The sequence below is a fragment of the Ornithinicoccus hortensis genome (genome assembly GCF_006716185.1).
Classification (GTDB): domain Bacteria; phylum Actinomycetota; class Actinomycetes; order Actinomycetales; family Dermatophilaceae; genus Ornithinicoccus; species Ornithinicoccus hortensis.
Window position 1 is genome coordinate 979541 of sequence record NZ_VFOP01000001.1, and the last position, 56557, is coordinate 1036097.

Consider the following 56557-nt stretch of genomic DNA (forward strand, 5'->3'; position numbering starts at 1 on the left):
GGGCGTCGGGGAAGGTGTCGGACCGCGCCAGGACGACGGTGTCGGCCTTGACGAAGCGCTGGGCCAGTAGCGCGGCGGTCCCGATCCGGTCGGCGCCGCCGATCCGCTCCACGTCGAAGTCGCACGGGCCCTCCTCGTCCTCGGGGAAGAACGGGTCGAGGGAGTCGAGCCAGGTGGTGGCCTCGCCCGCCGGGTCGGCGTCGGCGAGCACGATCCCGACGCCGGGGGCACCGGTCAGGTAGGTGCCGACGAAGCTGAGGAAGGCCGTGGTGTCGACGGTGGCGCCGACGGGTACCTCCAGGACCCGGTAGTCCTTGAGGATGCCGTCGTCCCAGACCTCGACGCGGACCTTGTCGAAGCCGCCGCCGTCGTCGGTGGTGCCGGTGAACGTGGCGTCGACGACGTACTCGTTGCGGGCGCAGTCCGCGGTGACGAACTGGATGCCGGTGACGTCCCAGTCGTCCAGGGTTGCGGCGGACGCGGGGGTGACGGCCGCGACCGTGAGTAGGCCCGCGGTCCCGGCGGTCGCCAGGAGGGGCCGCCAGGGGGTGCGGCGGGTGCGGTGGGTCATCGTGGTTCTCCCTTTCGTGGCCGGGCACACGGGTCCCGGTGGCGACCGGAGGCCGGGGGAACCTCCGTTGGTACCGCCATCGGGGAAGAACGCCGGCCGACCCGTTTGATACGTGGAGCGGATACGCGGGGCGGGGATCGTCCGGCGGGGCACGTCGCCGCGTGCCGCGTACTGTGGGGCGGGTGAGGTTCCACAAGCCGCTCCCGGTGCCCCCGTCGGCGCTGGACGCTGCCCTCGGGGCGGTCGACCCGATCGACCTGGCCGAGGCCGCGCACCGGACCGCGGCGGTCGTCGTCGGCCGGGGGAGGGCGACCGACGACCCGGAGGTCACCGCCCGCCTGGTCGGGCTGGTCCGGGAGATCGGGCTGGCCACGGTGGCCGAGATGTGGGCCGACCGGCCCGCCCGCTCGCTGCCGGGCACGCTGTGGCGGCTCTACCTGCTCCACGAGTGGGTCCAGCGGCAGCCGGAGCAGGTGGCGGCGGCGTTCGGCGCAGGCTCCGCCCACGCCGAGGTCTACCGGGTGATCGCGGGGGTGGCCGAGCCACCCCACCCCGAGGACCTGCGCCGACTCACCTCCGCGATCCTGACCGGTGTCTTCGAGGGGGACCTGGCGACCGCCCTGGACCGGGCGGCGGCCTTCTGCCACGTGGTGGCCGTCGGTCTCGCCGGCCCGGACGGCAGCGAGGTGCCCGAGGACCAGGTGCGTCGGGCGGCACGGCTGCAGTCGACGGCCCGGGACCTGCAGGCGAGCGCCGGGTTGTGGCGCCGCGGCGACCTCCACTGAGCCTCCGCCGGGAACAACGGGACCCATCCGGGAGTTAGTGTCTAGCGTGTGCCGGACCGCGGCAGCCCCGGGTCCCACAACACGCCGCTACGAGCGGCCATGCGCCGTGAGGCGCTCCCGGTCCGGCACACACATCTGCGCACGTTAACCGGGTGGTCACCGGGCGTGGTTGGGTTTTCATCTGCAGGACGCCTACTATTTGGTCCCGTGCGCTTCCGCATCACGCCCCAGAACGCCTCCTTCTTCGAGCACTTCGCCGATCTCGCCGGTCACGTGCTCGACGGCGCCAACGCCATGCGCGACATCCTGGGGCTCCCCCAGGACGAGCGTTCCGCCGCGGCCGAACGCATCAAGGAGATCGAGCATCGCGGTGACGACGCGACGCACAAGATCATGAACGAGGCGAACACCTCCTTCATCACGCCGTTCGACCGGGACGACATCTATGCCCTCGCCTCGCGCCTGGACGACTGCCTGGACCACCTCGAGGCCGCGATCGACATCGTCGTGCTCTACGGCATCGACGAGCTGCCGCACGGGGTCGACGACCAGGTCGACATCCTGGTGCGGATGGCCGAGCTCACCGCCGAGGCGATGCCGCGGCTGAAGTCGATGCGGGACCTGCAGGACTACTGGATCGAGATCAACCGGCTGGAGAACGCAGCCGACCAGCGATACCGGCAGATGACCGCGGCGCTGTTCCGGGAGGAGCAGGACGCCGTTCAGATCATCAAGCTCAAGGCTGTCATCGACGAGATGGAAGCTGCCGCCGACGCGTTCGAGACGGCGGCCAACACGGTCGAGAGCATCGCGGTCAAGGAATCCTGACCGGTGGAGTGGCTACCGGTCACCGTCGTCATCCTGCTGGCGATGGGGTTCAACTACACGAACGGTTTCCACGACGCCGCCAACGCCATCGCGACGTCGGTCTCCACCCGGGCGCTGACCCCCCGGATCGCGCTGCTGATGGCGGCCGTGTTCAACCTGATCGGAGCCTTCCTCGGGGAAGGGGTCGCCAAGACCGTCGGGTCGGGCATCATCGACCCGCCCTCGGGCATGACCGGACTGGCGATCGTCGCCGCCTCGCTGGTCGGGGCGATCGGGTGGAACATGCTCACCTGGTGGTACGGCCTGCCGTCCTCGTCCTCGCACGCCCTGATCGGGGGCATGGCCGGGGCCTCGCTCGCCGCGGGGACCACGGTGCTGTGGAGCGGCATCATGAACAGCATCATCATCCCGATGCTGATCTCGCCCGTGGCGGGCATGATCCTGGGCTACCTGGTGATGACCGCGATCCTGTGGATCTTCCGCAACGGCCACCCCGGCCGGTTGGGCCGTGACTTCCGGATCGCCCAGACCGCGTCGGCGGCCGCGATGGCGCTGGGCCACGGGCTGCAGGACGCCGCGAAGACGATGGGCATCGTGGTGCTCGCGCTCGTCGTCGGGGGCTACCACGAGGGAGCCCACATCCCGTTGTGGGTCACCATCACCTCCGCGCTGGTGATCTCCGCGGGCACGTATGCCGGGGGCTGGCGGATCATGCGCACGCTCGGCCGCAAGATCATCGACCTGGACCCGCCGCAGGGCTTCGCGGCGGAGTCGGTCGCGGCGAGCGTGCTGTACGTCGCCGGCCTGGCCTTCCACGCCCCCATCTCCACCACCCACACGATCACCTCGGCGATCATGGGCGTCGGGGCCACCAAGCGGATGTCCGCCGTCCGCTGGGGCGTGGCGAAGAACATCGTCGGCGCGTGGGTGTTCACCTTCCCCGGCGCCGGCATCGTCGCCGCGCTGACCTACTGGATCATCGCGATCTTCTAGGACGGCGGTCTGCGGCGACCTCTCGGTCGCAGATTCAAACGTCGTTCACGCCGCGTTCACCGTCGGCCCCCACGCGGGACACATCCGCTCCCTACGGTCAACACGGTTGGCGAGGACGCCAGCTCGCTGCGGGCGTCCTGACCCGTGGCGTGCGCACCCGAACTGCTCAGAGAGGTTTCTCCCGTGAAGCTCCACCGTTGTGGACCGACCGCCGCCCTGGCGATGGCTGCACTGCTGACCCTGTCCGCCTGCGGCGACGACAACCCCACCGCCGACAACGACGCCTCGGCCAATGAGGACGCGGCCCAGGAGCCCGCTGACGGCGGGTCCGAGAGCGGCTCCGACGGGGCCGGTGACACCGCCGCCGCCGGCGGCGGCGCGGCCCTGTCCGGCACGGTCAGCCTGTCCGGCGCCAGCTCCCAGGAGTCGGCGATGACCGCCTGGATCGCGGGCTACCAGGCCGTCCAGCCGGACGTGCGGCTCAACTACGACGCCATCGGCTCCGGCGGCGGCCGGGAGAACCTGATCTCCGGCGCCTCCCCGATGATCGGCTCCGACGCCTACCTGGACGAGGAGGAGCGCGAGGCCGTCAAGGACAGCTGTGGCGACGGCGGCGCCCTGCACATCCCGGTGTACATCTCGCCGGTGGCCATCCCCTACAACCTGCCCGGTGTGGAGCAGCTGAACCTGCCCCCGGACGTGCTGGCCCAGATCTTCGACCAGCAGATCGAGACCTGGAACGACCCGGCGATCGCCGAGGCCAACCCGGATGCCGACCTGCCGGACACCGAGATCACCGTGGTCAACCGGTCCGACGACTCGGGCACCACCGAGAACTTCACTGAGTACCTCGTCGCGGCCGCACCCGACGCCTGGCCGCACGAGCCCAGCGACGCGTGGCCGGTGGAGGGCGGCGAGGCCGCCGCCCAGACCACGGGCGTCATCTCGGTCGTCGGCAGCACCGAGGGTGCCATCGGCTACGCCGACGCCTCGGCGGTCGGCACCCTGACCACCGCCGCTGTCGGGGTCGGCGAGGAGTTCGTGAACTTCTCCCCGGAGGCCGCCGCGGCCGTCGTCGACGCCTCGGAGCCGGTCGACACCGGCGTCGAGGGCGACCTGGCCCTGGACCTGGCGCGCGACACCACCGAGTCGGGGACCTACCCGATCGTGCTGGTCTCCTACCACATCGCCTGCACCTCCTACGAGGACGCGCAGACCGGTGAGGTGGTCAAGGACTTCCTCACCTACGTGATCAGCGAGGACGGGCAGGCGGCGGCCGCCGAGGCGGCCGGGTCGGCGCCGATCTCGGACGAGGTGCGGGCCCAGGCCACCACGGCCATCGAGGGCATCACGGTGGGGAACTGAGGACCGCCACCCGGCGATCGAAAGGTCACGCATGAGCACTCCCGCACCCCCGCTCCGCCGGCCCGACCGGGCCGGCGGAGCGGCCGGGCCGACCAGGACCAGGCGTCCCGGCGACTCCCTGTTCTTCGGGGCGTCCCTCGGCTCGGCGATGCTCATCCTGCTCGTCCTGGCGGGGGTGGCCGCCTTCCTGGTGAGGGAGGCGCTGCCCGTGCTCGGGGCCGCCGACGAGGAGATCACCGGCGGGGCCGGGTTCTTCGCCTACGTCTGGCCGCTGGTGGCCGGCACGGTCACCGCCTCGCTCATCGCGATGGTGATCGCGACCCCGGTCGCGGTCGGTATCGCGCTGTTCGTCTCGCACTACGCCGAGCGCCGGGTCGGCACGGCGATCGGCTTCGTGATCGACCTGCTGGCCGCGGTGCCCAGCGTCGTCTTCGGCATGTGGGGCTGGCAGGTGCTCGCCCCACAGTTGGTGCCGCTGTATGCCTGGCTCGAGGACGCCCTGGGGTTCATCCCGATCTTCGGGGACGGGTCGGCCACCGGGCGCACCCTGATGACCGCCTCGATCGTGCTCGCGGTGATGATCCTGCCGATCATCACCTCCGTCTCGCGGGAGGTCTTCCTGCAGACCCCGAGCCTGCACGAGGAGGCCGCCCTGGCCCTGGGCGCCACCCGGTGGGAGATGATCCGCACCGCGGTCCTCCCGTTCGGTATGCCGGGGGTCATCGGCGGGACGATGCTCGGCCTGGGGCGGGCCCTCGGTGAGACGATGGCGGTGGCGATCATCCTGTCGACCGGCGGGTTCACCTGGAACCTGATCGGCAGCGGCAACAACACGATCCCCTCGGAGATCGCGCTCAACTTCCCCGAGGCCTCCGGCCTGCGGCTGAGCGAGCTGATCGCGACGGGACTGGTCCTGTTCGTCATCACCCTCGCGGTGAACCTCCTGGCGAGGTACATCGTGAACAAGCGGTCCGAGTTCTCGGGAGCCAACTGATGAGCACCACGACGCGCGAGCACGACACTCCCGACGTCCCGGTCGTCGACCACGCGCTGGACCGGGTGAGCGGCATCGTCGCCGCACCGGTCCGCCCGGCGCCCCGGGCGCTGGGGCCGACGATCCTGGCCGGCGGGCTGCTGCTCGCCCTGGTCCTGGCTCAGCTGTGGCACCCCGCCCTGGCGGTCGTGACGGCATACCTCGCCGTGCTCGTCGTCGCCTACGTGGCCTTCCGGATGGTGTCCGGCAGCCGGGTGGCGACGGACCGGGTGATGCGGCTGCTGATGTACGGCGCGTTCGTGGTGGCGCTGCTGCCCCTCGTGTCGGTCATGTGGACCGTCATCGGGGAGGGGGCCGCCCGGGCGTTCAGCCCCGGCTTCCTGCAGCAGACCATGAACGGGGTCACCGGCGTCAACGACGCGGCGTATGCCGAGGGCACCGGCGACTTCGTCGGCGGCGCCTACCACGCGGTCATCGGCACGCTCATCATCACCGCGCTGGCCAGCATCATCTCGATCCCGATCGGGCTGTTCACCGCGATCTACCTGGTCGAGTACAGCGCCGGCAACAAGCTGTCCCACTCCATCCGGTTCCTGGTCGACGTGATGACCGGGATCCCCTCGATCGTGGCGGGACTGTTCGCCTTCGCGCTGTGGGCGACCCTGTTCGGGATCGGCACCAAGAACGCGCTCGGCGGCGCCGTGGCGCTGGCGGTGTTGATGATCCCCACCGTGGTCCGCAACAGTGAGGAGATGCTCCGGATCGTGCCCAACGAGCTGCGGGAGGCGGCGCTGGCGCTCGGCGTGCCCAAGTGGCGGGTCGTCGCCAAGGTCGTCCTGCCGACGGCCGCGTCCGGCCTGGCCTCCGGGGTCACCCTGGCCATCGCCCGGGTGATCGGCGAGACCGCCCCGCTGCTGGTCGCGGTCGGCTTCACCCACGCGCTGAACACCAACCCGACGTCCGGGCCGATGAACAGCCTGGCGCTGTTCGCCTACCAGATGTTCACCCGGCCGCTGAACCCCGGCGTCCGGGACCCCAGCCTCGAGCGGGCCTGGGCCGCGGCCCTGCTGCTCGTCCTCCTCGTCGTGATCCTCAACCTCGGCGCCCGCCTGGTCGCCGCGCTGTTCGCGCCCAAGACCGGCCGCTGACCCCCCTGGAGTTACCTGATATGTCCACCCGAATCGACGTCAACGACCTCGACATCTTCTACGGCGCCTTCCACGCCGTGCAGGGCGTCAACATGGTCATCGAGCCCAAGTCGGTCACCGCCTTCATCGGCCCGTCCGGCTGCGGCAAGTCCACCTTCCTGCGGACCCTGAACCGGATGCACGAGGTCATCCCCGGGGGCCGGGTCCAGGGGGAGGTGCTGATCGACGGCAAGAACCTCTACGGCCCGGGTGTGGACCCGGTGAACGTGCGCCGGGAGGTCGGCATGGTCTTCCAGCGGCCCAACCCGTTCCCGACGATGTCCATCAAGGAGAACGTGCTGGCCGGGGTGAAGCTGAACAGCAAGCGGATCAGCTCCGCGGCGGCCGACGACCTGGTGGAGCGCTCGCTGCGCGGGGCCAACCTGTGGACCGAGGTGAAGGACCGGCTGGACAAGCCGGGCTCGGGCCTGTCCGGCGGCCAGCAGCAGCGGCTGTGCATCGCCCGGGCGATCGCGGTGCAGCCCGAGGTGATCCTGATGGACGAGCCGTGCTCGGCGCTGGACCCGATCTCGACGTTGGCGATCGAGGACCTGATCAACGAGCTGAAGTCCGACTACACGGTGGTCATCGTGACCCACAACATGCAGCAGGCGGCCCGGGTGTCCGACCGCACCGGATTCTTCAACCTGGAGGCGACCGGCAAGCCGGGCCGGCTGGTGGAGATGGATGAGACCAGCAAGATCTTCAACAACCCGGCGCAGCAGGCGACCGAGGACTACATCTCCGGCCGGTTCGGCTGATCGGTCCGGGCGGGCCTACCAGCCGGCTCAGGCCGGCGGCCGGTGCCGGGTGACGGCCAGGACCGTGGCGTCCCGGCCGGTGCCGATCATGGTGCAGGCGAGCACCTCGCCCTTGTCCATGCCGACCTCCGCCAGCCGGGTGAGCGTGTCGGCCTCCAGGCGGCGGACGGTGTGCCGGGACAGGGGCTCCAGCAACTCCGGCAGCAGTGGGCGGTGGCTGCACAGGGCGGCGGCCTCCCCGCGCTCCAGCAACCGCTGCAGGTGACGCAGCGCGCGGGCCGGCTTCTCGGCATACCCCTCCTCGGACAGACCCGCCTTGTCGGCGACCTTGACCCCGTCGTCGCGGCCGTAGGGTGCCACCGTGTCGGCGCAGCGCACCGACGGTGAGGTCAGCACCCGGGTCGGGGCGTAGGCCCGCAGCAGGGGCACCAGCCGGGTGGCCCGTCGCGCGCCCACCTTGCTCAGCGGCCGGTCCGGGTCGGACCCGGACCACGACCCGCGACCCACCGCGTGGGCGTGCCGGACGATCAGCAGCGGCCACGTCTCCAGCCGCAGGGTCAGCTCGGCCCCGGCGACGGCGGCCAGCTGCTCCCGGTCCCGGGGGTAGCTGAGCAGGTCCCGCGCCTCGGCCAGCGGCAGCCAGCGCACCTCGTCGATCTCGTGCTCCAGCTCGCCGGCGCCGCCGAGCACCGTGCCGGCCCAGTAGCGCACCTGCTTGACCACGGCCCGGCCGTTGCCCTTGGGCAGGGGGTACTCGGCCGTCGGGAGGGGCGGCCCGAGCCGAACCCGCAGCCCGGTCTCCTCCAGCGTCTCGCGCGCCGCGGCCGTGGCCCAGTCCTCGCCCGGCTCCAGCTTGCCCTTGGGCCAGGACCAGTCGTCATAGCCGGGCCGGTGGACCAGGGCCACCTCGAGGCGGCCGTCCCCGGCGCGCCGCCACGGGATCACCCCGGCGGCCCGGACGATGCGCGGGCGTGCGGTGCCCGCCCGCCCCGGTGCGTTGCCCATCGGTGCTCAGCGCCGGCGACCCGGGCGGCGCCGCCGCCCGTAGGAGTCGATCAACTGGGACTGCAGGTCGGCCAGCGGCTGGCCGTCGTCGTCGAGGTGCTGCCTGGTCCACTGACCGTCACCGTCAAGGTGCCAGCTGGCCACATCCTCGGACATGACCCGGTCGAGCAGCTTGGCCAGGGTCTTGACGTGGGCGCGCTCGGTGACCGGGACGAGCGCCTCGACCCGGCGGTCCAGGTTGCGGTGCATCATGTCGGCCGAGCCGAGGTAGACCTGCGGGCTGCTGCCCTTGCCGAAGGCGAAGACCCGGGAGTGTTCCAGGAAGCGCCCGAGGGTCGAGCGGACCCGGACGTTCTCGGACAGGCCGGGCACCCCGGGGCGGACCGCGCAGATGCCGCGCACCCACAGGTCGACCCGGCAGCCGGCGCCGGAGGCGCGGTAGAGCGCGTCGATCAGCGCCTCGTCCACGATCGAGTTGACCTTCATCCGGATCTGCCCGTCCGGCCCCTTGGCGGCCTCGGCCTCGACCAGCTCGACCAGCCCGCTGCGGACCGAGCGGGGCGCGACGAGCAGCCGCTTGAACTTGGTGCGGGGCGCCATGCCGGAGAGCTGGTTGAACAGCCGGCTGAGGTCCTCGCCGATGGTCTCGTCACAGGTGAGCAGCCCCAGGTCCTCGTAGATCCGGGCGGTCTTCGGGTTGTAGTTGCCGGTGCCCACGTGGGAGTAGCGCCGCAGCCCGCCGGGCTCCTCGCGCACGGCCAGCGCCAGCTTGGCGTGGGTCTTCAGCCCGACCATGCCGTAGACGACGTGCACCCCGGCGTGCTCCAGCTTGCGGGCCCAGCTGATGTTGTTCTCCTCGTCGAACCGGGCCTTGATCTCGACCACGGCCAGCACCTGCTTGCCGGCCGCCGCGGCCTCGATGAGCGCATCGATGATGGGGCTGTCACCGCTGGTCCGGTAGAGGGTCTGCTTGATCGCCAGGACGGCCGGGTCGGCCGCAGCCTGCTCGATGAAGGCCTGCACCGAGGTGGAGAAGGAGTCGTAGGGGTGGTGCAGCAGGATGTCCTTCTCCCGCATCGCCCCCAGGATGTCGCTGGGGGCCGAGCGCTCGACCGGCGCCAGGTCCGGGTGGGTCTTGGGCACGAACCCGGGGAAGGCCAGCTCGGTGCGGTCCAGGTCGGCGATGGTGGTGAGCGCCGTGAGGTCCAGCGGCGCCGGCAGCCGGTAGACCTCGCTGGGACTGACCCGCAACTCGCGGGTGAGCAGGTCCAGGACGTGGTCGTCCATGTCCTCGACCACCTCCAGCCGCACCGGGGGACCGAACCGCCGGCGGGTGAGCTCCCGCTCCAACGCGGTCAGCAGGTTCTCCGCGTCGTCCTCCTCGACCTCGAGGTCCTCGTTGCGGGTGACCCGGAAGGTGAACGTCTCGTGCACCTCCATCCCGGGGAAGAGCTGGTCCAGGTGGGCCGCGATGAGCTGCTCCAGCAGCACGAACCGGTCGCGGTAGAGGTGGTCCGGGCCGGAGTCGATCCGGATGAAGCGCGGGAGCAGCGGCGGGACCTTGACCCTGGCGAAGTGCTCGCGGCCGGTCTGCGGGTGGATCAGCAGGACCGCCAGGTTCAGCGAGAGACCGCTGATGTAGGGGAACGGGTGGGCCGGGTCCACCGCCAGCGGGGTCAGCACCGGGTAGACCGTGCTGCGGAACATCTCGCCCAGCTGGGACTGCTCCTCCTCCGTCAGGTCGTCCCACCCCGCGATCGTGATGCCCTCGCCGGCCAGCAGCGGCGCCACCTGGTTGGCGTAGAGCGCGGCGTGCTGGGCGCTCAGGTCGTGCGCCCCCACCGAGATCTCGTCGAGCACCTCCCGCGGCTCCAGGCCAGAGGCCGACCGGGTGGCGATGCCGGTGGCGATCCGCCGCATCAGCCCGGCGACGCGCACCATGAAGAACTCGTCCAGGTTGCTGGCGAAGATGGCCAGGTACCGGGCCCGCTCCAGCAGCGGGACGGCGGGGTCCGCGGCCAGCTGGAGGACCCGCTCGTTGAACTGCAACCAGCTCACCTCGCGGTCCAGGAACCGGTCCGGAGGCAGACCCTCGGTGTCGGCCGACTCGTTGGGGGAGCTGGATACCGACCGGATGAACCTGCCGTTGGCCGCCCGCTGGCGTGCGGCCCGGATGGTGGGTAACGGGACGATCGAGGGCGATTCCACGATGTCCGGCGCTGCCGGGTCGGTGGTCGTCATGGCTCCATCCTGCCACCGTCGGTGGGGGGAACGTCAGGGGTAGCGGGCCGGGCGGTCAGGCGCCGTCGACGGCATACATCACGTCGACCATGGACCGCTCGAAGCCGAGCCGGTGGTAGGTCGCCAGCGCCGGCTCGTTGTCCCCGTCGACATACAGGGTGGCGGTGTCCAGACCGCAGGCCCGCAGGTGACGCAGCCCCAGGACGGTCACCGCCTTGCCCAGGCCACGCCCCTGGTAGTCCGGGTCGACGCCGACGACATACACCTCTCCGGAGGTGGGGCCCTGGCCGGAGGACTCCACCTTGGTCCAGTGGAAACCGGCCAGCCGTGGTGGTCCGTCGCCGTTGTGGTCCTCCACGAGGAGGAAGCCGTGCGGGTCGAACCACGGCTCGTTGATCCGGTCGGTGAGGTCGGTGAGCGTCATCCGCCCCTGCTCGGCGTGGGCGGCGAAGGAACGGGCGTTGACCGCCAACCAGGCCTGCTCGTCCTGCCCGACCTGGAAGGGCCGCACCGCGAAGCCCTCGGGCAGGTCCACCTCCGGCAGCTCGGACCACTCCCCGGACAGCGGGCGGGCCATCTGCCACAGGTCCCGGACGGGTCGCAGCCCGAAGGCGTCCGCCATCTTCCGGGCCGGCACCAGGTCCCCGTGGGCCCACACGCGGACTCCGGGGTATTCCTCCAGCACCTGCTGGAGCAGCGCCCCGCCCACGCCGCCCCGCCGGTGCTCCGGGTCCACGACGATTTCGGCCGAGGGTGGGTCGGAGCGTTCCACGTGGGCGTAGCCGAGCACCCGGGCGTCGATCTCGCCGGGGTGGTCCTCGACCACCAGGTGGACCCCGGGGGTCGCGTCGGGAGGGGTCGGCTCGTCCGGCAACCGGCGGACATCGAGCACCGTCTGCTCGGACAACGGCCGCACGCCGTCGTGCTGGGTGGCCCGCACGACGAGGGCAGAAACCTCCGCGGACTGGCGTGGCTGGAGCCGTTCGCTGGACGGTTGGTTCACCATCGGGCTATTTCACCACGTCACCCGACGGGGTGTCGCGGGGACCTGCGAAGCGGTACCCGACGTTGCGGATCGTGCCGATCAGGGACTCCCGCTCCGGCCCCAGCTTCGCGCGCAGCCGGCGGATGTGGACGTCGACCGTGCGCGTCCCGCCGTAGTAGTCCATCCCCCAGACCTCCTGCAGGAGGATCTCCCGGGTGACCACCCGGCCCGGGTGGTGGACCAGGTACTTCAGCAGCTCGAACTCCTTGTAGGTGAGGTCCAGCGGCTGGCCGCCCGCGCGCACCGTCCAGGCCCCCTCGTCGACCACGACGTCGGCGACCCGCACCGGGGACGTGGCGTCCGGCGTCTCGGCCGCGGGGGCGCCCGCCGCCCCGCGGGCCAGGACCATCCGCAGCCGCGCCCGGACCTCGGCGGGCCCGGCCGTGGTCAGCAGGATGTCGTCCAGCGGCCACTGGTCGTCCAGGGCCGCCAGCCCGCCCTCGGTGAAGATCCCCACGAGTGGGACCCCGAGGCCCATCGTGTGGAGGGTGCGCACCGTTGAGCGCGCCTGGACCAGGCTGGTCGTCGCGTCGACCAGCAGCACGGCGACGTCCTCCCGCAGCGCCGCAGCGGGGTCGAGGTCGAGGGTGACCACCTGGTGGGCGAGGAGTTCCAGCGCCGGGAGCGCGCTGGAGACCGCTCGCTCGGAGGGACCCGCGGTCAGCAGCGCCAGGGTGGACACCGGGACAGGATAGGTGCCGGACCGGTGCGGGCTGTCACCGAGCGGCCCGGGGTGATGACACCATGAGACCCGTGCAGCAGCGCAACCCAGTCCTGACCCCCGCGGTCCACGTCGCCCTGGCGACCGTGGCGCTGGGTGCCGTGCTGACCCTCGGCGCGGTGGCCGGACCCCGCCAGCTGGCCGCGGGCGTGCTGCTCCTGGGCCTGGTCGTGGCGTGGGGGTGGCCCGGGGCGCTGGGCCTGCCCAGCCGCGTCGGGACCTCCGTCGTCGTGGCGCTCGGCGCCGTCCTGCTGGTCGGCAGCGTCGTGCCCGGACTCGTCCGGCTCCGCGGACCGGAGGGCGGCCTGGGCTGGTTGCCGGCCGCGGTGAGCCTGAGCTTCCTGCTCGCCTTCGCCCACCAGCTGGTGCGCCGGGACGGGCGGCCCCGGGTGGTGGAGTCGGTCAGTTCCGTCGTGCTCGCCCTGGCCGTCGTCGCCGGGGGGAGTCTGCTGGTGCCCCTGGCTGGCACCCAGGTCGGCACCGACCTGGTGGTGTCCGCCCTGGCCGCGGCCGCGGCCTCGGCGGTGGCCGACATCACCGGGCGGTGGATGGCCTCGCGGGCCTGGCTGACGCCGCTGTCGATGGTGGCCGGTGGCGGGGCGGCCGTCGGGGCCGCGGTCCTGGTCGGCGCCGACGTTGCCTGGACAACCTGCCTGCTGCTGGGCGTTGCGGTCGGCGTCACCAGCCAGGCGGCGCGGGCGCTGCTGGCCGTGCTGCCGACCATGGCCGGCACCCGCCCACGGCTGGTCGCCGCCGCCGTGGCCCTCCTCGTGGCCGGGCCGCTGGTCTACACGGTCGCCCGGGTGCTGGTGCCCGCGGCGCTGCCGGCCTGAACGGGGGGCGTGACCGACCGGCCGGACCTCGCCTTGGCATACGCGCGACCGACAGGTCGGACCCTCGCCTCGGCATACGATGGTGCCGTGCCTTTCGAACTCGACCCGACCATGCACCCCGACCTCGCGCCGCTGGCCTGGCTGATCGGCCACTGGGAGGGCGCCGGCGTCGTGGGATACCCGACCATCGAGTCCCACAACTTCGGGCAGGAGGTCTCGGTCACCCACGACGGGCGACCCTTCCTGCGGTGGGAGTCCCAGTCCTGGCTGCTCGACGAGGAGGGCAACAAGGTCCGGCCCTCGGGCACCGAGCTGGGGTTCTGGCGGCCGCTGCCTGACAACGAGGTCGAGCTGCTGCTCACCCACCCGACCGGGATCGTGGAGATGTATGCCGGGACCACCAGCCCGGCCAAGATCGAGCTGAGGACCGACGGGGTGATGCGCAGCCCGCACGCCAAGGAGTACAACGCCGGCCACCGGCTCTACGGCTACGTCAACTCCAACCTGATGTGGGCGATGGACATGGCCGCCATGGGGCAGTCGATCACCAGCCACCTGTCGGCGGAGCTCAAGCGGGTCGGCTGACCCGGGCGCTCAGCCGCCGAAGCCGGACTTGGGGGAGACGTCGTCGACGTACTCGTCCATCGTGTCGTTCTGCAGGTGCTCGGCGAGCACCGCGAACTGGTCCTCGGCCGGCAGCACGATCGAGCCGGCGTAGGAGTCGTTGCCGATCCCGGTCCACGGGGCGGTGACGAAGTGGATGTCGCCGCCGCGCACGCCGCGCATGGCGAAGGCCAGGTCCCGCATGTCGCCGACCTCGAGGGCCTCGTCGACGACGAGGTTGGTGGTGGCCGCGTCCACGAAGTTCGCCAGGCGGGCCGGGTTCGTCAGCGTCGACCCGGAGAGCGCCTTGAGCATGATCGCCTTGATGAAGGCCTGCTGGCGCTGTCCGCGTGAGATGTCGCCCTGGCTGAGCGCGTAGCGCTCCCGGACGAACTTCAGCCCGGTCTCACCGTCCATGTGCGTGGTGCCCTCGGGGAAGTCGGGGCTGCCCTCGGCGACGTTCACGTCGACCCCGCCGATGGCGTCCGTCATCGCCTTGAAGCTCTCGAAGTTCACGATCGCCACGTGGTCGATCGGCACCCCGATCAGGGGCTGGACCGTCTCCACCAGGAGCGGGGCCCCGCCGAAGGCGTAGGAGGCGTTGAGCTTGTTCTTGCGCGAGTAGCCGGGGATCTCCACGAACAGGTCGCGGGGGAAGTGCACCAGGTGGACCGAGTCGCGGTCGTGGCTGATGTGGACCAGGACCATGACGTCGGAGCGCCCGCGTTCCTGGCTCAGGTCGCGGCTGTCCGAGCCGATCACCAGGAAGTTCAGCGCGTCGCCGGCGGCGTCGGACCGTGGCGGCGCGGAGGGGGTGACCATCTCCCCGTCCTCCCCCTCGAACGGCAGCATGGGGTCCGGGAGCAGCCGGTCGTGGCTGATGTTGGAGGAGACGGTGTGGTTCAGGAAGGCCACGTATGCCGCGACCGCCCCGATGCCCAGGAGCACCACGGTGACGAAACCGACGAGCAGGATCCGGAGGCCCCTGCGCCGCTTGCGGGGCGGCGCCGCACCCGCACCGGCCGCGTCGTAGCCTCCGTCGTCAGCCCTCTCGTCGAAGGGACCGTCGTCATAGGCCCCGTCGTCGTAACTGTCGTCGAGATACCCCTCGTCACCCCGCCCGCCGCCGTCGTAGCGGTCGTCTCGTCCTGCCATGCGCGGGAGTCTACGACCACTTCCCGGGGAATCTTCCACGTCGCGGCTGCCTTGACGCTGATGTGACTGTCGAAACGCCCGAGGACCCCAGGAACGCCAACGACCAGGCGGCCCCGGCCGCGCGGAGCCCGTTGCTGGACCGGCCCGGCGCCGTCGAGGCGGTCGGCGTCGACGCGGGGGTGGCTGCGCACTACGGCGACCCGCACCGCGAGCAGCGCCTGCTGGCCGAGGGGCTGGCCTGCGTGGACCTGTCCCACCGGGGGGTCGTCACCGTCACCGGGCCGGACCGTCTCTCCTGGTTGCACTCGCTGACCAGCCAGCACCTCACCGGGCTGCCGCCCCACCGGTCCACCGAGACGCTCATCCTCACGCCGAAGGGACACATCGAGCACGCCCTGCACGTCGTGGACGACGGGGAGACGACCTGGCTCGGCACCGAGCCGGGGGCGGCCCCGCAGGTCGTCGCGTGGTTGGACTCGATGCGCTTCATGCTCCGCGTCGAGGTCGCGGACCGCACGGTCGACTACGCCACCGTCGGCGAGCCGGTCCGCGCCGAGTCGGTCCCGGGTGAACCGATCGCCTGGGTCGACCCGTGGCCCGGGCCGGTGGGCGACACCGCGACCTACGGCCCCGAGGAGGACCACCCCGGCAGCGACCGCCCCTGGCGGGAGGTCCTGGTGCCCCGGTCCGAGCTCGAGGAGTTCGTCGGGGACCGCCCACTCGCCGGGACCTGGGCCGCCGAGGCCCTGCGGGTCCTCGCCTGGCGCCCCCGCGCCGGCGTCGACACCGACCACCGCACGATCGCCCACGAGGTGGACTGGCTGCGCACCGCGGTGCACCTGCACAAGGGCTGCTACCGCGGGCAGGAGACCATCGCCCGGGTGCACAACCTGGGCCGGCCGCCGCGCCGCCTGGTGTTCCTGCACCTGGACGGTTCCGGGCACGTGCTGCCGGAGGAAGGCGCCGACCTGACCCTGGCCGAGGGCGGCCGCGCCCTGGGGCGGGTCACCTCGGTCGCCCGCCACTACGAGGACGGGCCCATCGCGCTCGCGGTCATCAAGCGCAACACCGACCCCGCGGCAGTGCTCGCCAGCGGGAGCATCAGCGCGGCGCAGACGCTCGTCGTCCAGCCCTGAGTCGGTGCTGTCACGCACGGCGGGGATTCCTGCTAGCACCTGGCGGGTTCGCCAATCAGATAGGGGCACAGGCGATATCGCTGAATGTGATGGACGTCATAGCGCTCCTCGCTAGCCAGGATTTGCAATCTGCTAGCAGTTGCAAGCACACTAGGGGACATGAAGCAACTACCCGTTCCCGACCTGGGGGGCTACCTGCGCGAGCAGCGTGAGGCCGCCCAGCTGTCGCTGCGCCAGGCGGCCAAGGCCGCGGGGATCTCCAACCCCTACCTGTCGCAGATCGAGCGGGGTCTGCGCCGGCCCAGCGCCGAGATCCTGCAACAGCTGGCCAAGGGCCTGCGGATCTCCGCGGAGCAGTTGTACGTCCGGGCCGGCATCCTGGACGACTCTGCGGCCGGGGCTCCCGAGCCCGCGGACGTGACCGTCGCGATCCTGGCCGACCCGAGGCTCAACGACCGGCAGCGCCGGGCGCTCCTGGACGTCTACCACTCGTTCGTGGGGGATCCCGCGGACGAGCCGGAGGCCACCGACGCCCGGGACGCGACCGGCACCGACGGCTGACCCACCCAGACCACCCGACACACCACTAGCACCCAACCCGAAGGGAGCCCACCATGGCTACCAACCTCAAGACCATCCGCAACCAGGCCGAGAAGCGCGCCGGCGCCGTCACCACCGAGGTAACCGAGCGCGCCCAGGCGCTGACCTCCGAGGCCACCAAGCGCGCCTCCGACCTCACCCCCGTCTACGCCGTCGTCGGCCTGACCGACGCCGTCGTCGAGCGGGTCCGCGAGGCCGGCGAGGCCGTCGCCCACCTCAGCAAGTCGCTCACCCCCCAGGCCGTGACCGGCCAGGTCACCAAGGCCGCGAACGAGGTCACCAGCAAGGTCACCAAGTCCGCCGGCGAGGTCACCGCCGAGGTGCAGAACGCGCCCGCCGCGGCCGTGTCCGGGGTCACCGAGCGCCTGGGCAAGGTTCAGGAGGGCTACCAGGGCCTGGCCGACCGCGGTGAGGGCCTGGTCGGTCGCGTCCGCAAGCAGCAGGCCACCAAGGACCTGCTGGCCCAGGTCGACACCGCCGTGAAGCAGGGCAAGGCGCTGCTGACCACCACGCGCAAGGGTGTCTCCGAGACCCGGACCGCGGCCAAGGCCACCGTCACCTCCGGCCGCAAGCAGGCCGCCGAGGTTGCCTCCGAGGTCATCTCCGGTGAGACCAAGCCCGCCGCGAAGACCACCGCGCGCAAGGCGACCACCACGAAGACCACGGCGCGCAAGACTGCCGCCAAGAAGGCCCCGGTCGCCAAGACCAGCACCACCAAGACCAGCACCGCCAAGCCGGCTGCCAAGAAGGCCAGCACCACCAAGAGCACCACCAAGGCGAGCACCGCCAAGCCGGCCGCGAAGAAGGCCAGCTCCACCAAGGCCACCACGACCAAGGCGAGCACGGCCAAGCCGGCCGCGAAGAAGGCCAGCACCACCAAGGGCAGCGCCGCTCCGGCTGCGAAGGCGACCGGCACCACCCGGACCGCCGCGGACAACACCCAGGCCGCCGCCAAGCGGACCGTGACCACCGCCAGCAACCGCGCCGAGGACACCGCGACCGCCGCCCGCGCCGCGACCACCTCGGTCACCAAGGTCGCCGAGAAGGCCGTGGACGCCGTCGAGGCCACCGCCGCCAAGGTCGGCAACTGAGCCAACGCGGGACCGGCGCACTGAGCGCAGCACCGCACGGCGCGTGAGCGCCGTCCGCGCCTGACGGGGCGCCGTACCGTCCGGGAGACCGGGCCGTGCGGCGCCCCGTTAGGCTTTCCGGCTGTGACTACCCCCAGCCCGCTCCAGTCCGCGCCCGTCCTCGCCCACGTCGTCCGCTCCGGGTTCGTGGAGTCGGTGCACCACGGGGTGGTCGCCGGCACCGCCCCCGACGGGTCGGTGGAGCTGGCCCGCGGACCGGTCGACGTCCCGATCTTCCCCCGGTCGTCCAACAAGCCGATGCAGGCGGTCGGGATGCTGCGCAGCGGGCTGGACCTGGACGGGGAGCTGCTGGCCCTGGCCGCCGCCAGCCACTCCGGCGAGCCGTTCCACCTGGAGGGTGCCCAGCGCATCCTCGCGGGGGCCGGGCTGACCGAGGCCGACCTGCAGAACACCCCCGACCGGCCGATCGACGAGGCCGAACGCGAGCGGTGGATCGCCGAGGGCCGGGGGCCCACGTCCCTGGCGCAGAACTGCTCGGGCAAGCACTCGGCGATGCTGGCGACCTGCGTGGCCGCGGGGTGGGACACGGCGACCTACCGGGACCCGGAGCACCCGCTGCAGCAGGCCATCGGCGAGGCGCTCGCCGACCTGGCGGGTGAGGAGGTCGCGGCCACCGGGGTCGACGGGTGCGGGGCGCCGGTCATGGCGATCAGCACGGCCGGTCTGGCACGCGCGTTCGGCCGGCTGGCCGCCGCGGACGCCTCGACGCCGGAGGGGCGAGTCGCCGCCGCGATCCGCGACAACCCGCAGTGGCTCGGCGGCACCCACCGCGACGTGACCGCGCTCATCCGCGGGGTCCCCGGCCTGATCGCCAAGGACGGTGCCGAGGCCGTGTATGCCGTGGGCCTGCCCGACGGGCGCGGCCTGGCGGTGAAGATCACCGACGGCAACCAGCGGGCCCGCACCGTGGTCACCGCCGCCGCCCTGCGGCAGCTGGGCCTCACGGCATACGAGGTCCTCGCCGAGCTGGAGGCGTCGCCGGTGCTCGGGCACGGGGACCCGGTCGGCGCGGTCGTCGCCACCGGCATCTGAGGTGCGCGCCGTCCTGCAACGGGCCACCCGGGCCCGCGTCACGGTCGGTGACGAGACGGTCGGGCAGATCGACCGCCCCGGCCTGGTCGCGCTCGTCGCCGCCACCCACGACGACACCGCGAAGGACGTGGCCACGATGGCCCGCAAGATCGCCGACCTGCGGATCCTGCACGACGAGGCGTCGGTCGCCGACACCGGGGCGGCCGTGCTCGTGGTCAGCCAGTTCACCCTCTACGGCTCCACCCGCAAGGGGCGCCGCCCCTCCTGGGGTGCCGCCGCACCCGGCCCCGTTGCCGAACCCCTGGTGGACGCGGTCGTCGCGGACCTGCGCGGCCGCGGCCTGGAGGTCGCCACCGGCCGGTTTGGGGCGATGATGCAGGTGGAGCTGGTCAACGACGGGCCGTTCACCGTCATCGTGGACACCCGCGAAAGTTAGGCTGGTCCCATGGCGACGATCTTCGAGGTGCAGGGCTGGATCCAGCTGGTGCTGGGCGTGGCCGCCCTCGCCGTGCAGGTGTGGGCCCTGGTCGACGCGGCGATGACCCGGCCCGACGCCTTCGTCGCGACCGGCAAGCGGACCAAGCAGTTCTGGGTCGTCGTCACCGGGATCGCCGCGCTCATCGGGTTCGTCTTCTTCACCAACCCGTTCAACATCTTCAGCCTCATCGCGATCGTCGCCGCCGCGATCTACCTGACCGATGTGCGCCCGGCGGTCGCGCCGATCCGGGGCGGTCGCCGCGGCGGCGGGTCCTCGGGTCCCTACGGCCCCTGGTGAGCGCGCCGCGCACCCGGGTGGTGCCCGGCCCGACGGGGGGCCTCGAGGTCCTCAGCGCCGGACGGGGCGCACCGCACACGCTCTTCGCGCACGGGCTGGCCGGGTCCATCCCGACCACCCGCCCGTATGCCGCGAAGGTGCCCGGCACGCGCTCCTTCCTGCACTTCCGCGGGCACGGTGCCTCACCCGTCCCGGTCCCCGGCGCGCCCTGGCCGTATGCCGAGCTGGCGGCCGAGGTGGAGGCCGTGGCCGACGCGGTGGGCGCCACCCAGGCGCTCGGCATCAGCATGGGGGCGGGCTCGTTGTGCGCCGGGCTGGTGGAGCGGCCCGACCGGTTCGACCGGGTCGCGCTGGTGCTGCCCGCGGTGATCGACCGCCCGCGGCCCGAGGCGGCGACGGGCCGGTTCGCGGTGCTCGCCGACCTGGTGGAGTCCGGCGACGTGGAGGCGGCCGCCGCACACCTGCTGGAGGAGCAACCACCCGGCGTGCGGGCCGATCCCGCGGTGCGGGCCTGGTGCCGTGACCAGGCTGGCCGGTTGGTCGGGACCGACCTCGCCGACGGGCTGCGCTCCCTGCCGCACCAGGTCGCGGTGCCGGACCGAGAGGCGCTGCGACGGGTCACCGCCCCGGTGCTGGTCCTGGCCCAGGAGGACGACCTGGCACACCCGGTCGACGTGGCGGTCGAGCTGGCCGAGCTGTTCCCCGGGGCAAAGCTGCACGTCCTCGGACCGGGCGGCATCATGTGGGCGCACCGCGCCCGGGTGCGTGACCTGGTGGGGGAGTTCTTCACCCCGTAGCGCGCGGGGCGACCGCCGCCCAGTCCACGGTCAGCTCGCCCAACCGCCACCGGCGGGGTCCGTCCAGCACCGGCCAGCCCTGTCCGCGCAGGTCCCGGACCGCCGCCTGGAACCGTTGCCGGGCCCCGAACGAGGCGAGCGGCGCGGCGACCTCCCAGGCCCGGTCCAGTGCCCGCATCAGGTCGTGCACCCGCTCACCGGGGACGTTGCGGTGGATCAGCGCCTTGGGCAGCCGCTCGGCGATCACCGAGGGGTGGTCCAGCCCGGTCAGCCGCCAGGACAGGCTCAACGTCCGGGGCCGCGCCGCACCGTCGGCGTCCCGCCGGACGTCCACCCAGCTGCTGAGCCGGCCGATCTCGTCGCAGGTGCCCTCCACCAGGACCCCGCCGGGGGCCAGCGCCCCGCACACCCGGTCCCACGCCCCCGCGACCTCGTCCTCGTCGTACTGCCGCAGCACGTTGAACGCCCGCACCAGGACCGGGGCCCGCCCCTGCGGGACCGGCACCTCGAAGCCCCCGTGGGTGAACCGCACGGCGGGCGGATCGGCATACGGCTGGGCGGTGCGCACCCGCTCGGGGTCGATCTCGACCCCGACCACCTCGACGTCCGGGCGCACCGCCGCGAGGCGCCGGCGCAGCTCGAGCACGGTCACCGCCGACGCCCCGTAGCCGAGGTCGACCACGACCGGCGGTCCGGCGGACCCGCGCAGCACGGGCGCCAGGGAGTGCACCATCCAGCGGTCGACCCGGCGCAACCGGTTGGGATTGGTGGTGCCGCGGGTGACCGACCCCACCGGCCGACCCGGCTGCGCTCCGCGGGGACCACTCACCCGGACCACCTTACGTAAGGCGTGCGAGGATATCGGGAGTGAGGACGCAGCACGCACCCGACGCCGTGCGCGGCGCACAGACCGGCCGCGGGCCGCTGCGCCGCGTCGCGATGATCAGCGTCCACACCTCGCCCCTGGAGCGTCCCGGCACCGGCGACGCCGGCGGGCTCAACGTCTACGTCGTGGAGACCGCGCGACGGTTGGCCGCACGGGGCACCGAGGTCGAGATCTTCACCCGGGCCACCGACGGGGCGCTGCCGGAGACGGTGCGGATGGACGACCGGGTGCTGGTGCACCACGTGCCCGCCGGTCCGTTCGAGGGCCTGGGCAAGGACGACCTGCCGGGGCAGTTGTGCGCCTTCGCGGCCGGCATGATGCGGACGGCCGCGGCCCGGCCCGAGGGGTGGTACGACCTCGTGCACAGCCACTACTGGTTGTCCGGCCAGGTCGGCTGGTTGTGCGCCGACCGGTGGAACACCCCGCTGGTGCACACCATGCACACCATGGCGCGGGTCAAGAACGCCGGCCTGGCCGAGGGGGACTCCCCGGAGCCGATGGGCCGGGAGATCGGGGAGGCCCAGGTGGTGCAGGCCGCGAGCGTGCTGGTGGCCAACACCGACCAGGAGGCGCGCCAGCTCGTCGACCTCTACGACGCCGACCCGGCAAAGGTCCGGGTCGTCCAGCCGGGCGTGGACCTGCACACCTTCGCACCGGGCGACCAGGCCGCAGCGCGGCGCCGGGTGGGGCTGCCCGAGGACGCGCTGGTGGTCCAGTTCGTCGGCCGGATCCAGCCGCTGAAGGCCCCTGACGTGCTGCTGCGCGCCGCCGCCGAGCTGGTGCGAGCGTCCCCCGACCTGACCGAGCGCCTCGTCGTGCCGGTGCTGGGCGGGCCGTCCGGCAGCGGGCTGGCGCACCCGGAGTCCCTGCAACAGCTCGCCGACGAACTGGGGATGACCGAGCGGGTGCGGTTCGTGCCGCCGGTGAGCCGCGCCGAGCTCGCCGACTGGTACCGCGCCGCCGACCTGGTGGCAGTGCCCTCGCACAACGAGTCCTTCGGCCTGGTGGCCGTGGAGTCGCTGGCCAGCGGCACCCCGGTCGTGGCCGCCCGGGTCGGCGGCCTGCCGGTCGCGGTCGGCGACGGAGGCGTCCTGGTGGACGGGCACGACCCGGTCCGGTGGGCCGCCGAGCTGGGCAGGTTGCTGGCCGATCCCGGCCTGCGCCAGCAGTTGTCCGCCCGGGCTGTGGTGCACGCCAAGTCCTTCAGCTGGGAGCACACCGTGGACCAGCTGGAGGAGGTCTACGCGCGGGCCTGCCGGGGTGGCGAGCCCTCCTCGATCGACGGAGCGTCGGCCCTGCAGGGCATCCCCGCGGCTGTGGTCCCGTGACCGCCCCGGGCCCGGACGCCGCCCCGGACGCCGCCGAGCGCGTCGTCACCGCCATCCGGGAGTATGCGCGGGCCGCCGAGCTGGAGTGCGAGGACGGCACCCGCGACGGCGAGCTGGTGCTGACCCTGCCCGGCGAGCGCAAGCTCAAGACGGTGACCTCCCTCGTGGTCGGCGAGGACCGGTTGAGCGTGCGCGCCTTCGTGGTGCGCAACCCGGACGAGAACCATGAAAAGGTCTACCGCTACCTGTTGCGGCGCAACCTGCGGCTGCCCGGCCTGGCCTACGCGATCGACCGCTCCGGCGACGTCTTCCTCACCGGCCAGGTGCCCCTCGCCGGCATCGACGAGGACTACCTCGACCACCTGTTCGGCGCCGTCCTGACCGCCTGCGACGAACCGTTCAACGAGCTGCTGGTCCTGGGCTTCCTGACCTCGATGCGCCGCGAATGGGCCTGGCGCGTCGACCGCGGGGAGTCCACCGCCAACCTGGAGGCCTTCCGGCACCTCCTGGAGAACCCCCCCGACCCCTCCTGACCGCCCGACGTCGCGCGGTCGCGGCTGCAGGATTATCGGGACGCTCCTATGGACCGTCAAGGCCTGATCGGGCCTGCTTCGAGCAGGCGGTAGAGATCGCGAGCGATGTAGCGCTTGAGGCAGCGTGTGATTTCGCGGTTGGTCTTGCCCTCGGCGGTGCGACGGGTGACGTATTCGCGGGTGGTTTGGTCGTAGTGGATGCGGGAGAGCGCGATGGTGTGCAGTGCCCGGTTGAGCTGTCGGTCGCCGTACCGGTTGAGGCGGTGTCGGGTGGTGACCTGGCCGCTGTTGGCCGGGATCGGGGCTACGCCGGCGAGCATCGCGAAGGCGGCCTCGGAGTGGATCCGGCCTGGGTGGGACCAGGCGCACAGCACGGTCGCGGCCACGATCGGCCCGACACCGGGCTGGGCCAGGACGTCGGGGCGCCAGGCCAGCACGATCGCCCGGATGGCGTTCTCGTGCTCGGCGGCCTCCTTCGACAGGGCACGTGCCCGCCGGGCCAGGGCGCGCAAGGTCCTGACGGTCGTAGTGGTCTCCAGGTCCCACGTGGAGTTCAGACGCATTTTCGCCGCGGTCCTGATCATCGCCGGGACCTTCTGGCCGCGGAACCGCTCGCGGATCGGCTCGGGCGCGGCGATGAGGAGGCTGAACAGCTGGCGTTGGGCGTCGGTGGAGGCGTTGACTGCGGACCGGCGCGCGGCCAGCAGCACCGAGAGCGCCTGGCGGTCCCCGCCACTGCGCGGGGTGCCGAGCTTCGCGCGGGACAGTGCTTCGCGGGCGGCGCGGATCGCGTCGAGCGGGTCGGACTTGGCGCCGTTACGTCGCTTAGCGCGTTCGGGACGGTCGAGCTCGACCACGACCTCCTGGTTGCGCTCGAGGTGCCGGGTCAGGCCGGCGCCGTGCCCGCCGGTGCCTTCGATCGCCCACGCCCGCAGTGCTGCGTGCTCGTTAGCGAACTCCACCAGTCGGGCATAGCCGTCGGTCGTGGCTTCGACGGTGATCTCCTCAAGCACACCGCCGGTCCGCGCGTCGACCACGGCCGCTGAGTGAGTCTGGACGTGGGTGTCGACGCCGATGACGGTATCGACGACGTCACGTAGATCGGTCACACTGGTCATGCGTTCTCTCCTTGCCTGGGAGCGGATGTGGTTCCGGTCCGGGGCGGAGACTCGGCAGGACTGTGATGAGACACGACCGGTGCGTGAACACCGGACGGTCAAGCTCCTGATCAGGCCAACTGCTCCGACCGGGCCGGGGCCGGCAACCCCAAGCGGACAAGTCCCGAGAAAGGCACAAAGCCAGTCACCCGAAGGGTCACACTCACGGTCACCGACCAACAGCCCAGCACCATCAGGGCTGCAAAGGGAATCCTCACAGTCACCCGATAATCCTGTGCTTCGTAGCAGAACCTTCCCGGGACGAAGCGCCAGGTTCCGGGGTGGAGCGCCCGGCCACCGGGCCGGACGACCGAGTCCTCCGTATGCCGTGCCGCTGCCGCTCTCGCGGCCGGGAGGGCACTACCCACCGGGCGGATAGGTCACGACGCCGTCCGGGTCCACGTGGGGCGTCGCGCCCCAGGCGCCGAGTTCGTGTCGGCGCGGGGGAGCCGTGGTGCTCAGGTGCCACACGGTCCAGCCGCGGGCGACGAGGGTGTTCGAGATGAGCAGCCGGTGACAGCGCCACGGCATGGGTTCGCCGCACATGATGGCGACCCGGTGCTCCCGGGCCAGCTCGCCCAGCGCGGCCACGCCGGCCTCGTAGGCCGGGGTCAGCGTGTAGTCGGCGTAGTTCTTGAAGCTCTGGTTCTGCCACCCGTCGTTGGCGCCGGCTGGGGCGTCCGGTTGTCGGGGTCGGCGGCCCGCCAGCTCCGTCAGGTGCCGGTAGCCGATGCCCTCGGCAGTCAGCCAGTCCGGCATGGCGTCGACGCCGAACTGGGGGCTGCGCCGCGACCCCGGCTGGGCGCGCACGTCCACCAACTGGTCGACCTCCGCGCCGTGCAGGGTCCCCAGGAAGACGTCCTGGGGACAGACCCAGTGGCCGATGGTCCAGAGCTCGCGGGCCAAAAGTGCCGACCTCCTCGTGGCGGGCCCCCGCGGGGAGGCCCGTGCCGGACGTCAGCCCGCGGGCTCGACCAGGCTGGGCCGGTAGTCGTCCGGGACCTGCAGGCCCAGCAGGGTCAGCAGGGTGGCCGCCAGGTTGCTCAGCCCGGGGGCCTCCACGCCCTCGACGGCCCGCCAGTCCTGCCCGGAGTAGTCGACGACGTGCAGCGGCACCAGGTTGGTGGAGTGCGCGGTCTTCCACAACGGCCGGCCGTCGTCGTCGGTGCGCGGGGCACCGGACTTGTCGCGTTCGACCATGTCCTCGCTGTTGCCGTGGTCGGCGGTGACGACGAGGCAGCCTCCGGCGGCCTTCACCTGACGGGCCAGCCGGCCGATCGCCAGGTCGACCGCCTCGACCGCGATGACCGTGGACTCGAAGTTGCCGGTGTGGCCGACCATGTCGCCGCCGGCCAGGTTGGAGCGCAGGAAGGTGTAGCCGCCCTCCTGCAGCGCCTCGATGACGTAGTCGACGGTCTCGGCCGACTTCATCCACGGCCGCTGGTCGAACTCCACCTGGTCGGAGGGGATGTCGATGTAGGTCTCGGTGGCCGGGTCGAACGGGTCGGAGCGGTTGCCGTTCCAGAAGTAGGTCATATGGCCGTACTTCTGGGTCTCCGACGCGGCCAGCTGGCGCAACCCGGCCCGAGCGATCACCTCGCTCACCGTGTCCTCGATGAGCGGCGGCTGGACCAGCCGGACCGGCGGCATGTTGGTGTCGCCGTCGTAGAGGGTCATGCCGGCGAAGAGGACGTCGGGCCAGTCGCCCCGGTCGAAGCCGGTGAAGCCGTCGCCCTCCACGAAGGCGCGGGTCAGCTCGATCGCCCGGTCCCCGCGGAAGTTGAAGATGACCACGGCGTCGCCGTCCCGCACCGGGCCGACCGCTTCGCCGTCCCCGTCGACCACGGTGAACGCACCGAGCAACTGGTCGCTGATGCCCGGGGTCTCCTCGCGCATCGTGGTGATCGCCTCGTCGGCCGACCCGAACGGCCGGGCGGTGCCCTGCACGTGGGCCTTCCAGCCCTGCTCCACGACACCCCAGTTCGCCTCGTAGCGGTCCATCGTGGTGACCATGCGGCCGCCCCCGGACGCGATCCGCCAGTCCAGGTCGGTGCCCTCGGTGAGCTCGGCGAGCTTGGCCTCCAGGTCGGCGACGTAGCGGTGGGCCGTGCGGTCCTCCACGTCGCGACCGTCGAACAGGCCGTGTACCCGCAGCCGGCTCACGCCGTCGGCCTTCGCGTGCTCCAGGAGCAGCACCAGGTGCTCCCACGAGGAGTGCACGTTGCCGTCGCTGAGCAGCCCGATCAGGTGCAGCTGGGCCCCGTCCTGGCTGGCCTGTGCGACCACGTCGCGCCAGGCACCCTCCCAGATCTCGCCGTTGGTGACGGCGTCGTCGACCCGCTTGGCCCCCTGCGGGATGATCCGCCCGGCGCCCATCGTGTTGTGCCCGACCTCGGAGTTGCCCATGTCGCTGTCGCTGGACAGGCCGACGTGGGTGCCGGACCCGAAGATCTCGCGGTAGACCCCCTCCTCGCGCAGACCGTCCAGGGTCGGGGTGCGGGCGGTGTGCACCGCGTCGTACTCGTCGCCGGTGCCGACCCCGACACCGTCCATCACCACGAGCACGACGGGGCGGCCACTGGCGGCCTCGGCATTCGTCACGGTCATCCTCCGTCGCTCAGGGGGTCTCGAACTTGTAGCCCAGTCCCCGCACCGTGACGATGTGGGTCGGGTTGGCCGGGTCCGGCTCGATCTTGGAGCGCAGCCGCTTGACGTGCACGTCCAGGGTCTTGGTGTCGCCGACGTAGTCGCTGCCCCACACCCGGTCGATGAGCTGACCGCGGGTGAGCACCCGGCCGGCGTTGCGCAGCAGCATCTCCAGCAGCTCGAACTCCTTGAGCGGCAGCGCCAGGTTGGTGCCGTTGACGGTGACCGTATGCCGTTCCACGTCCATCCGCACGGGCCCGGCCTCGACGGTGGTCGGCAGCAGGTCCTCCGGCTCGCTGAGCCGGCGCAGGACGGCCTTGATCCGGGCCAGCAGCTCCCGGCCGGAGTAGGGCTTGGTGACGTAGTCGTCGGCGCCGATCTCCAGGCCGACCACCTTGTCCACCTCGCTGTCCTTGGCGGTGAGCATGATGACCGGCACGCTGGAGCGTTGCCGCAGCGCACGGCATACGTCCACCCCGGACAGCCCCGGCAGCATCAGGTCGAGCAGCACCAGGTCGGCCCCGCTGCGGTCGAACTCGGCCAGCGCGTCGGGCCCGGTGGCGGCGACGGCCACCTCGTAGCCCTCCTTGCTCAGCATGTAGGACAACGGGTCGGAGAAGGACTCTTCGTCCTCCACGACCAGGATGCGGGTCATCGGATTACCTCTCGTCCGGTGGAAGCCGATTCGGACCCTACCCGTCCGGGTCCGGCGGTGGGCAGGGGGACCGATCCGTCGCCGGCGTCGGAGTGCTCGGCCACCCGTGCGACGTCGGACCGGCCGAGCGTGGGCAGCACGGGCCGCTGCGACTCCGGTGGGGCCTTGGCCCCCGCCGCCCGGTGGTCCTCGACGGCGGGCAACCGGATGGTGAAGGTGGAGCCGTGCCCCTCCTTGCTCCACACCACGACGTCCCCGCCGTGGTTGGCGCAGATGTGCTTCACGATCGACAGGCCGAGGCCGGTGCCGCCGGTGGAGCGGGAGCGGGCGGCGTCCACCCGGTAGAAGCGCTCGAAGATGCGTTCCTGGTCCTCCCGGGAGATCCCGGTGCCCTGGTCGCTGACCCCGACCTCGACGATCCCGTCCGGCGCCCGGCGGACCACGACGGTGACCCGGGTGCGGTCGTCGGAGTAGTTGATCGCGTTGGCGACCAGGTTGCGGATCGCGGTGACCAGGAGCTCCTTGTCTCCGTAGACCCGAAGGTCCCCATCGCCGTCGGCGGCGGACAGCGTGATCGTGCGGCTCTGGGCGACCAGGCGGGTCTGCTCGACCGCGAGCCGGGCGCACTCGGGCACGTCGACCACCACCATCTGCTGGTCCTTGTCCGGAGCCTGGAGCCGGGAGAGTTCGACGATCTCCTGGACCAGGTGGGACAACCGGGTCGTCTCGGACTTCATCCGGCCGGCGAACCGGGTGACGGCCACCGGGTCGTCCGCGGCGTCCTCGATCGCCTCGGCCAGCAGGGCGATCCCGCCGACCGGGGTCTTCAGCTCGTGGCTGACGTTGACCACGAAGTCGCGGCGCACCTCCTCGACCCGGTGCGCCTGGGTGCGGTCGTCGACCAGGATCAGGAGCAGGCCGCCGGACAGCGGGGCGACCCGGATGCTGACGACCAGACGTCCGTGACCGAGCGGCCCGCGGGGCAGCTCCAGCTCGGTCTCCCGGATGACGCCGTCGCCGGCGACCTGCCGCACCAGCTCGCGCAGCTCGGGGTGGCGCAGGTCCTCCCCGCGGACCAGGCCCAGGGAGACCGCCGACGAGCTCGACTTGAGCACCCGTCCGCCCGCCCCCTCGAGGACCACCGCCCCCGACCGCAGCACGGCCAGCACGTCGGCGACGCCGGGGGAGACCGCGGGCGGGGTGGCCTCCGCATCGTCACCCAGGTCCCGGCTGCGTTCGGAGACCCGCACCAGCACGAGGGCGAGGGCACCGAGCAACAGCCCGGCGGTCACGCCGAGTGCGGCGGCGGTGAGGGGTGTCACGGTTCCAGACTACGGTGGCGACCAGGGCCGAACGTCCTCCGCGCGCGGTTTTCGCGGGAGCGGCCGACAGTGTTCACCTGGCGGCCGTATGGCGTTCACCGCCCGCTGACAGCCTGCTTGCCGGACACCACCCGAGAGGAGCCCCATGCGCAAGGCATTCGACGAGGAACTGCAGTTCATCTCCGACCAGTTGGTCGAGATGACCCGGTTGGCCGCGTCGGCGCTGACCCGGGCGACCCAGGCGCTGCTGGACGCGGACCTGGAGCTCGCCGAGAGCGTGATCACCGCCGACGAGCACATCGACGAGGTGCGCCGCCAGCTGGACCTGCGGGCGATCGACACGCTGGCCCGCCAGCAGCCGGTCGCGACCGACCTGCGGATCCTGGTGACCTCGATGCGGATGAGCTCGGACCTGGAGCGGATGGGGGACCTGGCCCGGCACATCGCCAAGCTGACCCGGTTGCGCTACCCGAACTCGGTCGTGCCGCCCTCGCTGCGCTCGACGTTCACCGAGATGTCGCAGGTGGCCATCCGGATGACCGCCAAGACGGGGCAGATCCTGGCCACTTCCAACCCCGCCGGCGCGGCCGAGCTGCACCGGGACGACGACACGATCGACGAGCTGCACCGGCAGGTGTTCGCCGAGTTGTTGTCGGAGAACTGGGAGCACGGCGTGGAGGCGGCGATCGATGCCACGCTGCTGAGCCGCTACGTCGAGCGGTTCGCCGACCACGCGGTGTCGGTGGCCGAGCGGGTGGTCTACCTGGTCACCGGCACGTATGACGGGGAGGACGAGCTGGACGACCGGCTCGACGCGCGCACCGCGCGGAGCGCGAGCAGCACCGCGCCGGTCAGGGCTCCCCGGGACGGGGAACTGAGCCGCCGCTGACGGGGGAGAGGGCGCGCCGCCGGGGTAGGGGGGGTAGGTCAGGTACCGACCCCGGGCCCAGCCCTCGGAGGTGCTCGCTCAGTCCTCGGAGGTGCTCTCCGCCTGGTCGGCGCCGTCCTGGGCGTACGGGCCCTCAGGGGTCAGGATCGGCACCGAGGCGGACTCGGCGGAGCCACCGTCCACGACCACCCGGAGGGTGGTGTAGGAGCCGGGCTCCCCGGGCACCTGGGGAATCGTCATCGGCTCGCCGGGCTCGCCGGTGGTCTGGCCGTCCAGGCGCACGGCCTGGCCCGGCCCGATCTCCAGCGTGGGGGCCAGGTCCGTCGGGCCCTCACCCAGTTGCAGTGTGACGCTGACGGGTTCGGATCCCTTGTTGGCCACCAGGCCGGTGACCGTGCCCTCGGAGCCGGCCGCGTCGCCGAGCACGATGAGGTCGCGCACGACCACGTCGTCGACGTAGACCGAGACGCCGTCGGCGGGCTCGTAGTCCAGGTCGGTCGTCAGCGGGGAGGCCAGCTGGCACGCGGCCAGGGCAGGGGCGGCCGCCAGGGCCAGCGCGGCGGCCGCGGTGCGTCCCGGGCCGGTGCTCAGCAGTCCACGTCGAGTCCTCACGGGGCCAGCCTACCGCCCACGCGCGGGAGGGGCGGTAGGTGTCCCGCGAGCCCCGGGACGAGTGCCTCACCGGGGGCCGGCAGGACCGTCGCGGAGCCTCGCGCCACTCCTCCCTCGCGGCGTGGGAAACCCGCTCGATAGGCGACGGATGCGCCCGGGCACGCGCGGCGACATACCTGCCCTTTCCGACCCTGTCAAGCCCCTCTTAAGGCCCTGACCAGCGAAAATGTCACCGCTGTCATTTAGTGATCCACGCCACGCGTGGTATCCTTGAAGTCCGCGAAAGGGGCTCACTGAAGATGACGTTCAAGGTCGGCGAGACTGTTGTGTACCCGCACCACGGGGCCGCACTTATCGAAGAAATGAAGACGCGCACGATCAAGGGTGAGGAGAAGCTCTACCTCAAGCTCAAGGTAGCCCAGGGGGACCTCACGATCGAGGTTCCAGCCGAGAACTGCGACCTGGTCGGCGTGCGTGACGTCGTCGGCAAGGAGGGTCTGGACAAGGTGTTCGAGGTGCTGCGCGCCGAGCACACCGAGGAGCCGACCAACTGGTCCCGCCGCTACAAGGCGAACCTGGAGAAACTGGCCTCCGGCGATGTCGTCAAGGTGGCCGAGGTCGTGCGCGACCTCTGGCGCCGGGACAAGGACCGTGGGCTGTCGACCGGCGAGAAGCGGCTGCTGAACAAGGCCCGCCAGATCCTGGTCTCCGAGCTGGCCCTGGCCGAGAAGACCAACGAGGACAAGGCCGAGGCGACGCTCGACGAGGTCCTGGCCTCCTGAACGTCGGGGTCATCCTGGTCGCCGCCGGCCAGGGCACCCGACTCGGGGCGGACCGCCCCAAGGGGCTCGTCCCCCTGCACGACACCCCGCTCGTGACGCATGCGTTGCGCGGGGTGTTGTCGTGTCCGGACGTCCGCGAGGTCGTCGTGGTGGTCCCGGGCGACTCGGTCGAGGAGTTCCGGGCCGCCTGCGACCTGGCCGCCGCTCCCAGGGGAGGAAGCACCTCCCACGCCGCCACGGCCCCCGTCACGATCGTGCGGGGAGGCGCCGAGCGGACCGACTCCGTGGCCGCTGGGCTGGCGGCGCTGACCGACGAGGTCGGGATCGTGCTGGTGCACGATGCGGCCCGGGCGCTGACCCCGGTCGACGTCTTCGACCGGGTCGTGCACGCGGTCCGGGCCGGCCACGCCGCCGTGGTGCCCGGCCTGCCGGTCACCGACACGATCAAGACCGTCGACGACGAGGACCGTGTCGTCGCGACGCCGGACCGCGCGGCGCTGCGGGCGGTGCAGACCCCGCAGGGCTTCCTGCGGGAGACCCTGGAGCGCGCCCATGCGGAGGCCGGGGACGGGCCGGTGACCGACGACGCGGGCCTGGTGGAACGCCTCGGGCCGGCCGTCCACGTCGTCCCGGGGGACCTGCGCTCGCTGAAGGTCACGACCGCGGCCGACCTCCGGACCGTGGAGGGGTTGCTCGGCGACCGCAGCGCGCACGCGGGCAGGCCGGTGCTGCTGGTGCTGGCCGGGCTGCCGGGGGTGGGCAAGACCACGACCGCGCGGGCCTGGGCGCGGCGGCACCGGGCGGTGCACGTGCGGATCGACACGCTGGAACAGGCACTGGTGCGGGCGGATGCGTTCTCGGACGTGGGCGTCCTGGGGTATGCCGCTGGGTACGAGCTGGCCGCCGACCAGCTGCGGCTGGGCCTGTGGGTCGTGGCCGACTCGGTCAACCCCGTGCCGGAGACCCGCCGCGCGTGGGCGCAGGTGGCCGAGCGCACCGGTGCCCGCCTGGTGGAGGTCGAGCTGACCTGTCACGACCCCGCCGAGCACCAGCGCCGCGTCGAGGAGCGGCCGGCGGACATCGCCGGGCACGAGCCGCCCGGCTGGGACGCGGTGCGGGCGCACGACTACCGCGCCTGGACGGGCGCGCCGCTCACCATCGACACCGGGCAGCACGGCGTCGAGGCCGTGGTCGCGCTCATCGAGGAGGCCCTGGAGTGACCGGACAGCAAGGAGCCGCGGGGACACCCCCCCCGCCGCGCGTGGGCACCGGGGTCGACGTCCACCGGTATGCCGAGGACGACCGGCCGCTGCACCTCGCCTGCCTCGAGTGGCCGGGTGTGCGGGGCATCGAGGGGCACTCCGACGGGGACGTCGCCGCGCACGCGGCGTGCGACGCCCTGCTCAGCGCGGCGGGCCTGGGCGACCTGGGCTCGGTCTTCGGCACGGACCGCCCCGAGATGGCCGGCGCCTCCGGGACCCGGATGCTCGGCGAGGTGCTCCGGCTGCTCGACGAGGCCGGCTGGGCGGTCGGCAACGTCGCCGTCCAGGTCATCGGCAACCGGCCGAAGGTCGGGCCGCGCCGGCAGGAGGCCGCGGAGGCGATGGGTGCCGCGCTCGGGGGTGCGCCGGTGTCCGTGTCGGCCACCACCACGGACGGCCTGGGACTCACCGGCCGCGGCGAGGGGGTCGCCGCCATCGCGACCGCCCTGGTCGTCCCGGTCGCGGCGACCTCACGCCACGGGTGAGGCCGTCCCGAGCGACAGGTAGCCCCAGGGGCGGCTGACCGCCGGCCCGGGCAGGTAGCCGGACTCGGCGACGTCCACCGTGAAGCCGGCCGCGCCCGCCAGGTCGGGCAGGCTCCGGGTCAGGTGGCAGCCACCGGCCAGGGCGCGCTGGGCGGGCTCGATGCGGCGCTGCCACCGACGGACCCCGGCCTCCGGGGCCAGGCCGTGCTCCAGGAAGTGCAGCGTGCCGCCGGGCCGCAGCACGCGGTGCAGCTCCCGCAGCGCCCGCACGGGGTCCGGCACGGTGCAGAGGGTGAAGGTGCACAGTGCCGCGTCCACGCTGTCGTCCGGCAGGTCCAGCTGCTGGGCGTCGCCGCCCGCACGACGCACCGTGACCGGGCTGGCCGAGATCGCCCCCTGGGCCATGGACCAGGCCACGTCGGAGGGCTCGACCGCGGCCAGCGACCGGACCGCGGCCGGCAGGTGGGGCAGGTTCAGCCCGCTGCCGAAGCCGATCTCCAGCACCTCCCCGGACAGCCCCGCACAGACCCGCTTCCGGTAGGTCCGGACGAGCCGGTTGTCCAGGGTCCGGTGGGTCAGCCGCGGCACCACCTGCGTGCTCCACCAGTTCATGCCACCCAGCCTGCCACCGACCGCCCTGCGGGGCGCGGCCGCGGGTGGGTGACCCCCCTGCGCGACGGAAGCTGCACGGCATACATTGTGGGCAGACCCCACCACGCAAGCGCAGGAGGAGCCATGCCCAGCACGGTCAAGGGCGTCATCGCCCGCAGCAAGGGAGCCGACGTCGAGGTCGTCGACATCGTCGTGCCCGACCCCGGACCCGGTGAGGCGGTGGTCAAGGTCGAGGCGTGCGGCGTGTGCCACACCGACCTGCACTACCGCGATGGTGGGATCAACGACGAGTTCCCGTTCCTGCTCGGCCACGAGGCGGCCGGCACGGTCGAGGCCGTGGGCGAGGGCGTGACCGACGTCGCCCCCGGTGACTTCGTCATCCTGAACTGGCGCGCCGTCTGCGGGCAGTGCCGGGCCTGCGCCAAGGGTGAGCCGTGGTACTGCTTCGACACCGCGAACGCCACCCAGAAGATGACGCTGACCGACGGCACGGAGCTCTCGCCCGCCCTCGGGATCGGCGCCTTCATCGAGAAGACCCTGGTCGCGGCCGGGCAGTGCACCAAGGTCGACCGGGAGGCCTCCGCCGCGGCCGCCGGCCTCCTCGGGTGCGGGGTGATGGCCGGCTTCGGCGCCGCGGTGAACACCGGCGGCGTGCGCCGGGGCGACTCCGTGGCCGTGATCGGCTGCGGCGGGGTCGGCAACGCCGCGATCGCCGGGGCGGCGCTGGCCGGGGCGACCACGGTCATCGCCGTCGATGTGGACGACCGCAAGCTGGTGGGCGCCAAGGCCTTCGGGGCCACGCACACCGTCAACAGCAAGGACGTCGACCCGGTCGAGAAGATCCGCGAGCTCACCGGCGGGTTCGGCGCCGACGTGGTCGTCGAGGCGGTCGGCCGTCCGGAGACCTACGAGCAGGCGTTCTACGCCCGTGACCTCGCCGGCACCGTCGTGCTGGTCGGCGTCCCCACCCCGGACATGGAGGTGATGCTGCCGCTGCTGGAGATCTTCGGCCGGGGCGGCGCGCTGAAGTCCAGCTGGTACGGCGACTGCCTGCCGTCCCGCGACTTCCCGATGCTCATCGACCTCTACCGGCAGGGCAAGTTCGACCTGGACGCCTTCGTCACCGAGAAGATCGCGCTCGACCAGGTGGAGAGCGCCTTCGAGAAGATGCACGGTGGTCAGGTGCTGCGCTCGGTGGTGGAGCTGTGAGCGGGGAGCTGCGGGTCGACCACGCCGTCACCTCCGGGACCTTCTCCCTGGACGGCGGCACCTGGGAGGTCGACAACAACGTGTGGGTGCTCGGCGACGACACCCAGTGCGTCGTGATCGACGCCCCCCACGACGCGGACGCGATCGCAGCGGTGGTGGGTGAGCGCGAGCTGGTGGCCGTGCTGTGCACGCACGCGCACGACGACCACATCGGCGCCGTCGGCGACATCTTCGACCGGACCCGCGCCCCGTCATACCTGCATCCCGAGGACCGGGTGCTGTGGGACCGGGTCTACCAGGTGGGTCCGGACCACGAGCTCGCCGACGGACAGGTCATCACCGTGGCGGGCACGGAGGTGCGGGTGCTGCACACGCCGGGGCACAGCCCGGGCGCGGTCTGCTTCTACGTGCCGGCGCTGGGCGTGCTCTTCACCGGGGACACCCTGTTCCAGGGCGGGCCGGGGGCCACCGGCCGCTCGTACAGCGACTTCCCGACGATCATCGACTCGATCCGCGACAAGCTCCTCGTGCTGCCGCCGGAGACCGTCGTGCACACCGGGCACGGCGACTCGACCACGATCGGGGACGAGGCGCCGCACCTGCAGGAGTGGATCGACCGCGGGCACTGAGCCCCCGCGAGGTCGGAACGTCCGGGTCACGTCCCCGGTAGACTCGCGGGCGTGACGACGCTGGAGAGAGCCTACGCGCGGTCCGTGCTGGCCGTGCTGCTCGGCGCGCTCCTGGGCTCGTTGCTGGTGTGGTCCGGCGACCCGGCCTCCCTGGTGCTCAGCGTCGGCGTGGTGCTCCTCACCGGGATGCTCCGGCGGTCGGCCGCGGCGCCGTCCTGGCGGGCCGGGCTGGTCCGCAGCGACGGGGTGGGTCGCCGCCGGTATGCCTGGAGCCGGCTCCCGCTGCCGCTGCGCGACCCCGGCCTGCCCGGCCGCCCGCAGCCACGCGCCCCGGGACTGCTGACCGTGGGGGTCCCTGCCTGAACGCCGGCGGACCCCCAGACGCGTCCTGATCCAGCACCGTCCCGGAGGTCCCTTCGTGTTCGCCTTTCTCGACCCTGTCATGCTCCCGGTCCACGATCTCATCGAGGCCGTGTCCCAGTGGGTGCCGATGCCGCTGTGCATCGTGCTCCTCACCGTCCTCGTCCGGCTCGCCCTGCACCCGTTGAACCGGGCCACCTACCGCGCCGGCCTGCACCGCAGACGCATCTCGCCGCAGGTGCGCGAGCTGCAGGAGTTGCACCGCAAGAACCCGGAGAAGCTGCGCGCCGAGCTGATGGAGCTGCACACCCGCGAGGGGGTGTACCCGGCCGCGGGGTGCCTGCCCGCCCTCCTGCAGCTGCCGGTGCTCGGCGTGGTCTACCGGCTGTTCAGCGCACCGCAGTTCGCCGGGACCGCCAACGCCCTGCAGCACCACACCCTCGCCGGGGTGCCGCTGACCGCGCACCTGACCACGGCCGGCAGCGGGGTCTGGGTGTTCGCCCTCTTGATCGCCGTCGCGTTGGTCGTGGCCTGGCTGATCATGCGACAGACCCGGGACACCATGGCCGAAGCCCAGCAGATGACCCCGGCCGACCCGCGCCAGGCCGAGGTCACGGCGACGATGAACCGGATCCTGCCGATGATGTCCTTCGGCACGGTCGCCGCCGTGGCCGTGCTGCCCCTGGCCACCGGGCTCTACCTGGCGGTGAGCGCGTCCTGGACCTACTGTGAGCGGCTCCTGGTGCGCCGCACCGTCACCGTCTGAGGCGCGGCGTCGCTCGCCCCCGCGCGGCATCGGTCTCGGCGCGCGGCATACGTCCCTGTAGGCGGCAAATGTCCCCGCGCGCGGCATATGTCGCGACATTTGGCGCTTGCAGGGCAGGAAGGCGCTTGCGGGGCAGGAAGGCGCTGACGTCATGACGGAGCGGGGTTCGGTCGGCGTCGTGGGTACCCGGCGGGAGCGACGTGCGCTGGGCCAGGTGGGCGGTATACGTCCCTGTAGGCGGCAAGTTTCTCTGTGAGCGGCAAACTTCCCCGCGTGCGGCAGATGTCGCGATATTTGCCGCTTGTGGGGACGGAAGGCGCTCGTGGCGCGGTGCGCAGAGCGAGGTATGCCGGGGGCGCCAGGATCGGGCCGCCCCCTCCAACGCTGCCCGATCCCGGCGCCCCGCCCGACCTGTGCTGAGCACGCGGGCACCCGTCCTCCGGACGCGCTGGAGGGGCCGAGGTATTGCACGGTGCCGGACCTGGCCTCCGGCACCAGCCCTCAGACGGTGCCGTGCGTCGGCTGGTTCCCGGCCGCCCACCGACCGCGCGCGGCCGGGGTAGGAGAACTCCGCGAGGAGTCGTCAGCTGCCGGCGCCGAACATCGCGACGCCGACGCCGACGACCATGGCGGTCTGCATGCTCCGGATGGCACCGCGGGAGGCCTCGGAGGCCCACTCGCCGTCCGCGATGTCGGCCGCCCGCCCGCGCAGTTCCTTGTCGGAGAGACCGCCCGCCCCCGCGAACACGGTGTGGATGCTGCTGGCGGCGTGGAGGAGTGCGATCAGCGAGCCGGTCCGCGTGGTGGGCGGCTGCTCGCCGAGCAGGACGGCCTGCACCTCGCGATGGAGCGCGTCGCGCCCCGCAGGATCCGTCAGGTGGCGCCGGGTGTCCGGGATGAAGCCGAGGGCGTTGTGCTTCTCCTCCTCGGCGGCACCGGAAGCCAGGAGCGCGTCGTAGGCCAGCGCCTCACAGCGACGGGCCACCACCGGCATGATCGCCTTCGGCTTGCGTCCCTCGTGCTTGGCAAACAGTGCCATGGCCTCCTCGAGCGACTCAGGCAGCGGTTCGGCGGGCGTTCCACCGGGCGATTCGGCGCCGGTCGGGGCACCGTCGGTCACCATGAGGCGGCCTGCGTCGTCGAGCCGTAGGCGCCCGGCGAGTTCCAGTTCGAGCAGGAGGGCGCCGGTGCACACGGTCCGCGTGGCGCGGGGCGTGGAGACGGCCCTGCCCTCGGTGTCGGTGAGCAGGATCAGGACTTCCTCTGCGATCAACATGTCACCGACGCTACGGGGGATCGCGGACGGGCACATCCGTCGCAGTGGGGGACCTGGCTCCGCCGCGGGTTTGGTTCCCGACTCCCCACCGCGAGGGAGGAAAACCCCGTGCCGGCCCCCTGAGTCCGTGTGATCCTGGCCCGATGACGACCCTGTCCGACCTCTGGCCCGTCTTCGGGCTCCGGATCACCGCCGGCCCGCTGGAACTGCGAGCCCTCACCGACGAGGACCTCATCGCCCTGTGCGACCTGGCGGCGCGGGGCATCCACCCGCCGGAGCGGATGCCGTTCTACTTCCCGTGGACCGACGCCCCGCCCGAGGAGCTGGTGCGCAACACCGCCGCCTACCACTGGCGGGCCCGCGCCGACTTCCGGCCCGCGGAGTGGAGCCTGCAGCTCGGGGTGTGGCATGAGGGGGTGCTGGTGGGCAGTCAGGGGCTGGAGGCCAGCAACTATCCCGTCACCCGCACCGCCGAGACCGGCTCGTGGCTGGGGCAGGCGCACCAGGGCCGCAGGATCGGCACCGCGATGCGCCAGGTCATCTGCGCCTTCGCCTTCGACCACCTGGACGCGGCCGAGGTGACCTCCGGTGCCTTCCTGGACAATCCCGCGTCGCTCGCGGTGAGCCGCAAGGTCGGCTACCGGGAGGACGGGGTGCGCCGGCTGCAGCGCCGCGAGGGCGAGCTCGCCCACAACCAGACGCTCGTGCTGACGCCGGAGACACTCGTCCGCGGTGAGCACGAACTGCGGGTCGAGGGGCTGGAGCCGGTGCGCCGGGCCGTCGGTCTGGACGGCTGAGCACCGATATCCGTATGCCGTGCCGGTGCCCGTCGGTCCTCGGGCACCCCCCGGCGCTTGTAACCTTGCCAGCGTGACTCTGCGCCTGTACGACACCGCCACCCGTGCCCTGCGGGACTTCCAGCCCCTCGAGCCGGGGAAGGTCGGCATCTACATCTGCGGGCTCACCACCCAGGGGGACCCGCACATCGGGCACGTGCGCTTCACGGTCGCCTTCGACGTGCTGCGCCGCTGGCTGGTCCGGGGCCACGGCTACGACGTCACGCTGGTGCGCAACGTCACCGACATCGACGACAAGATCCTGAACAAGTCGTCCGACCACGACACCCCGTGGTGGGCGTGGAGCTACACCCACGAGCGCGCCACCAGCCAGGCCCTGGACACGCTGGGGGTGCTGCCGCCGACCTACGAGCCCCGCGCCACCGGCCACATCACCGAGATGGTCGAACTCATCGACCTGCTCGTCGAGCGGGGCCACGCCTACCCGGCGGAGGACGGCAGCGGCGACGTCTATTTCGACGTGCGCTCCTTCCCCGACTACGGCGCGCTGACCCGGCAGCGGATCGAGGACATGGAGCCGGCGGCCGACGCCGACCCGCGGGGCAAGCGCGACCCCCGCGACTTCGCGCTGTGGAAGGGGGCCAAGCCGACCGAGCCGGCGACGGCCAGCTGGCCCACGGCATACGGCAGGGGCCGTCCCGGCTGGCACCTGGAGTGCTCGGCGATGGCCCGCAAGTACCTCGGGGACACCTTCGACATCCACGGCGGTGGCGTCGACCTGCGCTTCCCGCACCACGAGAACGAGCAGGCCCAGTCGCGGGCCGCCGGGCTGGGCTTCGCGCAGTTCTGGCTGCACAACGCGTGGGTCACCATCAGCGGCGAGAAGATGAGCAAGTCGCTGGGCAACTCCCTGGTCGTCTCCGAGCTGACCCGGCACGTGCGACCGCTGGTGCTGCGCTACTACCTGACCGCCGTGCACTACCGGTCCACCATCGAGTACGGCGAGGACTCGTTGGCCGAGGCGCAGGCCGCGGTCGAGCGGATCGAGTCGTTCGTCCAGCGGGCGGTGGAGGCCGTCGGCGAGCCGGCGGGCGAGCTCGCCGAGATCGAGCTGGACAGCGGGTTCGCCGACGCGCTGGACGACGACCTCAACGTGTCCGAGGCGCTCGCGGTGCTGTTCGGCCTGGTGCGCGAGGGCAACCGCGCCCTCGAGGCGGGCGCGGCGGAGGAGGCGACCGTGCGGCATACCCTCGGGCAGGTCCTGGCGATGACCGACGTCCTCGGGGTGAACCCGCGCTCGCCCCAGTGGGCGCGGGAGGGGTCCGGCAGCACGGACGTCCTGGACGCGCTGGTGCAATCCCGGCTGGACGCCCGCGCGGCGGCCCGCGCGGACAAGGACTTCGCCACCGCCGACGCCATCCGCGACGAGCTCACCGGGCTCGGCATCGTCATCGAGGACACCCCGACCGGCGCGCGCTGGTCGCTGGGTGGCTGAGCAACCACGACCGAAAGAGGTATGTCGAATGGCCGGCAACTCCCGCCGCCGTGGTGCGGTGCGCAAGACGAGCAAGAAGGGTCCGACCGTCGGCAGCGGGGGCCAGCGCCGACGCGGCCTGGAAGGGCGGGGACCCACCCCCAAGGCCGCCGAGCGGCGACCCAGCCACCCCGCGGCCCGGGCGGCACGACGGGCCGAGAAGGCCGCTGACGGACGGGGCGGCCAAGGCCGTGGCGGCAGCCGCAAGGCCGCCAAGGGCTCCACCGAGATCGTGGCCGGCCGCAACTCCGTGCTCGAGGCGCTGCGCACCCAGGTGCCCGGGAGCACCCTCTACGTCGCGTCCCGGATCGACTCCGACGACCGGGTGCGCGAGGCGATCACCCTGGCCACCGAGCGGGACATCCCGGTCCTGGAGACTCCGCGCGGGGAGTTGGACCGGTTGACCGACGGCGCCGTCCACCAGGGGTTGGCGATGCAGGTGCCGCCGTATGACTACCTGCACCCGGACGACCTGCTCGAGGTTGAGCTGCCCGGGCTGCCGCTGATCGTCGCGCTGGACGGGATCACCGATCCCCGCAACCTGGGCGCGATCATCCGCTCCGCCGGGGCGTTCGGCGCGCACGGGGTGGTGGTGCCCGAGCGCCGCTCCGCCGGGATGACCGCGGCCGCCTGGAAGACCTCGGCCGGTGCCGCGGCCCGGATCCCGGTCGCGCTGGCCACCAACCTCACCCGGGCCCTGGAGGGCTACCGCAAGGCCGGCTTCTTCGTGATCGGGCTGGACGCCGACGGCGACGTCGAGCTGCCCGGCCTGGCGCTCGCCGACCAGCCGCTCGTGGTCGTGGTCGGGTCGGAGGGCAAGGGCCTGTCCCGGCTGGTCGCCGAGACCTGCGACCAGATCGTGTCGATCCCGATGAGCTCGGTCACCGAGTCGCTGAACGCGGGGATCGCGGCCGGCGTGAGCCTCTACGAGATCGCCCGGCAGCGGGCGGGCCTGCCCTGACCCGACCGACCGCCCGGCGTCAGCCGGTGTAGCCGCCGGGGGCGCGGATCGGGATCTCCTGGGTGTCGATGCCGAGCACCGCCACCTCGTCGGGCTTGGTGGACAGCACCGTGTCGGTGTAGTCGCGCAGCGTCTCCTCCAGCGAGACGTCGTGGCCGGCCTGCTCCGACAGGTACCACCGGTGCTCCAGCAGCTCGTGGAACAGCTCGGCCGGCTCCAGCTTGTTGCGCAGCTCGCGGGGGACCCCGCGGGTGATCGGCTCGTAGATCGTCGTGAGCCAGTCGTGCGCGACCAGTTCCTCGTCCTCGTTCTGCCGGTCCAGGGCCGCGGTGTAGGCGTCGAGGTCGTTGAGCAGCCGGCGGGCCTGGTTCTCCTCGACGTCGAGCCCGGTCAGCCGCAGCAGCCGCCGGGCGTGGTGGCCGGCGTCCACGATCTTGGGCTCGATCTGCAGGTGGGTCCCGTCCACGTCCGTGGCGATCGCGAGCTCGCCGACGTCGAAGCCGAGGTTGTTCAACCGCCGGATCCGGTCCTCGACCCGCCAGCGGTCGCCCTGCTCGAAGCGTTCCGGGGCGGTGAGCTCGGACCAGAGCAGCTCGTACCGGTGCATGATCAGGTCGGCGATCTCCAGCGGGTCGACGTCCTCGTCGAAGTAGCCGCCGGCCTCGAGGTCCATCAGCTCACCGGCGATGTTGCCGTGGGCGATGAACAGGTCGTGCTCGCGCTGGCCGTCGCTGAGCTTGGTGTGCAGCTCCGCGGTCTCCGCGTCGACCAGGTATGCCGAGAAGTCGCCGGCATCGCGCCGGAACAGGGTGTTGGACAGCGAGACGTCGCCCCAGAAGCAGCCGGCCAGGTGCAGCCGGACCAGCAGCACGGCGAGGGCGTCCAGCACCCGTCGGGCGGTGTCGGGCCGCAACCGCTGGCTGAACAGGGCGCGGTAGGGCAGCGAGAACTTCAGGTGGCGGGTGAGCAGGCACGCGTCCAGGGGGTTGCCGTCGGCGTCGGTGCGACCGCTGATCACCGCCAGCGGCTCCACGGCCGGCTGGCCCAGGCGGCCGAGCACGTGCAGCGTGGTGTACTCCCGCCGGGCCAGGTCCGCCTTGATCTCCTTGACCGCGATCACCCGGCCGGACAGCTTGACGAACCGGACGACGTGGCGGGAGATGCCGCGGGGGAGGGCGGCCAGGTGGCTCTCCGGCCAGTCCTCGAGCGGGACCGACCAGGGCAGGTCGAGCAGGGCCGGGTCGGGGCGCCTCGCCGTGATGTCGAGCGGCATGGACACGACCCTAGACCCGTTCGCCGCGGGTCGGGGCCGGTTCCGTCCCGGAATCCACCCTGCGTCTTCCCGGAAACGACCCTGCGCCGCCGCCCCGGTCGGGGCGACGGCGCAGGGAGCGTGACGAAATCCGGTCAGGCGCCGAGCCGCTCGCCGGAGTCGCTGTTGAACAGGTGGACGTGGTCGGCCTTTGGGGTGAAGTGGACGACGTCGCCCTTCATCGGGGGCGTGCGGCCGTCGACCCGGGCGATGAACGGCTTGGCGTCCGGGGCGGCGCCGGGCTGGCGGCCGTAGATGTAGGCGTCGGCGCCGAGCTCCTCGACGACGTCCACCTCGATCGGCAGGCCGGTGCCCTGGTCGTTCAGCGTCAGGTCCTCGGGGCGCACGCCGACCACCACGCTGCCGTTGGCCTGGGCGAGGGAGTCCCGCTCCACCGGGTGCACGGTCTCCCCGAACTTGATGCCGCCGTCGGTGACCGGGACGTCCATCAGGTTCATCGCCGGTGAGCCGATGAAGCCGGCCACGAAGACGTTGTTCGGGTGGTCGTACATCCGCCGCGGGGTGTCGCACTGCTGCAGGATGCCGTCCTTGAGCACGGCCACCCGGTCGCCCATGGTCATCGCCTCGATCTGGTCGTGGGTGACGTAGACGGTGGTGACGCCCAGGCGGCGCTGCAACGAGGCGATCTGGGTGCGGGTCTGCACGCGCAGCTTGGCGTCCAGGTTGGACAGCGGCTCGTCCATCAGGAAGACCTGCGGCTGGCGCACGATCGCCCGGCCCATGGCCACGCGCTGGCGCTGGCCACCGGAGAGGGCCTTGGGCTTGCGCTCCAGGAACGGCTCCAGGTCCAGGATCTTGGCGGCCTCCTCGACCCGCTGCCGGATCTCGGCCTTGGACTTGCCCGCGATCTTCAGGGCGAAGCCCATGTTGTCCGCGACGGTCATGTGAGGGTAGAGCGCGTAGTTCTGGAACACCATCGCCACGTCCCGGTCCTTGGGCGGTAGCGCAGTGACGTCCCGGTCGCCGATCAGGATGCGCCCGGAGCTCACCTCCTCCAGGCCCGCGAGCATCCGCAGGCTGGTGGACTTGCCGCATCCGGAGGGACCGACCAGGACGAGGAACTCCCCGTCGGCGATCTCGATGTTGAGGTTGTCCACCGCGGGGGTCTCGCTCCCGGGATAGACGCGCGTCGCGCTGTCGTACGTCACTGTTGCCATGACTGATGCCTTCCTTCACCGGCAGGAACGTGCCGGACGGTCCGTTGTAAAGGATCCCCCGCGGCGGGCGCCCCGGGAGCTCGTCCCGGAAGCGGCGTCCGGGCCGGCTGAGCATCAGCCGTCACGCGCGACGCTGCCGTGACTGTCTGTTACCGTACTGCAATCTGCAAGATCTTGCAGCACGTTGTGAGGTAGGTCATGCTGATGCGTGACCCACGGACCAGTGAATCACTCACCGGGGCCGATGACCATCCCTTGGCCTCGGACCGATCCGTTCTGTTCAAAGGAGAACCCATGAAGCGCACCTCTGGTGCCGTCGCGATGTTCGGCATCGCGGCCCTGTTGCTCAGCGCCTGCGGCGGTGGCGACGACGAGCCCACCGACACCACCTCCGCGGACGCCGGCGACGCGGGCGACGCGGGGGATGACGGGGCCGAGGAGTCGGCCGACGCCGGCGACGGCGCCGAGGAGACCGAGGCCGCCGGGGGCGAGGAAGAGGAGGAGGCTCCGGTCCGCGACCAGAGCGCGGAGCTGGTGATCTGGGCGGACGACGTCCGCGCCCCCATCCTGACCGAGTTCGCGGACCAGTTCGGCGAGGAGTTCGGCGTCACGGTCCAGGTGCAGGTCGCCACGGACGTGCGCGAGCAGTTCAAGAACGCCACCAACGTCGACCAGGGCCCTGACGTGATCGTCGGCGCCCACGACTGGCTCGGTGAGCTGGTCCAGAACGGCACCGTGTCCCCGATCCAGATGTCGGAGGACGTGCAGGCCGCGTTCGTCCCGGAGGCGCTGGAGGCCACCAAGTTCGACGGCCAGATCTACGGCGTGCCGTATGCCACCGAGAGCCTCGGTCTGATCCGCAACACCGCCCTCGCGCCGGACGAGCCCGAGTCGATGGAGGCGCTGGTCGCCCACGGCAAGGAGCTGGTGGAGTCCGGTGAGGCCGAGGAGGTCATGCTCTCCCCGGTCGGCCAGACCGGTGACGCCTACAACGCCTTCCCGTGGCTGTCCGCATACGGCGGTGGCATCTTCGGGCTGAACGACGAGGGCGGCTGGGATGCCGACAACGTCATCGTCGGCTCGGACGAGACCATCCAGGGCGGCGAGAAGATGGCGTGGCTCGCCGAAGAGGGTGCGCTCAACGTCAACGTCGGTCACGACAACCTGGAGGCGCTGTTCTCCGAGGGCAAGTCCGCCTACGTGATCGGGGGCCCGTGGACCATCGCGGCCGCCGAGGGCGCCGGCATCGACTACGCGATCAGCCCGATCCCGGACTTCGAGGACGGCGGCGAGACCGTGCCGTTCCTGGGCGTGCAGATGTTCTACGTCTCCAGCAAGGCCAAGAACCCGACCCTGGCCCAGGAGTTCGTCAACAAGTACGTCCCGAATGCCGACCTGCAGGTCGCGCTGTACGAGGCGGGCGACCGTCCGCCGGCCCTGCAGGAGGCGCTGGACACCGTCTCCGCGGAGGACGAGGACATCGCCGCGTGGGCGACCGCCGGTGAGGGCGCCCCGCCGATGCCGAACATCCCGGCCATGAACTCGGTGTGGGGCCCGCTGGGGCAGGCCACCTCCGACATCGTCGGCGGCGACGACCCGGCCGAGCGGTTGACGGCGGCCCAGGACGAGATCGTCTCGGCCATCGGCTGACGCGGGTATCGCCCGCGCCCGCCCGGACCGTCCCGCACCGTCCGGGCGGGCAGGGTGCGCCCGCCCCCGCATACACCTCCTCCCACCCCGACGGAGACGACGATGTCCCAACCCTCGGCACCGACAGACCGGTTGCCCGACCTGACCGACCCCGAGCACCTGGAGTTCCGCTCCCGCACGCCGCTGTGGCTGATCGTGCTGAAGTGGCTGCTGCTGGCCGTGCTGGCGGGCGTCCTGGTCTACGTCTCGATGCAGCTGGCCGAGGCGGGCCACGTGGTCTGGGTGGTGCTGGTGGCCTTCGTGGGCCTGTGCGTCCTGGCCGTCTACGGCACCCGCCGCGCGGTGCCGCTGAAGTACCTGCTGCCGGGGCTGCTGCTGATGCTGACCCTGCAGATCTGGCCGCTGGCCTACACGGTGGCGCTGTCGTTCACCAACTACGGCGACGGGCACATGGTCACCAAGGAGGAGGCGATCGGGGCGATCGAGGCCAACTCGGTGCGCCCGGTGGAGGGGTCGGCCCGCTACCAGCTGAACATCGCGGTCCCGGAGGGCCAGGACCCCGCCGACGGTGACCTGGTCTACCTGCTGACCGATCCCGACGGCGTCTTCCTCGCCGGGGACCTCGAGGGCGTCACCGAGCTGGACCCGGAGACGGTCGAGACCGGGCTGACCGGCCGGATCACATCCGCCGAGGGCTTCACCGTGCTGAGTGCCTCCGAGGTGAACGCCCGCACGGCGGACCTCAACGAGTTCGCGGTGCCGACCGAGACCGGCGGGATCAAGGCGATCGGGCTCTCCGAGGCGTTCATCGGCGAACCCACCAAGGTCTACGACCCCGAGACCGACACCGTCACCGACACCCTGACCGGCACGGTCTACGTGGCCGAGGGGGCCAGTTTCGTGCCGCAGGACGGGCAGGGCGCCCGGTTGCCGCAGGGCTGGCAGGAGAACGTCGGGTTCGACAACTACACCCGGGCGCTGACCGATCCGGTCCTGCGGGACGGGTTCATCAAGGTCTTCGTCTGGAACGTGGCGTTCGCCCTGATCACCGTGGGCAGCACGTTCCTGCTCGGGATGGCGCTGGCCCTGCTGATGAACGACGAGCGGCTCAAGGGCAAGGGCATCTACCGGTCCCTGCTGATCCTGCCGTACGCCCTACCGGTCTACGTCACGGCGTTGGTCTGGGCGTCCATGTTCAACCAGGACTTCGGCCTGATCAACGACCTCACCGGGTTGCACATCAACTGGCTGGGCGACGGCAACTGGGCCAGGTTCTCGCTGCTGCTGACCAACCTCTGGCTCGGCTTCCCCTACATGTTCATCGTCTGCACGGGCGCGTTGCAGGCCATCCCGAACGACGTCCGCGAGGCCGCCCAGATCGACGGGGCCGGCCCGCTGCGCACGGTGCGCTCGGTGATCATGCCGCTGCTGCTGGTGGCCGTCGGCCCGCTGCTGATCGCCTCGTTCGCGTTCAACTTCAACAACTTCGGCCTGATCTACCTGATGACCGAGGGCGGGCCGTTCGAGGGCGGCCAGAGCCAGGTGGGGTCCACCGACCTGCTGATCACCTGGGCCTTCCGGTTGGCGCTCGGCGGCACCCAACCCAACTTCGGGCTGGCCTCGGCGATCGCCGTCTTCATCTTCATCATCGTGGCCCTGATCAGCTATGAGGGCTTCCGCCGCACCAAGGCCCTGGAGGACGTGAACTGATGAGCACCACACCCACGGACCTGACCGCCCTGGAGGCGGCCACCGGCGACGACCCTGGGCAGCGCGCGGCCACCGGCAACCGCTGGGGCGGGGTCTGGTGGCGGCACGCACTGGCCCTGCTCGCGCTGGCCTTCGCGCTGTTCCCGATCCTGTTCATCGTGTCCTCGGCGTTCAACAACGCCGGGACGCTGTCCACCTCCGGCCTGATGCCCACCGTGATCGGCCTGGACAACTTCCACGACCTGTTCAACGACCCCGCCCGACCCTACTGGAACTGGTACCGCAACTCCGTGGTGATCTGCGTGGTCGCGACCCTGTGCACCCTGTTCCTCGGGGCGAGCGCCGCGTATGCCTTCTCCCGGCTGCGCTGGCAGGGCCGCCGGGCGGGGCTGTTGTTCATCCTGCTGATGCAGATGTTCCCCGCCGTGCTCGCCTTCGGCGCGCTCTACATCACCTTCGCCAACATCGGCCAGGTGCTGCCCGCCCTGGGCCTGAACACCCTGCTCGGTCTGATCCTGGTCTACCTGGGCGGCGCGATGGGCTCCAACATCTGGCTGCTCAAGGGCTACTTCGACACGGTGCCCAAGGAGCTGGACGAGGCCGCCTACATCGACGGCGCCTCCCACGCCCGCATCTTCTTCACCGTCACGCTGCGCCTGGTCACCCCGATCCTGGCGACCGTCGCGATGCTGGCCTTCGTCGGCCTGTGGGGGGAGTTCCTGCTGGCCAGCATCTTCCTGACCGACGTCGACCAGCAGACCCTCGCGGTCGGTCTCTGGCAGACCCGCAACGCCGACCAGAACGCCTACTTCGGCCAGTTCGTCGCCGGTGCGGTGCTCGCCTCCATCCCGGTCGTGCTGGTCTACCTGGGGCTGCAGCGGCAGCTGATCGGCGGGCTCACCCAGGGGTCGGTGAAGTAGCGGCGTGCTGGACCAACCGCACCACGACGGGTCGCCCCTCTACGTCTCGGACCGCGTGCCCCGCCCGGGCGGCACCGTGTCGGTGCGGATCCGGATCCCCCGCGCCGCGGGCACCACCGGCGTCCACGTCCGGACCGCCCCCGACGGGGAGCAGGCCTTCACCGACGCCCGGCGGGTGCACCGCGACGCCCGCGAGGAGTGGTGGCAGGCGGAGCTGACCTGCCACAACCCGGTGACCCACTACCGCTTCCTGCTCGACGGGGGCAGCAACGGCTACGCCTGGGTCAACGGCACCGGGCTGCACCTGCGCGACGTGCCGGACGCGGCCGACTTCCGGATCCTCACCCACCCGGCGCCGCCGGAGTGGGCCGAGCGCGCGGTCGTCTACCAGGTGTTCCCCGACCGGTTCGCCCGGGACGCCTCGGTCGAGCCCGACGGTGACCCGGACGGCCCCCTGCCGGACCTGCCGGGTTGGGCCCGGGCCGCGGCCTGGGGCGACCCGGTCGACCTCGGCCGCGACGGCGCCACGCAGGTCTACGGGGGCACCCTGGACGGGGTGGTCGGCCACCTGGACCACCTGGTGGACCTCGGGGTCGACGTGCTCTACCTGACCCCGTTCTTCCCCGCACGGTCCAACCACCGCTACGACGCCAGCACCTTCGAGGACGTCGACCCGCTCCTGGGCGGCACCGCCGCGCTGCTGCGGCTGCAGGAGGCCGCGCACGCCCGTGGCCTGCGGGTGCTCGGTGACATCACCACCAACCACACCGGCGACCAGCACGAGTGGTTCCGCACGGCCCGCGCGCACCCGGACGGCCCCTACGGATCCTGGTACGTGCGCGACCCGCAGGCCCGCCGGGAGTGGGTCACCTGGTTCGACGTGCCCAGCCTGCCCAAGCTGGACTACCGCAACCAGGCGCTGCGCGCCGCGATGTATGCCGCACCCGACTCCGTCGTCCAACGCTGGCTGGGACCCGGGGCAGGCCTGGACGGCTGGCGGGTCGACGTGGCGAACATGACCGGCCGCTACAAGGACGTGGACCTGGCCCAGGAAGTCGCCCGGGAGATCCGCGAGGCGGTCGACGCGGTCGGCGCCCGGACCGGGACGAGCCCGCTCCTGGTCGCCGAGCACGTCCACGACCACAGCGCCGACCTCGCCGGCGACGGGTGGCACGGGGTGATGAACTACTCCGGCTTCACCAAGCCGTTGTGGACCTGGCTGCGGCACGAGGAGTTCGCCCCCAAGTTCCTGGGCAGCCCGGTCCGGGTGCCCCGGCTGGGTGGCACCGCCGTCGCCGAGACGATCGACGAGTTCGGCTCCCTCGTGCCGTGGTGCGCGCGGGCCACCTCCTTCACCCTGATCGGCTCGCACGACACGACCCGGCTGAACACCCTCGTGGGCGGCGACCGGGCGGTCGCCCAGGTGGCCGCCGCGATGCTGTTCACGCTCCCCGGCATCCCCATGGTCACCTACGGCGACGAGATCGGGATGCCCGGCGACTTCGGCGAGGCCGGTCGCCGTCCCATGCCGTGGGCGGCCCGCGGGACCGACCCGCAGCAGTGGGACGAGGAGCTGTATGCCGCCTACCGCACCCTGATCCGGGCGCGGCGGGACAACCCGGCCCTGTATGCCGGGGGGTTGCGCTGGGTGCACACCGGCGAGGACGACCTGGTGTTCCTGCGCGAGCACCCCGAACAGTCCGTGCTGGTGCACCTCGCCCGGGCGGCCCACGACCCCGTGCGCCTGCCGATGGAGTTGCTGCCGGGCGTTACTGACGGGGCGTGCCTGGCGGGTCCTGCTCCCGAGTTCGCCGGGGCGGACCTGGTGCTGAGCGCGCCGGGCCCGGTGGCCCGGCTCTGGGCGTTTCGGCCGGACCTGCCAGGGTGGGCGGACCCGACCGACGGCACGCAGGGCGCCCACGCGCAGATCGCCGGCGCGGACGGCATACCCGAGGACGGGGCACGCGCGGGCGAGGGGCACGACATACCGGAGGGGAGGCGGGCATGAGCAGCGGCCGGTTGGCGGACATCGCCTCCTACGCGGGCGTCAGCGAGGCGACGGTGAGCCGCGTCCTGAACGACAAGCCGGGGGTGGCCGCGGCGACCCGGCAGGCGGTGATCACCGCCCTCGACGTGCTCGGCTACGAGCGGCCCAGCCGGCTGCGGCGCAGCAGCGCCGGGCTCGTGGGACTGGTCGTGCCGGAGCTGACCAACCCGATCTTCCCGGCCTTCGCACAGGCGGTCGAGACGCACCTGGCCGCGGCCGGCTACACCCCGGTGCTGTGCACCCAGACGCCCGGCGGGGTGCACGAGGACGAGTACGTGCAGATGCTGCTGGACCGCGGCGTGGCCAGCATCGTCTTCATCAGCGGCTACCACGCCGACACCCGGGCGGAGGTCGACCGCTACACCAAGCTGCGCGAGCTCGGCCTGCCGATCGTGCTGGTCAACGGGTACCGCGAGGACATCGAGGCGCCCTTCATCAGTCACGACGACGTCGCCGGGGTCGCTCTCGGGGTCAGTCACCTGCGCCAGCTCGGGCACAGCCGGATCGGGCTGGCGACCGGGCCCGCCCGGTACGTCCCCGTGCAGCGCAAGATCGAGGGTTTCCGGCAGGCGATGTCCGGCGTGCTCGCCGAGGCGGACCTCGAGGACCTCGTGGTCACCACCATGTTCAGCGTCGAGGGCGGCCGGTCGGCCGGTCAGCAGCTGGTCGAGCGGGGCGCGACGGCGGTGGTCTGCGGCTCGGACCTGATGGCCCTCGGCGTGGTGCGCGCGGCCCGACAGGCGGGCCTGGAGGTGCCGCGGGACCTGTCGGTGGTGGGCTCCGACGACTCGCAGCTGATCGGGTTCACCGACCCTCCGCTCACCACCGTCCGGCAGGACGTGCTGGGCATGAGCGAGGCCGCGGTCGCCGCGGTCCTGGAGGAGATCGGGGGCGCCGCGCCGGGCCACCGGGAGTACCTGTTCTCCCCGGAGCTGGTGCTGCGCGGCTCCACCGGGTCCGCTCCCCGCTGACTGGCCTCCCCGTTGGGTGGCCCCCGCCGTCAGGGGCGGTCGCGGGTCAGGACCTCCAGCAGGTCCGAGAGCAGCGCCAGCACCTGCGGCTCGTCGGGCACCCGCAGGTCGGCCTCGGACGTGCCCGGTCCCACCTTGACGGTGCGGCTGGTCAGCCCGGCGTCCGCGGCGTGGGCCGCCAGGTGGGCGAAGGCCCGTTCGTCCGTGACGTCGTCGCCCAGGTAGAGCACCGACCCGGCCCCCAGGCGCTGCGCCAGGGCGAGCAGCGCCGGGCCCTTGCCGGCCTCGGTCACCGCGAGTTCCAGGACGTCCTTGCCGGGCGTCACGTGGACCCCGGGATGCTGCCTCGCCAGCGCCGAGGCCGCCTGGACCGCGTCGGCGGCCACGTCGCCGGGCAGGCCACGGGTATGCATTGCCAGCGCCGTGGGCTTGCGCTCCAGCCGGATCCCGGGGTGGGTGCCCGCGATCCGCTCCAGCCCGTGCGCCAGCGCCTCGAGCCGTTCGAGTGCGTCGGCGTCCGGGGCGCCATCCTGCTCCCACGACGCCTCGGCGCCGTGCGACCCGATGAGCAGCAGGGGCTCCGCGGCGCCGCTGAGCTGTCGGAGCACCGCGAGCTCGCGCCCGGACACGACCGCGACCGCGACCCCCTCGACGTCCGCCAGCGCGTGCAACAGGGCGATCGAGTCCGGCAGCGGCCGGGCCTGCATCGGGTCGTCGACCAGGGGGGCCAGGGTCCCGTCGAAGTCCACCCCCACCAGGAGGGGTCGGGCCCGGGCCAGCGCCAGCAGCTCCCCGGTCCCGTCGGCGGAAGGCTCCGCCGGTTCGGCCTCCGGCCGGACGACCTGTTCGGGGGACCGTCCCGGCTCCTGGTCCGGGGCCCCCAGCGGGCCGGGGGGTCGTGCCTGGTCAGTCCTTCCGGCCGTCACCGGACCTCCTCTGTGGGCGTTCGGGGGCCATCGCCAGGGCGTCCAGGTAGCGGCGTGCCCAGGCCTCCACGTCGTGCGAGAAGACCCGGCGGCGCATCGCCTGCATCCGGCGCCGCTTCTGCTCCGGGTCGTCCCGCATCGCGAGGAGGATTCTACGCTTCAACCCGACGATGTCGTGCGGGTTGCACAGGTAGGCCTGCCGCAACTCGTGGGCGGCGCCGGTGAACTCGCTGAGCACCAGCGCACCGCCCAGGTCGTGCCGGCAGGCGACGTACTCCTTGGCGACCAGGTTCATCCCGTCCCGCAGCGGCGTCACCAGCATCACGTCGGCGGCCTGGAACAGGGCCGCCATCTCCTCGCGGGGGTAGGACTGGTGCAGGTAGTGCACGGCCGCGTGCCCGATCCCGGAGTAGTCCCCGTTGATCCGTCCCACCATCCCGTCGATCTGGTGGCGCAGCTCCTGGTATGCGGCGACCCGCTCCCGGCTGGGGGTGGCGACCTGGACCAGGGTGACCTGGGGCGGGGCGATCTCCCCGTCGTCCAGCAGCTCGGCGACGGCGCGCAACCGGTGTCGGATCCCCTTGGTGTAGTCCAACCGGTCGACCCCCAGGAGGACCGTCTCCGGGTCGCCCAGCGAGGCGCGGATCTCGGCGGCGCGCTGTTGCACGGCCGGGGTCTTGGCCAGCTGTTCCAGGTCGGCGGCGTCGATCGAGATCGGCACCGCCGCCGCCCGGACGGTCCTCGGCGCCGCGCCGAGCAGGTCGTCGTCGGCGCCTTCCCAGCGGATCACCTCGCCCTTGCTCGTGGTGCCGAGCAGCTGCCGGCAGGCCCGGATGAAGTTGCCGGCGTCGGTGGTGCGCTGGAATCCAAGGAAGTCGGCGCCCAGCAGGCCGCGGAGCAGCTCCTCGCGCCAGGGCAGCTGGCCGAACAGCTCGACCGGGGGGAACGGGATGTGGTCGAACCACCCGATCCGCAGGTCGGGGCGCAGGTCCCGCAGGAGGGCGGGGACCAGTTGCAGCTGGTAGTCGTGCACCCACACGGTCGCGCCCTCGGCGGCCACGCCGGCCGTCACCTCGGCGAACCGCCGGTTGACCGCCTCGTAGGTGGCCCACCAGCGCCGGTGGAAGGTCGGCGGGACGATCACGTCGTGGTAGATCGGCCACAGCGTCGCGTTGCTGAAACCCTCGTAGAACTCCTCCACCTCCGCCGCGCCGAGCGCGACGGGATAGAGGTGCATGCCACTGTCACCTTCGAACGGTTCCGGGGCCTCGCCGGTGTCGCCCACCCAGCCGACCCAGGCGCCACCGCGGTGTCTCATGACGGAGTCCATCGCCGTCACCAGGCCGCCGGGGCTGGTCCGCCAGTGGGTCTGCCCCTGGGCGTCGACCTCACGGTCCACGGGCAGCCGGTTGGCTACGACAACGGTGTCGAAGGTGCGTCCGCGTGAAACCATCCGTGCTCCTCAGGCGTTCGCTTCTTCGGACCCGAGCCTAGTCGAACAGGCGCAGGTACGAGACCTGGAGGAGGAGAGCGCATACCGTGGACACCATGACGACCGACGACGCGTGGCAGGACGGGGACGTGGTGCCCCGTCAGCTCGGTCGGTACGCCCTGGGGGCCAAGATCGGCGAGGGCGGGATGGGCGTGGTCTACCGGGCACGCCGGGACGACGGCACCGAGGTCGCGATGAAGGTGCTGCGCCCGCACATCGCGCACGACCCGTCCGCCCGGGCGCGGTTGGAGCGCGAGGTGCACACGCTGTCCCGGGTGCACCACCCGCGGGTCGCGGCGGTGCTCGACGCCGACGTGACGGGCGACGCGCCCTACATCGTCACCGAGTACGTGCCCGGGGCACCGCTGGACACGGTCGTGAGCGAGAACGGCCCGATCCGGGGCGAGGCCCTGGTCCGGCTCGGCAGGGGGCTGGCGGAGGCGCTCAGCGCGATCCACCAGGTCGGTATCGTGCACCGGGACCTCAAGCCCGGCAACGTGCTGATGGTCGGCCGCGACCCGGTCGTGATCGACTTCGGCATCGCCCAGGTCGCCGACGACGTCCGGCTGACCATGACCGGCATGGTGATGGGCACCCCCGGCTACCTCTCGCCCGAGGTGGTGGAAGGGGGCCGGGTCACCGAGGCGACCGACTGGTGGGGCTGGGCGGCGACGCTGGCCTTCGCCAACAGCGGCGAGCCGCCGTTCGGGCGCGGGCCGATGAGCGTGGTGCTGGACCGGGTGATCCGCGGGCGCGGCCAGCTGGGCGGGGTCGACCCCGAGCTGCAGCCACTGCTGGCGGCCGCGCTGGACACGGTGCCCTCGCGGCGACCTCCGGCGCACGAGGTGATCCAGGCGCTGGAGCTGTATGCCGACCACCGCCCCGTGACGATGGCGCTGACCCGGCCGGTCCCGCCGGCGTCCGAGAGCCGGGAGGACACCCCGGAGAACCCGTGGGCCGCCGGCTCCGCCTCCGGCGCGGGTGCCGGGGGAGCGGCGGGGATGGCCGGGGCGGCAGGAGCGTCCGGAGCGGCAGGGGTCGCGGACCCGACCATGGTGCAGCCGGTCGACCGCACCATGGTCCAACCGGTCGCCGGGACGCCCGCGACCCGGCAGCAGCCGCGCCCGCCGCAGCAGGGCTACCCGCCGGCCCAGGGATACCCGGGCCAGGACCCCGGGGCCGGTCAGCCCGGGAGTTACCCCCCGGGGCAGGGCGCGCAGCCCTACCCGCTCACCGGTGCCGCCGGGGGACAGGCGGGCCCCACGGCATACCCGCAGGTGCCGGGCCAGGCCCAGGGTGCGGGTGACCCGCGCATCGGGCGGCCGGCCAGGAGCGGGACCCTCGCCGCGCTGCTCGTCGCGTTCGTCGGGCTGGCCGCCGTCGTGCCGCTCGTCGCCTGGGGTGCGCTCGCGGTGTGGTCCGTCCTGGCGCGGACCACCGACCAGGCGGTGACCTCCCTGGTGCTGCGCCGGCACGAGATCGGCCGGCGCAAGTCGGACCTGCCGGTCGCGATCATCTCCGGTCCCTGGCACCTGGCGCTCGCCGCGTTCTTCACCGTGTTGGCCCTGGTGCTGCCGCTCGCCGTCGGCATCGGCGCCACCGTCGTCACCGCCGGCGGGCTCACCGAGTTCACCTCGATGTCGGCGGGCAACGAGCACCCCGTCCCGGTCGCGGTCGGGTCGCTGCTCGGCGCCGTCATCGCGTGGTGGGGCCCGGGCGGGCTGTCGCTGCGGCGGGGTTCGCGCACCGTGCTGCGGGCTGTGGTGCCCGGCGGCCTGGCCACCCAGGTGGCCGCCGTCTTCCTGGTCGCCGGTGGCCTCGCGCTCCTCGGCTGGGCGGTGGTGGAGGGTCTGGACGTCTCCTGGTGGCCGACGGCCGACGGGCAGGCGCCGTTCCGCGACCTCATCCCGCAGGTGCTGCGCCAGTAGGACCCGGGCGCTGACCCGCGCTGTCCCAGGCGCTGCCCCCCGTGCACCACCTGTCACACGGGCCCCAGGCGACCCGCGCGCAGGGGTACCCCCCGGAGGTTGTCAAGAGTTTCGTCGGCCCTGTGACCTGCGTCTTTCCTTCCCGGACTCCACAACCGGCCAAGTCTTGGGTACCGTGGAGGCGTTTGATGCCCGTCTCCCCGTAGTGGCCGCGTTCCCCTGCGTGGCCCCGCCATGACCGGAAGGACTACCCACCTCATGGCCCATTCCAAGCACCGCCCTGCCCCCCTGCCCACTACCTGGCGCCGTCGTGCGCTCGGGATGGGACTGGCCGGGGCAGCCGCCATCGCCACCTTCGGACTGACCGCTCCCGCCGCCCAGGCGGACGGGGTCTGGGACCGTGTCGCCCAGTGCGAGTCCGGTGGCAACTGGTCGATCAACACCGGTAACGGCTACTACGGCGGACTCCAGTTCGCCCACTCCACCTGGGTCGGCTTCGGCGGCCAGTCCTACGCCGCCTACGCGCACCAGGCCTCCAAGGGCCAGCAGATCGCGATCGCCCAGAAGGTGCTCGCCGTGCAGGGCCCCGGCGCCTGGCCGGTCTGCTCGGTCGTCGCCGGCCTGACCCGCGAGAACGGCGGGGCGCCGATCAGCTCCCCGCCGCCCTCCAGCCCGCCCGTGTCCTCCCCGCCGGTCAGCTCCCCGCCGGAGAGCGCGCCGCCGGCCTGGGGCGGCACCCCGGTCACCCGCTACGTGTCCGGCAACGGCTCGGTCAACGTCCGCTCCGGCCCCGGCACCGGCTATCGCGTGGTCGGCAGCCTGTCCGCCGGCGCCCAGGTCAACGGCACCCTGGCCCGCGGCTGGGTCAAGATCGCCGACGGCCGCTTCGTGAGCGACTCGGTGCTGTCCTCCGGCGGCGACCGCGGCGTCACCCCGCCCTCGCGCGGCGTCGGCCGGCTCCTGGTGCAGGACGGCATCCGCGGCCCGCTGACCACCGTGGCGATCCAGCAGTGGGTCGGGACCACCCAGGACGGCATCTTCGGCCCGATCACCACCAAGGCGCTGCAGACCAAGGTCGGCACCCCGGCGGACGGCATCTGGGGCCCGAAGTCGCAGGCCGCGCTGCAGGACTACCTGGGCATCT

Annotated in this window: 55 protein-coding genes (2 of these 55 cut by a window edge); 36 read left to right on the forward strand and 19 right to left on the reverse strand. The window is 72.3% G+C overall.

Features of this window, described 5'->3' with window-relative positions:
* Positions 1–571, reverse strand: the beginning of a protein-coding gene (locus FB467_RS04470; protein WP_141784024.1) for a cell wall-binding repeat-containing protein. The gene continues 863 nt to the left of window position 1, outside the view; the window shows 571 of its 1434 coding nt (coding positions 1–571); it begins with the start codon at positions 569–571; its stop codon lies beyond the left edge, outside the window.
* 182 nt (positions 572–753) lie between these two features.
* On the opposite strand from FB467_RS04470, the gene FB467_RS04475 reads away from it, so the two are divergent.
* The 7 genes from FB467_RS04475 to pstB all read left to right on the forward strand — a co-directional run bounded on the left by FB467_RS04475 (position 754) and on the right by pstB (position 7484).
* Positions 754–1356, forward strand: a complete 603-nt coding sequence (locus tag FB467_RS04475; RefSeq protein ID WP_141784025.1) for a hypothetical protein — start codon at positions 754–756, stop codon at positions 1354–1356.
* Positions 1357–1563: 207 nt separating this feature from the next.
* A complete protein-coding gene (locus tag FB467_RS04480) occupies positions 1564–2184 on the forward strand; it encodes a DUF47 domain-containing protein (protein ID WP_141784026.1) in 621 nt (206 codons plus the stop codon).
* Between the two features lie 3 nt (positions 2185–2187).
* Positions 2188–3177, forward strand: a complete 990-nt coding sequence (locus tag FB467_RS04485) for an inorganic phosphate transporter (RefSeq protein WP_194288318.1) — start codon at positions 2188–2190, stop codon at positions 3175–3177.
* A gap of 183 nt (positions 3178–3360) precedes the next feature.
* A complete protein-coding gene (gene pstS / locus FB467_RS04490; RefSeq protein WP_228393224.1) occupies positions 3361–4542 on the forward strand; it encodes a phosphate ABC transporter substrate-binding protein PstS in 1182 nt (393 codons plus the stop codon).
* 31 nt (positions 4543–4573) lie between these two features.
* Positions 4574–5536 (forward strand): phosphate ABC transporter permease subunit PstC, encoded by a 963-nt coding sequence (pstC, locus tag FB467_RS04495; RefSeq protein ID WP_141784027.1) that lies wholly within the window; start codon positions 4574–4576, stop codon positions 5534–5536.
* A complete protein-coding gene (gene pstA, locus FB467_RS04500; protein ID WP_141784028.1) occupies positions 5536–6684 on the forward strand; it encodes a phosphate ABC transporter permease PstA in 1149 nt (382 codons plus the stop codon). Before pstC ends, pstA begins: the two co-directional genes overlap by 1 nt.
* Positions 6685–6704: 20 nt before the next feature.
* Positions 6705–7484, forward strand: a complete 780-nt coding sequence (gene pstB / locus FB467_RS04505; RefSeq protein ID WP_141784029.1) for a phosphate ABC transporter ATP-binding protein PstB — start codon at positions 6705–6707, stop codon at positions 7482–7484.
* A gap of 27 nt (positions 7485–7511) precedes the next feature.
* On the opposite strand, the gene FB467_RS04510 is transcribed toward pstB, so the two are convergent.
* The 4 genes from FB467_RS04510 to FB467_RS04525 are packed head-to-tail and all read right to left on the reverse strand — an operon-like array spanning position 7512 to position 12457.
* Positions 7512–8489 (reverse strand): NUDIX hydrolase, encoded by a 978-nt coding sequence (locus FB467_RS04510; protein ID WP_141784030.1) that lies wholly within the window; start codon positions 8487–8489, stop codon positions 7512–7514.
* Positions 8490–8495: 6 nt separating this feature from the next.
* Positions 8496–10730: an RNA degradosome polyphosphate kinase gene (locus FB467_RS04515; protein WP_141784031.1), complete on the reverse strand. Its 2235-nt coding sequence runs from the start codon at positions 10728–10730 to the stop codon at positions 8496–8498.
* 55 nt (positions 10731–10785) lie between these two features.
* Positions 10786–11736, reverse strand: coding sequence for a mycothiol synthase (gene mshD, locus FB467_RS04520; RefSeq protein ID WP_141784032.1), 951 nt, complete (start codon positions 11734–11736; stop codon positions 10786–10788).
* 4 nt (positions 11737–11740) lie between these two features.
* The gene (locus FB467_RS04525; protein ID WP_141784033.1) at positions 11741–12457 is read right to left on the reverse strand and encodes a winged helix-turn-helix transcriptional regulator; all 717 of its coding nucleotides are present in this window, start codon (positions 12455–12457) and stop codon (positions 11741–11743) included.
* Positions 12458–12519: 62 nt separating this feature from the next.
* On the opposite strand from FB467_RS04525, the gene FB467_RS04530 reads away from it, so the two are divergent.
* Together FB467_RS04530 and FB467_RS04535 are read left to right on the forward strand one after the other, a co-directional pair.
* The gene (locus FB467_RS04530) at positions 12520–13329 is read left to right on the forward strand and encodes a hypothetical protein (protein ID WP_141784034.1); all 810 of its coding nucleotides are present in this window, start codon (positions 12520–12522) and stop codon (positions 13327–13329) included.
* A gap of 87 nt (positions 13330–13416) precedes the next feature.
* A complete protein-coding gene (locus FB467_RS04535) occupies positions 13417–13914 on the forward strand; it encodes a heme-binding beta-barrel domain-containing protein (protein WP_141784035.1) in 498 nt (165 codons plus the stop codon).
* Positions 13915–13923: 9 nt separating this feature from the next.
* Here FB467_RS04535 and FB467_RS04540 read toward each other — a convergent pair whose 3' ends face one another.
* Positions 13924–15087 carry an LCP family protein gene (locus tag FB467_RS04540; RefSeq protein WP_141784036.1) on the reverse strand — a complete coding sequence of 388 codons (1164 nt, stop codon included), beginning with the start codon at positions 15085–15087 and terminating at the stop codon, positions 13924–13926.
* Positions 15088–15218: 131 nt separating this feature from the next.
* Between FB467_RS04540 and ygfZ the strand changes: the two genes are divergently transcribed.
* From ygfZ to FB467_RS04575, 7 genes are all read left to right on the forward strand, one after another.
* Positions 15219–16223, forward strand: coding sequence for a CAF17-like 4Fe-4S cluster assembly/insertion protein YgfZ (gene ygfZ / locus FB467_RS04545; protein ID WP_228393230.1), 1005 nt, complete (start codon positions 15219–15221; stop codon positions 16221–16223).
* Between the two features lie 159 nt (positions 16224–16382).
* Complete coding sequence (locus FB467_RS04550) at positions 16383–16784, forward strand: helix-turn-helix domain-containing protein (protein WP_141784038.1); 402 nt, start codon at positions 16383–16385, stop codon at positions 16782–16784.
* A gap of 53 nt (positions 16785–16837) precedes the next feature.
* Positions 16838–17914, forward strand: a complete 1077-nt coding sequence (locus FB467_RS04555; RefSeq protein WP_141784039.1) for a hypothetical protein — start codon at positions 16838–16840, stop codon at positions 17912–17914.
* A gap of 123 nt (positions 17915–18037) precedes the next feature.
* Positions 18038–19006: an asparaginase gene (locus FB467_RS04560; RefSeq protein ID WP_141784040.1), complete on the forward strand. Its 969-nt coding sequence runs from the start codon at positions 18038–18040 to the stop codon at positions 19004–19006.
* A 1-nt stretch (position 19007) separates the two neighbouring features.
* The gene (gene dtd, locus FB467_RS04565; protein ID WP_141784041.1) at positions 19008–19442 is read left to right on the forward strand and encodes a D-aminoacyl-tRNA deacylase; all 435 of its coding nucleotides are present in this window, start codon (positions 19008–19010) and stop codon (positions 19440–19442) included.
* Between the two features lie 9 nt (positions 19443–19451).
* Positions 19452–19781: a DUF2516 family protein gene (locus FB467_RS04570; RefSeq protein ID WP_141784042.1), complete on the forward strand. Its 330-nt coding sequence runs from the start codon at positions 19452–19454 to the stop codon at positions 19779–19781.
* Entirely contained in the window at positions 19778–20578 is an 801-nt protein-coding gene (locus tag FB467_RS04575; protein WP_228393222.1) for an alpha/beta fold hydrolase, read from the forward strand. Before FB467_RS04570 ends, FB467_RS04575 begins: the two co-directional genes overlap by 4 nt.
* Here FB467_RS04575 and FB467_RS04580 read toward each other — a convergent pair.
* A complete protein-coding gene (locus FB467_RS04580) occupies positions 20568–21407 on the reverse strand; it encodes a class I SAM-dependent methyltransferase (protein ID WP_141784043.1) in 840 nt (279 codons plus the stop codon). The genes FB467_RS04575 and FB467_RS04580 overlap by 11 nt on opposite strands.
* 110 nt (positions 21408–21517) lie before the next feature.
* Between FB467_RS04580 and mshA the strand changes: the two genes are divergently transcribed.
* Positions 21518–22792 carry a D-inositol-3-phosphate glycosyltransferase gene (gene mshA / locus FB467_RS04585; RefSeq protein ID WP_141786469.1) on the forward strand — a complete coding sequence of 425 codons (1275 nt, stop codon included), beginning with the start codon at positions 21518–21520 and terminating at the stop codon, positions 22790–22792.
* A complete protein-coding gene (locus FB467_RS04590) occupies positions 22789–23325 on the forward strand; it encodes a type III secretion system chaperone family protein (RefSeq protein ID WP_141784044.1) in 537 nt (178 codons plus the stop codon). The genes mshA and FB467_RS04590 overlap by 4 nt, the downstream gene beginning before the upstream one ends.
* A gap of 56 nt (positions 23326–23381) precedes the next feature.
* Here FB467_RS04590 and FB467_RS04595 read toward each other — a convergent pair whose 3' ends face one another.
* From FB467_RS04595 to FB467_RS04615, 5 genes are all read right to left on the reverse strand, one after another.
* Positions 23382–24443, reverse strand: a complete 1062-nt coding sequence (locus tag FB467_RS04595; protein WP_170230512.1) for an IS110 family RNA-guided transposase — start codon at positions 24441–24443, stop codon at positions 23382–23384.
* A gap of 399 nt (positions 24444–24842) precedes the next feature.
* On the reverse strand, positions 24843–25388 hold the full coding sequence (locus FB467_RS04600) for a DUF488 domain-containing protein (protein WP_141784045.1): 546 nt from the start codon (positions 25386–25388) through the stop codon (positions 24843–24845).
* A 51-nt stretch (positions 25389–25439) separates the two neighbouring features.
* On the reverse strand, positions 25440–27083 hold the full coding sequence (gene gpmI, locus FB467_RS04605) for a 2,3-bisphosphoglycerate-independent phosphoglycerate mutase (RefSeq protein WP_211350554.1): 1644 nt from the start codon (positions 27081–27083) through the stop codon (positions 25440–25442).
* A gap of 16 nt (positions 27084–27099) precedes the next feature.
* Positions 27100–27783, reverse strand: a complete 684-nt coding sequence (locus tag FB467_RS04610) for a response regulator transcription factor (protein WP_141784047.1) — start codon at positions 27781–27783, stop codon at positions 27100–27102.
* Positions 27780–29105, reverse strand: a complete 1326-nt coding sequence (locus FB467_RS04615) for a sensor histidine kinase (protein ID WP_141784048.1) — start codon at positions 29103–29105, stop codon at positions 27780–27782. The genes FB467_RS04610 and FB467_RS04615 overlap by 4 nt, the downstream gene beginning before the upstream one ends.
* Positions 29106–29250: 145 nt before the next feature.
* Between FB467_RS04615 and phoU the strand changes: the two genes are divergently transcribed.
* Positions 29251–29994, forward strand: coding sequence for a phosphate signaling complex protein PhoU (gene phoU / locus FB467_RS04620; protein WP_141784049.1), 744 nt, complete (start codon positions 29251–29253; stop codon positions 29992–29994).
* A 78-nt stretch (positions 29995–30072) separates the two neighbouring features.
* Here phoU and FB467_RS04625 read toward each other — a convergent pair whose 3' ends face one another.
* Entirely contained in the window at positions 30073–30606 is a 534-nt protein-coding gene (locus tag FB467_RS04625) for a hypothetical protein (RefSeq protein ID WP_141784050.1), read from the reverse strand.
* Between the two features lie 299 nt (positions 30607–30905).
* Here FB467_RS04625 and FB467_RS04630 point away from each other — a divergent pair, with 299 nt between their 5' ends.
* The 3 genes from FB467_RS04630 to ispF are packed head-to-tail and all read left to right on the forward strand — an operon-like array spanning position 30906 to position 33135.
* A complete protein-coding gene (locus tag FB467_RS04630; RefSeq protein WP_141784051.1) occupies positions 30906–31388 on the forward strand; it encodes a CarD family transcriptional regulator in 483 nt (160 codons plus the stop codon).
* A 14-nt stretch (positions 31389–31402) separates the two neighbouring features.
* Entirely contained in the window at positions 31403–32608 is a 1206-nt protein-coding gene (ispD, locus tag FB467_RS18930; protein ID WP_244932764.1) for a 2-C-methyl-D-erythritol 4-phosphate cytidylyltransferase, read from the forward strand.
* Positions 32605–33135, forward strand: coding sequence for a 2-C-methyl-D-erythritol 2,4-cyclodiphosphate synthase (gene ispF, locus FB467_RS04640; RefSeq protein WP_141784052.1), 531 nt, complete (start codon positions 32605–32607; stop codon positions 33133–33135). Before ispD ends, ispF begins: the two co-directional genes overlap by 4 nt.
* Here ispF and FB467_RS04645 read toward each other — a convergent pair.
* On the reverse strand, positions 33121–33747 hold the full coding sequence (locus FB467_RS04645; RefSeq protein ID WP_141784053.1) for a class I SAM-dependent methyltransferase: 627 nt from the start codon (positions 33745–33747) through the stop codon (positions 33121–33123). The genes ispF and FB467_RS04645 overlap by 15 nt on opposite strands.
* A gap of 123 nt (positions 33748–33870) precedes the next feature.
* Here FB467_RS04645 and FB467_RS04650 point away from each other — a divergent pair, with 123 nt between their 5' ends.
* Genes FB467_RS04650 through FB467_RS04665 form a run of 4 tightly spaced genes read left to right on the forward strand, consistent with a single transcriptional unit; the run spans position 33871 to position 36711 of the window.
* Positions 33871–34956 (forward strand): S-(hydroxymethyl)mycothiol dehydrogenase, encoded by a 1086-nt coding sequence (locus FB467_RS04650; protein WP_141784054.1) that lies wholly within the window; start codon positions 33871–33873, stop codon positions 34954–34956.
* Complete coding sequence (locus FB467_RS04655) at positions 34953–35585, forward strand: MBL fold metallo-hydrolase (RefSeq protein WP_141784055.1); 633 nt, start codon at positions 34953–34955, stop codon at positions 35583–35585. Before FB467_RS04650 ends, FB467_RS04655 begins: the two co-directional genes overlap by 4 nt.
* 51 nt (positions 35586–35636) lie before the next feature.
* On the forward strand, positions 35637–35948 hold the full coding sequence (locus FB467_RS04660) for a DUF6412 domain-containing protein (protein ID WP_141784056.1): 312 nt from the start codon (positions 35637–35639) through the stop codon (positions 35946–35948).
* Between the two features lie 55 nt (positions 35949–36003).
* Positions 36004–36711 carry a YidC/Oxa1 family membrane protein insertase gene (locus FB467_RS04665; RefSeq protein WP_141784057.1) on the forward strand — a complete coding sequence of 236 codons (708 nt, stop codon included), beginning with the start codon at positions 36004–36006 and terminating at the stop codon, positions 36709–36711.
* A gap of 583 nt (positions 36712–37294) precedes the next feature.
* Here FB467_RS04665 and FB467_RS04670 read toward each other — a convergent pair.
* Positions 37295–37987: a GOLPH3/VPS74 family protein gene (locus FB467_RS04670; protein ID WP_170230561.1), complete on the reverse strand. Its 693-nt coding sequence runs from the start codon at positions 37985–37987 to the stop codon at positions 37295–37297.
* 143 nt (positions 37988–38130) lie between these two features.
* Here FB467_RS04670 and FB467_RS04675 point away from each other — a divergent pair, with 143 nt between their 5' ends.
* The 3 genes from FB467_RS04675 to rlmB all read left to right on the forward strand — a co-directional run bounded on the left by FB467_RS04675 (position 38131) and on the right by rlmB (position 41279).
* On the forward strand, positions 38131–38784 hold the full coding sequence (locus FB467_RS04675) for a GNAT family N-acetyltransferase (protein WP_141784059.1): 654 nt from the start codon (positions 38131–38133) through the stop codon (positions 38782–38784).
* Between the two features lie 73 nt (positions 38785–38857).
* The gene (cysS, locus tag FB467_RS04680) at positions 38858–40279 is read left to right on the forward strand and encodes a cysteine--tRNA ligase (protein ID WP_141784060.1); all 1422 of its coding nucleotides are present in this window, start codon (positions 38858–38860) and stop codon (positions 40277–40279) included.
* 28 nt (positions 40280–40307) lie between these two features.
* On the forward strand, positions 40308–41279 hold the full coding sequence (gene rlmB, locus FB467_RS04685) for a 23S rRNA (guanosine(2251)-2'-O)-methyltransferase RlmB (RefSeq protein WP_141784061.1): 972 nt from the start codon (positions 40308–40310) through the stop codon (positions 41277–41279).
* A gap of 19 nt (positions 41280–41298) precedes the next feature.
* On the opposite strand, the gene FB467_RS04690 is transcribed toward rlmB, so the two are convergent.
* Both FB467_RS04690 and FB467_RS04695 read right to left on the reverse strand, forming a co-directional pair.
* A complete protein-coding gene (locus FB467_RS04690; RefSeq protein WP_141784062.1) occupies positions 41299–42552 on the reverse strand; it encodes a DUF4032 domain-containing protein in 1254 nt (417 codons plus the stop codon).
* Positions 42553–42686: 134 nt separating this feature from the next.
* On the reverse strand, positions 42687–43769 hold the full coding sequence (locus FB467_RS04695) for an ABC transporter ATP-binding protein (protein WP_141784063.1): 1083 nt from the start codon (positions 43767–43769) through the stop codon (positions 42687–42689).
* A 294-nt stretch (positions 43770–44063) separates the two neighbouring features.
* Here FB467_RS04695 and FB467_RS04700 point away from each other — a divergent pair, with 294 nt between their 5' ends.
* The 5 genes from FB467_RS04700 (at position 44064) to FB467_RS04720 (ending at position 51067) form a co-directional block, all read left to right on the forward strand.
* Complete coding sequence (locus FB467_RS04700) at positions 44064–45419, forward strand: sugar ABC transporter substrate-binding protein (protein WP_141784064.1); 1356 nt, start codon at positions 44064–44066, stop codon at positions 45417–45419.
* Positions 45420–45521: 102 nt separating this feature from the next.
* Positions 45522–47129, forward strand: a complete 1608-nt coding sequence (locus FB467_RS04705) for an ABC transporter permease subunit (RefSeq protein ID WP_141784065.1) — start codon at positions 45522–45524, stop codon at positions 47127–47129.
* On the forward strand, positions 47129–48049 hold the full coding sequence (locus tag FB467_RS04710; protein WP_141784066.1) for a sugar ABC transporter permease: 921 nt from the start codon (positions 47129–47131) through the stop codon (positions 48047–48049). Before FB467_RS04705 ends, FB467_RS04710 begins: the two co-directional genes overlap by 1 nt.
* A gap of 4 nt (positions 48050–48053) precedes the next feature.
* Positions 48054–50057 carry a glycoside hydrolase family 13 protein gene (locus FB467_RS04715; RefSeq protein WP_141784067.1) on the forward strand — a complete coding sequence of 668 codons (2004 nt, stop codon included), beginning with the start codon at positions 48054–48056 and terminating at the stop codon, positions 50055–50057.
* Positions 50054–51067: a LacI family DNA-binding transcriptional regulator gene (locus tag FB467_RS04720; protein WP_141784068.1), complete on the forward strand. Its 1014-nt coding sequence runs from the start codon at positions 50054–50056 to the stop codon at positions 51065–51067. The genes FB467_RS04715 and FB467_RS04720 overlap by 4 nt, the downstream gene beginning before the upstream one ends.
* Before the next feature lie 29 nt (positions 51068–51096).
* On the opposite strand, the gene otsB is transcribed toward FB467_RS04720, so the two are convergent.
* A complete protein-coding gene (otsB, locus tag FB467_RS04725) occupies positions 51097–51993 on the reverse strand; it encodes a trehalose-phosphatase (protein ID WP_228393275.1) in 897 nt (298 codons plus the stop codon).
* Positions 51974–53446, reverse strand: a complete 1473-nt coding sequence (locus tag FB467_RS04730; RefSeq protein ID WP_141784069.1) for an alpha,alpha-trehalose-phosphate synthase (UDP-forming) — start codon at positions 53444–53446, stop codon at positions 51974–51976. The genes otsB and FB467_RS04730 overlap by 20 nt, the downstream gene beginning before the upstream one ends.
* 95 nt (positions 53447–53541) lie before the next feature.
* Between FB467_RS04730 and FB467_RS04735 the strand changes: the two genes are divergently transcribed.
* On the forward strand, positions 53542–55413 hold the full coding sequence (locus FB467_RS04735; protein WP_141784070.1) for a serine/threonine-protein kinase: 1872 nt from the start codon (positions 53542–53544) through the stop codon (positions 55411–55413).
* Positions 55414–55671: 258 nt separating this feature from the next.
* Positions 55672–56557: the 5' portion of a transglycosylase family protein gene (locus FB467_RS19275; protein ID WP_141784071.1), read on the forward strand. Its footprint extends 80 nt past the window's final position; the window shows 886 of its 966 coding nt (coding positions 1–886); it begins with the start codon at positions 55672–55674; its stop codon lies beyond the right edge, outside the window.

Excerpts from the sequence above, each read along its gene's own strand:
- pstC (WP_141784027.1), top strand. The coding sequence starts at position 4,574 with ATGAGCACTCCCGCACCCCCGCTCCGCCGGCCCGACCGGGCCGGCGGA.
- pstA (WP_141784028.1), top strand. The coding sequence starts at position 5,536 with ATGAGCACCACGACGCGCGAGCACGACACTCCCGACGTCCCGGTCGTC.
- pstB (WP_141784029.1), top strand. The coding sequence starts at position 6,705 with ATGTCCACCCGAATCGACGTCAACGACCTCGACATCTTCTACGGCGCC.
- FB467_RS04510 (WP_141784030.1), bottom strand. The coding sequence starts at position 8,489 with ATGGGCAACGCACCGGGGCGGGCGGGCACCGCACGCCCGCGCATCGTC.
- FB467_RS04515 (WP_141784031.1), bottom strand. The coding sequence starts at position 10,730 with ATGACGACCACCGACCCGGCAGCGCCGGACATCGTGGAATCGCCCTCG.
- mshD (WP_141784032.1), bottom strand. The coding sequence starts at position 11,736 with ATGGTGAACCAACCGTCCAGCGAACGGCTCCAGCCACGCCAGTCCGCG.
- FB467_RS04530 (WP_141784034.1), top strand. The coding sequence starts at position 12,520 with ATGAGACCCGTGCAGCAGCGCAACCCAGTCCTGACCCCCGCGGTCCAC.
- FB467_RS04540 (WP_141784036.1), bottom strand. The coding sequence starts at position 15,087 with ATGGCAGGACGAGACGACCGCTACGACGGCGGCGGGCGGGGTGACGAG.
- FB467_RS04550 (WP_141784038.1), top strand. The coding sequence starts at position 16,383 with ATGAAGCAACTACCCGTTCCCGACCTGGGGGGCTACCTGCGCGAGCAG.
- FB467_RS04555 (WP_141784039.1), top strand. The coding sequence starts at position 16,838 with ATGGCTACCAACCTCAAGACCATCCGCAACCAGGCCGAGAAGCGCGCC.
- FB467_RS04570 (WP_141784042.1), top strand. The coding sequence starts at position 19,452 with ATGGCGACGATCTTCGAGGTGCAGGGCTGGATCCAGCTGGTGCTGGGC.
- mshA (WP_141786469.1), top strand. The coding sequence starts at position 21,518 with ATGATCAGCGTCCACACCTCGCCCCTGGAGCGTCCCGGCACCGGCGAC.
- FB467_RS04595 (WP_170230512.1), bottom strand. The coding sequence starts at position 24,443 with ATGACCAGTGTGACCGATCTACGTGACGTCGTCGATACCGTCATCGGC.
- FB467_RS04610 (WP_141784047.1), bottom strand. The coding sequence starts at position 27,783 with ATGACCCGCATCCTGGTCGTGGAGGACGAAGAGTCCTTCTCCGACCCG.
- phoU (WP_141784049.1), top strand. The coding sequence starts at position 29,251 with ATGCGCAAGGCATTCGACGAGGAACTGCAGTTCATCTCCGACCAGTTG.
- FB467_RS04630 (WP_141784051.1), top strand. The coding sequence starts at position 30,906 with ATGACGTTCAAGGTCGGCGAGACTGTTGTGTACCCGCACCACGGGGCC.
- FB467_RS04645 (WP_141784053.1), bottom strand. The coding sequence starts at position 33,747 with ATGAACTGGTGGAGCACGCAGGTGGTGCCGCGGCTGACCCACCGGACC.
- FB467_RS04650 (WP_141784054.1), top strand. The coding sequence starts at position 33,871 with ATGCCCAGCACGGTCAAGGGCGTCATCGCCCGCAGCAAGGGAGCCGAC.
- FB467_RS04670 (WP_170230561.1), bottom strand. The coding sequence starts at position 37,987 with ATGTTGATCGCAGAGGAAGTCCTGATCCTGCTCACCGACACCGAGGGC.
- FB467_RS04675 (WP_141784059.1), top strand. The coding sequence starts at position 38,131 with ATGACGACCCTGTCCGACCTCTGGCCCGTCTTCGGGCTCCGGATCACC.
- rlmB (WP_141784061.1), top strand. The coding sequence starts at position 40,308 with ATGGCCGGCAACTCCCGCCGCCGTGGTGCGGTGCGCAAGACGAGCAAG.
- FB467_RS04690 (WP_141784062.1), bottom strand. The coding sequence starts at position 42,552 with ATGCCGCTCGACATCACGGCGAGGCGCCCCGACCCGGCCCTGCTCGAC.
- FB467_RS04695 (WP_141784063.1), bottom strand. The coding sequence starts at position 43,769 with ATGGCAACAGTGACGTACGACAGCGCGACGCGCGTCTATCCCGGGAGC.
- FB467_RS04700 (WP_141784064.1), top strand. The coding sequence starts at position 44,064 with ATGAAGCGCACCTCTGGTGCCGTCGCGATGTTCGGCATCGCGGCCCTG.
- FB467_RS04705 (WP_141784065.1), top strand. The coding sequence starts at position 45,522 with ATGTCCCAACCCTCGGCACCGACAGACCGGTTGCCCGACCTGACCGAC.
- FB467_RS04710 (WP_141784066.1), top strand. The coding sequence starts at position 47,129 with ATGAGCACCACACCCACGGACCTGACCGCCCTGGAGGCGGCCACCGGC.
- FB467_RS04720 (WP_141784068.1), top strand. The coding sequence starts at position 50,054 with ATGAGCAGCGGCCGGTTGGCGGACATCGCCTCCTACGCGGGCGTCAGC.
- FB467_RS04730 (WP_141784069.1), bottom strand. The coding sequence starts at position 53,446 with ATGGTTTCACGCGGACGCACCTTCGACACCGTTGTCGTAGCCAACCGG.
- FB467_RS04735 (WP_141784070.1), top strand. The coding sequence starts at position 53,542 with ATGACGACCGACGACGCGTGGCAGGACGGGGACGTGGTGCCCCGTCAG.